52 protein-coding genes (2 of these 52 running past the window's edge) are annotated in these 57,671 nt (G+C 40.0%); 21 read left to right on the top strand and 31 right to left on the bottom strand.

From position 1 onward, the window contains the following. From NU887_RS15555 to NU887_RS15535, 5 genes are all read left to right on the top strand, one after another. A protein-coding gene (locus NU887_RS15555; protein ID WP_258424296.1) for a DUF4249 domain-containing protein crosses the window boundary here: on the top strand, positions 1–570 show its 3' portion. The gene continues 507 nt to the left of window position 1, outside the view; 570 of the gene's 1,077 nt are visible here — the last part of the coding sequence; its start codon lies off the left edge, out of view; the stop codon is at positions 568–570. A gap of 53 nt (positions 571–623) precedes the next feature. Continuing rightward, positions 624–1,703, top strand: a complete 1,080-nt coding sequence (locus NU887_RS15550) for a DUF4249 domain-containing protein (RefSeq protein WP_258424295.1) — start codon at positions 624–626, stop codon at positions 1,701–1,703. 45 nt (positions 1,704–1,748) lie between these two features. Next, the gene (locus tag NU887_RS15545; protein ID WP_258424294.1) at positions 1,749–2,813 is read left to right on the top strand and encodes a DUF4249 domain-containing protein; all 1,065 of its coding nucleotides are present in this window, start codon (positions 1,749–1,751) and stop codon (positions 2,811–2,813) included. Between the two features lie 168 nt (positions 2,814–2,981). Beyond that, a complete protein-coding gene (gene dnaK, locus NU887_RS15540) occupies positions 2,982–4,910 on the top strand; it encodes a molecular chaperone DnaK (RefSeq protein WP_258424293.1) in 1,929 nt (642 codons plus the stop codon). A 124-nt stretch (positions 4,911–5,034) separates the two neighbouring features. Beyond that, on the top strand, positions 5,035–5,409 hold the full coding sequence (locus NU887_RS15535; RefSeq protein WP_258424292.1) for a co-chaperone GroES: 375 nt from the start codon (positions 5,035–5,037) through the stop codon (positions 5,407–5,409). A gap of 97 nt (positions 5,410–5,506) precedes the next feature. Here the strand turns inward: NU887_RS15535 and NU887_RS15530 are convergent, their stop codons facing one another. The 6 genes from NU887_RS15530 to rocD all read right to left on the bottom strand — a co-directional run bounded on the left by NU887_RS15530 (position 5,507) and on the right by rocD (position 12,510). Beyond that, positions 5,507–5,806: a hypothetical protein gene (locus NU887_RS15530; protein WP_258424291.1), complete on the bottom strand. Its 300-nt coding sequence runs from the start codon at positions 5,804–5,806 to the stop codon at positions 5,507–5,509. A gap of 300 nt (positions 5,807–6,106) precedes the next feature. Then, positions 6,107–7,279, bottom strand: a complete 1,173-nt coding sequence (locus NU887_RS15525; protein ID WP_258424290.1) for a porin — start codon at positions 7,277–7,279, stop codon at positions 6,107–6,109. Positions 7,280–7,406: 127 nt separating this feature from the next. Further along, on the bottom strand, positions 7,407–8,711 hold the full coding sequence (locus tag NU887_RS15520) for an ammonium transporter (protein ID WP_258424289.1): 1,305 nt from the start codon (positions 8,709–8,711) through the stop codon (positions 7,407–7,409). 728 nt (positions 8,712–9,439) lie between these two features. Continuing rightward, positions 9,440–10,408 carry a porphobilinogen synthase gene (gene hemB, locus NU887_RS15515; RefSeq protein WP_258424288.1) on the bottom strand — a complete coding sequence of 323 codons (969 nt, stop codon included), beginning with the start codon at positions 10,406–10,408 and terminating at the stop codon, positions 9,440–9,442. A 56-nt stretch (positions 10,409–10,464) separates the two neighbouring features. Beyond that, entirely contained in the window at positions 10,465–11,118 is a 654-nt protein-coding gene (locus NU887_RS15510; RefSeq protein ID WP_258424287.1) for an HAD family hydrolase, read from the bottom strand. Between the two features lie 117 nt (positions 11,119–11,235). Beyond that, positions 11,236–12,510 (bottom strand): ornithine--oxo-acid transaminase, encoded by a 1,275-nt coding sequence (gene rocD, locus NU887_RS15505; protein WP_258424286.1) that lies wholly within the window; start codon positions 12,508–12,510, stop codon positions 11,236–11,238. Positions 12,511–12,598: 88 nt separating this feature from the next. Between rocD and NU887_RS15500 the strand changes: the two genes are divergently transcribed. From NU887_RS15500 to NU887_RS15475, 6 genes are all read left to right on the top strand, one after another. Further along, positions 12,599–12,757, top strand: a complete 159-nt coding sequence (locus tag NU887_RS15500) for a C1orf53 family protein (protein WP_258424285.1) — start codon at positions 12,599–12,601, stop codon at positions 12,755–12,757. Positions 12,758–13,018: 261 nt separating this feature from the next. Continuing rightward, positions 13,019–13,261, top strand: coding sequence for a 50S ribosomal protein L28 (gene rpmB, locus NU887_RS15495; RefSeq protein WP_113925164.1), 243 nt, complete (start codon positions 13,019–13,021; stop codon positions 13,259–13,261). A 34-nt stretch (positions 13,262–13,295) separates the two neighbouring features. Further along, positions 13,296–13,478 carry a 50S ribosomal protein L33 gene (gene rpmG / locus NU887_RS15490; protein WP_113925165.1) on the top strand — a complete coding sequence of 61 codons (183 nt, stop codon included), beginning with the start codon at positions 13,296–13,298 and terminating at the stop codon, positions 13,476–13,478. A 45-nt stretch (positions 13,479–13,523) separates the two neighbouring features. Then, complete coding sequence (locus NU887_RS15485; protein WP_258424284.1) at positions 13,524–13,676, top strand: DUF4295 domain-containing protein; 153 nt, start codon at positions 13,524–13,526, stop codon at positions 13,674–13,676. A 90-nt stretch (positions 13,677–13,766) separates the two neighbouring features. Then, positions 13,767–14,723: a signal recognition particle-docking protein FtsY gene (ftsY, locus tag NU887_RS15480; protein WP_258424283.1), complete on the top strand. Its 957-nt coding sequence runs from the start codon at positions 13,767–13,769 to the stop codon at positions 14,721–14,723. A gap of 104 nt (positions 14,724–14,827) precedes the next feature. Continuing rightward, positions 14,828–15,283: a hypothetical protein gene (locus NU887_RS15475; RefSeq protein ID WP_258424282.1), complete on the top strand. Its 456-nt coding sequence runs from the start codon at positions 14,828–14,830 to the stop codon at positions 15,281–15,283. A 151-nt stretch (positions 15,284–15,434) separates the two neighbouring features. On the opposite strand, the gene NU887_RS15470 is transcribed toward NU887_RS15475, so the two are convergent. From NU887_RS15470 to NU887_RS15455, 4 genes are all read right to left on the bottom strand, one after another. Further along, complete coding sequence (locus NU887_RS15470) at positions 15,435–16,541, bottom strand: DUF4221 family protein (protein ID WP_258424281.1); 1,107 nt, start codon at positions 16,539–16,541, stop codon at positions 15,435–15,437. A 217-nt stretch (positions 16,542–16,758) separates the two neighbouring features. After that, the gene (gene pruA, locus NU887_RS15465; protein ID WP_258424280.1) at positions 16,759–18,393 is read right to left on the bottom strand and encodes an L-glutamate gamma-semialdehyde dehydrogenase; all 1,635 of its coding nucleotides are present in this window, start codon (positions 18,391–18,393) and stop codon (positions 16,759–16,761) included. A 216-nt stretch (positions 18,394–18,609) separates the two neighbouring features. After that, positions 18,610–19,305: a YjjG family noncanonical pyrimidine nucleotidase gene (locus tag NU887_RS15460; protein WP_258424279.1), complete on the bottom strand. Its 696-nt coding sequence runs from the start codon at positions 19,303–19,305 to the stop codon at positions 18,610–18,612. 10 nt (positions 19,306–19,315) lie between these two features. Then, positions 19,316–19,699 carry an ArsR/SmtB family transcription factor gene (locus NU887_RS15455; protein WP_258424278.1) on the bottom strand — a complete coding sequence of 128 codons (384 nt, stop codon included), beginning with the start codon at positions 19,697–19,699 and terminating at the stop codon, positions 19,316–19,318. Positions 19,700–19,894: 195 nt separating this feature from the next. On the opposite strand from NU887_RS15455, the gene NU887_RS15450 reads away from it, so the two are divergent. Continuing rightward, positions 19,895–20,485, top strand: coding sequence for a carboxypeptidase-like regulatory domain-containing protein (locus NU887_RS15450; protein ID WP_258424325.1), 591 nt, complete (start codon positions 19,895–19,897; stop codon positions 20,483–20,485). Positions 20,486–20,674: 189 nt separating this feature from the next. On the opposite strand, the gene NU887_RS15445 is transcribed toward NU887_RS15450, so the two are convergent. Then, the gene (locus tag NU887_RS15445; protein ID WP_258424277.1) at positions 20,675–21,580 is read right to left on the bottom strand and encodes a mechanosensitive ion channel family protein; all 906 of its coding nucleotides are present in this window, start codon (positions 21,578–21,580) and stop codon (positions 20,675–20,677) included. A 405-nt stretch (positions 21,581–21,985) separates the two neighbouring features. Between NU887_RS15445 and NU887_RS15440 the strand changes: the two genes are divergently transcribed. The 3 genes from NU887_RS15440 to NU887_RS15430 all read left to right on the top strand — a co-directional run bounded on the left by NU887_RS15440 (position 21,986) and on the right by NU887_RS15430 (position 26,627). After that, on the top strand, positions 21,986–24,934 hold the full coding sequence (locus tag NU887_RS15440) for a DNA polymerase III subunit alpha (RefSeq protein ID WP_258424276.1): 2,949 nt from the start codon (positions 21,986–21,988) through the stop codon (positions 24,932–24,934). Between the two features lie 167 nt (positions 24,935–25,101). Then, positions 25,102–25,479, top strand: coding sequence for a hypothetical protein (locus NU887_RS15435; RefSeq protein WP_258424275.1), 378 nt, complete (start codon positions 25,102–25,104; stop codon positions 25,477–25,479). 365 nt (positions 25,480–25,844) lie between these two features. Continuing rightward, the gene (locus NU887_RS15430; RefSeq protein ID WP_258424274.1) at positions 25,845–26,627 is read left to right on the top strand and encodes an RES family NAD+ phosphorylase; all 783 of its coding nucleotides are present in this window, start codon (positions 25,845–25,847) and stop codon (positions 26,625–26,627) included. Positions 26,628–26,701: 74 nt separating this feature from the next. Here the strand turns inward: NU887_RS15430 and NU887_RS15425 are convergent, their stop codons facing one another. From NU887_RS15425 to NU887_RS15415, 3 genes are all read right to left on the bottom strand, one after another. Continuing rightward, positions 26,702–26,998, bottom strand: a complete 297-nt coding sequence (locus NU887_RS15425; protein ID WP_258424273.1) for a hypothetical protein — start codon at positions 26,996–26,998, stop codon at positions 26,702–26,704. Further along, on the bottom strand, positions 26,995–27,309 hold the full coding sequence (locus NU887_RS15420) for a hypothetical protein (protein ID WP_258424272.1): 315 nt from the start codon (positions 27,307–27,309) through the stop codon (positions 26,995–26,997). Before NU887_RS15420 ends, NU887_RS15425 begins: the two co-directional genes overlap by 4 nt. Before the next feature lie 486 nt (positions 27,310–27,795). Then, positions 27,796–28,650 (bottom strand): alpha/beta hydrolase, encoded by an 855-nt coding sequence (locus tag NU887_RS15415; protein ID WP_258424271.1) that lies wholly within the window; start codon positions 28,648–28,650, stop codon positions 27,796–27,798. A gap of 354 nt (positions 28,651–29,004) precedes the next feature. Between NU887_RS15415 and NU887_RS15410 the strand changes: the two genes are divergently transcribed. The 3 genes from NU887_RS15410 (at position 29,005) to NU887_RS15400 (ending at position 31,892) form a co-directional block, all read left to right on the top strand. Continuing rightward, complete coding sequence (locus tag NU887_RS15410) at positions 29,005–29,619, top strand: NADPH-dependent F420 reductase (RefSeq protein WP_258424270.1); 615 nt, start codon at positions 29,005–29,007, stop codon at positions 29,617–29,619. 293 nt (positions 29,620–29,912) lie between these two features. Then, positions 29,913–30,527 carry an NADPH-dependent F420 reductase gene (locus NU887_RS15405; RefSeq protein ID WP_258424269.1) on the top strand — a complete coding sequence of 205 codons (615 nt, stop codon included), beginning with the start codon at positions 29,913–29,915 and terminating at the stop codon, positions 30,525–30,527. A gap of 129 nt (positions 30,528–30,656) precedes the next feature. Next, the gene (locus NU887_RS15400; protein WP_258424268.1) at positions 30,657–31,892 is read left to right on the top strand and encodes a hypothetical protein; all 1,236 of its coding nucleotides are present in this window, start codon (positions 30,657–30,659) and stop codon (positions 31,890–31,892) included. On the opposite strand, the gene NU887_RS15395 is transcribed toward NU887_RS15400, so the two are convergent. The 4 genes from NU887_RS15395 to NU887_RS15380 all read right to left on the bottom strand — a co-directional run bounded on the left by NU887_RS15395 (position 31,882) and on the right by NU887_RS15380 (position 35,676). Further along, the gene (locus NU887_RS15395) at positions 31,882–32,283 is read right to left on the bottom strand and encodes a group III truncated hemoglobin (RefSeq protein WP_258424267.1); all 402 of its coding nucleotides are present in this window, start codon (positions 32,281–32,283) and stop codon (positions 31,882–31,884) included. The genes NU887_RS15400 and NU887_RS15395 overlap by 11 nt on opposite strands. Beyond that, positions 32,283–33,536, bottom strand: a complete 1,254-nt coding sequence (locus tag NU887_RS15390) for an alkaline phosphatase family protein (protein WP_258424266.1) — start codon at positions 33,534–33,536, stop codon at positions 32,283–32,285. The genes NU887_RS15395 and NU887_RS15390 overlap by 1 nt, the downstream gene beginning before the upstream one ends. A gap of 210 nt (positions 33,537–33,746) precedes the next feature. Then, the gene (locus tag NU887_RS15385) at positions 33,747–34,838 is read right to left on the bottom strand and encodes an agmatine deiminase family protein (protein ID WP_258424265.1); all 1,092 of its coding nucleotides are present in this window, start codon (positions 34,836–34,838) and stop codon (positions 33,747–33,749) included. Further along, complete coding sequence (locus NU887_RS15380; protein WP_258424324.1) at positions 34,828–35,676, bottom strand: carbon-nitrogen hydrolase; 849 nt, start codon at positions 35,674–35,676, stop codon at positions 34,828–34,830. Before NU887_RS15380 ends, NU887_RS15385 begins: the two co-directional genes overlap by 11 nt. A gap of 220 nt (positions 35,677–35,896) precedes the next feature. On the opposite strand from NU887_RS15380, the gene NU887_RS15375 reads away from it, so the two are divergent. After that, positions 35,897–38,032: a M3 family metallopeptidase gene (locus NU887_RS15375; RefSeq protein ID WP_258424264.1), complete on the top strand. Its 2,136-nt coding sequence runs from the start codon at positions 35,897–35,899 to the stop codon at positions 38,030–38,032. A gap of 114 nt (positions 38,033–38,146) precedes the next feature. On the opposite strand, the gene NU887_RS15370 is transcribed toward NU887_RS15375, so the two are convergent. The 7 genes from NU887_RS15370 to NU887_RS15340 all read right to left on the bottom strand — a co-directional run bounded on the left by NU887_RS15370 (position 38,147) and on the right by NU887_RS15340 (position 47,719). Continuing rightward, positions 38,147–40,828, bottom strand: a complete 2,682-nt coding sequence (locus NU887_RS15370) for a fimbria/pilus outer membrane usher protein (protein ID WP_258424263.1) — start codon at positions 40,826–40,828, stop codon at positions 38,147–38,149. A gap of 73 nt (positions 40,829–40,901) precedes the next feature. Further along, positions 40,902–41,732, bottom strand: a complete 831-nt coding sequence (locus tag NU887_RS15365; protein ID WP_258424262.1) for a fimbrial biogenesis chaperone — start codon at positions 41,730–41,732, stop codon at positions 40,902–40,904. Between the two features lie 56 nt (positions 41,733–41,788). Beyond that, positions 41,789–42,319 (bottom strand): DUF4402 domain-containing protein, encoded by a 531-nt coding sequence (locus tag NU887_RS15360; protein ID WP_258424261.1) that lies wholly within the window; start codon positions 42,317–42,319, stop codon positions 41,789–41,791. A 171-nt stretch (positions 42,320–42,490) separates the two neighbouring features. Then, positions 42,491–42,928 (bottom strand): hypothetical protein, encoded by a 438-nt coding sequence (locus tag NU887_RS15355; RefSeq protein ID WP_258424260.1) that lies wholly within the window; start codon positions 42,926–42,928, stop codon positions 42,491–42,493. After that, the gene (locus tag NU887_RS15350; protein WP_258424259.1) at positions 42,921–43,547 is read right to left on the bottom strand and encodes a hypothetical protein; all 627 of its coding nucleotides are present in this window, start codon (positions 43,545–43,547) and stop codon (positions 42,921–42,923) included. The genes NU887_RS15355 and NU887_RS15350 overlap by 8 nt, the downstream gene beginning before the upstream one ends. 1 nt (position 43,548) lies before the next feature. Then, the gene (locus NU887_RS15345; RefSeq protein WP_258424258.1) at positions 43,549–44,058 is read right to left on the bottom strand and encodes a hypothetical protein; all 510 of its coding nucleotides are present in this window, start codon (positions 44,056–44,058) and stop codon (positions 43,549–43,551) included. Between the two features lies 1 nt (position 44,059). After that, positions 44,060–47,719, bottom strand: a complete 3,660-nt coding sequence (locus tag NU887_RS15340) for a T9SS type A sorting domain-containing protein (protein ID WP_258424257.1) — start codon at positions 47,717–47,719, stop codon at positions 44,060–44,062. A gap of 1,141 nt (positions 47,720–48,860) precedes the next feature. Here NU887_RS15340 and NU887_RS15335 point away from each other — a divergent pair. Then, positions 48,861–49,259 carry a response regulator gene (locus NU887_RS15335; protein ID WP_258424256.1) on the top strand — a complete coding sequence of 133 codons (399 nt, stop codon included), beginning with the start codon at positions 48,861–48,863 and terminating at the stop codon, positions 49,257–49,259. Here NU887_RS15335 and NU887_RS15330 read toward each other — a convergent pair. Then, entirely contained in the window at positions 49,237–52,545 is a 3,309-nt protein-coding gene (locus NU887_RS15330) for a PAS domain S-box protein (protein ID WP_258424255.1), read from the bottom strand. The genes NU887_RS15335 and NU887_RS15330 overlap by 23 nt on opposite strands. A 129-nt stretch (positions 52,546–52,674) precedes the next feature. Here NU887_RS15330 and NU887_RS15325 point away from each other — a divergent pair, with 129 nt between their 5' ends. Then, entirely contained in the window at positions 52,675–53,382 is a 708-nt protein-coding gene (locus tag NU887_RS15325) for a LytR/AlgR family response regulator transcription factor (RefSeq protein WP_258424254.1), read from the top strand. A 99-nt stretch (positions 53,383–53,481) separates the two neighbouring features. Here NU887_RS15325 and NU887_RS15320 read toward each other — a convergent pair whose 3' ends face one another. The 5 genes from NU887_RS15320 to NU887_RS15300 all read right to left on the bottom strand — a co-directional run. After that, on the bottom strand, positions 53,482–54,129 hold the full coding sequence (locus NU887_RS15320) for a peroxiredoxin (protein ID WP_258424253.1): 648 nt from the start codon (positions 54,127–54,129) through the stop codon (positions 53,482–53,484). A 133-nt stretch (positions 54,130–54,262) separates the two neighbouring features. Further along, positions 54,263–54,598 (bottom strand): thioredoxin family protein, encoded by a 336-nt coding sequence (locus NU887_RS15315; RefSeq protein WP_258424252.1) that lies wholly within the window; start codon positions 54,596–54,598, stop codon positions 54,263–54,265. Next, positions 54,589–55,965 (bottom strand): hypothetical protein, encoded by a 1,377-nt coding sequence (locus NU887_RS15310; protein WP_258424251.1) that lies wholly within the window; start codon positions 55,963–55,965, stop codon positions 54,589–54,591. The genes NU887_RS15315 and NU887_RS15310 overlap by 10 nt, the downstream gene beginning before the upstream one ends. Beyond that, the gene (locus tag NU887_RS15305) at positions 55,962–57,032 is read right to left on the bottom strand and encodes a c-type cytochrome (protein ID WP_258424250.1); all 1,071 of its coding nucleotides are present in this window, start codon (positions 57,030–57,032) and stop codon (positions 55,962–55,964) included. The genes NU887_RS15310 and NU887_RS15305 overlap by 4 nt, the downstream gene beginning before the upstream one ends. Before the next feature lie 89 nt (positions 57,033–57,121). Then, a protein-coding gene (locus NU887_RS15300; protein WP_258424249.1) for an acyl-[acyl-carrier-protein] thioesterase crosses the window boundary here: on the bottom strand, positions 57,122–57,671 show its 3' portion. The gene runs 167 nt beyond the window's last position; only the last 550 of its 717 coding nucleotides appear in the window; its start codon lies off the right edge, out of view; it ends in the stop codon at positions 57,122–57,124.

Genomic DNA, 57,671 nt, shown 5'->3' with positions numbered 1-57,671 from the left:
TTGAGATGGATGCTCGAGGAGACGTACATTTGGCCTTTGACCTATTTGCCAGGAACAGGATTTCCACCTCCACCTCCACCCCCATGTTTTATTTCAGATGTCATAGAACCCAATAGGCTCAACCTTTTTGATGGTTCTAGTACCAATACAAGAAAAGGGAATTTTGTATTGGGCAAAAGAAAGGTGGACAATTCCTTTCTGTATCCTTTTTTTGTGAGCGTCAAACAATTAAGCATCAACCGGGAAGCATATGAATATTGGGGAAAAATCAGAATTGTAGTCAATAACCGAGGTTCCCTTTTTGATACGCCCCCTGCCCCTGTTTTTGGAAACATATCCAATGTGGAAGACCGGGAAGAAACAGTTTTGGGGTATTTTGAGGTGGCAAAAACAAAGGTAACCAGAATCTACACCACAAGGGCCGATGTCCCGTTTTACCTAGTCGATCCTTGTCAGTATTTTCCCAATAAACCTGATGACTCCTACGCATCTGAATGTAAAAGCTGTGAGGCTAGAGCTCAGGGAAGAAGGTGGACAAATGATGCACCGGTTTGGTGGAAATTTGACTAGGAAATATTGAAATCCGATAGTTGGATTAGGAAGTTCAATGAGTGGAGTACCAAATGAAAAGTTTAAAAAAATATAAGATTACTAGCATTTTGATATGTGCGATTCTTCATTCGTTCATTTACACTTCCTGCATTGATAGGTTGGATTTCATTGGAACAACTGAAGAAGGCCAATTGGTAATTTATGGTTTGCTGACTGACAGTGGAGAAAAACAGATTGTTACCATAAGTCGGACTTCTCTGCTAGGTTTAGCTCCAAAAGGAGTTCCGGGTGCTGAGGTTTTCCTTCTAACGGACTCTGGTGAAAAAATCCGTTATTTTGATATTGGAAATGGAGTATATGAGCTAATCAACTATAAGGTAAATGATGGAAAGCGCTATTCCTTAGAAGTTATTTTTGAAAATAACACTTACCGATCTTCTTTCGAATCTTTGCCCAAAGCCACCGGAGAGGACAACCTTAGCTTTACATTTAAAAATGAACCTTTCAATAATGAAAGTCCTGAACCGGTATTTACTGTAAGTACAGAATGCACATTCCCCGAAACTCCAGAACCGATTTTTATAAGATGGTTAGTCGAAGAGACATATCTTTGGGAAAGGATCTGGCTACCATGTGTCGGTTGGTGTCCGCCTCCTCCTCCAAATTGTTTTATTTCAGATTTGATTGAGCCCAACAGACTTAATTTATTCGATGGGTCAAATACCGGTACACGAAATACATCCCTTGTCCTAGGCAAAAGGCAGGTAGACAATTCATTTATTTCAATTTTCTTTGTTTCGGTCCGGCAGCTAAGTATCAACAGGGAGGCCTTTATTTATTGGGAAAAAATCAAAATCGCGGTCTCAAACCAAGGCTCGCTTTTTGACATTCCGCCTGCCCCGGTGTTTGGAAATATATATAATGCAGCTAATCCAAATGAAAGGGTATTGGGCTATTTTGAGGTTGCTAAGGAAAAAATAACCCGAATTTCCACAAATAGAGGTGATGTTCCGTTTTTCTTAAATAGACCTTGTGAATTTATCGTCGGAAAGCCGGCTTCAGAGTACACTGCTGAGTGTATCGAATGTGATGAAAGGGCCAGAGGAAAAAAGTGGACTACAATCGAGCCTCCATGGTGGAATGAAAACTAAAGCTAAATTGGAAAAATTCTGAATTTTTTGACTTTGAAAATTAAGATGAGAAAAATTATCTATGGTTTTAAGTTATTGCTGACGTTGAGTTCTATTTTGATCCCAACAGTGTCTTGCATTGACAGACTTGATTTTTGGCAAGAAACAGTAGAAGGACAGTTAATTATTTATGGATTATTTACAGATAGTGAGGATATCCATACTGTCAAAATCAGTACTTCGGCACCATTTGGCTTCCGACCCAAAGGCGTCTCCAACGCTGAAGTATATTTGATCATATCTGGAGAAGAAAAAAAAGCATACACCAATACCGGTAATGGTGTATATGAGTTACATGGATTAAAAGCTGAAGAAGGCCAAAGCTATGCATTGGAAGTTGAGTTGGAAGGCTCGGTTTACAAGTCAAAATTTCAGGAAATCCCAAAACATGTCGGTATAGATAGCTTAAGTTATAAAGTGGCATATGAGCCATTTAAGACTTCCTTGGATGAGCATGTTTTTAAAGTTTACACCAATTCAAAGTTACCGGAAACTTCGGAACAACTATTTATTAGGTGGATTGTAGAGGAAGCCCATTATTGGCAGTTGTTGTGGATTCCTCCCGGGGTTCCGCTACCTCCACCTTGTTTTATTTTTGATGTGATGGACCCTACCAAAGTAAATTTATTTGATGGAACTGCCACAAATAGCCGAAGTACAGAAAAACTTCTAGCTACCAGGAAGATAAACAATGCCTTTTTGTTTCCATTTTTCGTGACAGTCAAGCAGCTTAGTGTCAACAGGGAATCATTTGAATATTGGCAAAAAATAGAAATCGTTATCAATAATCAAGGTTCTCTATTTGATATTCCACCTGCACGTGTTTTGGGAAACATTGTGAATACAGATAATCCAAATGAGAATGTGCTCGGCTATTTTGAGGTTGCGAAATCCTCTGTTTCGAGGTTTTATGTCACTTCGGAGATTTCACCCATCTACCTCCAGCCTATTTGCGAATACATTCAAGGAAAACCTTCAAATCTGTATTCTTCAGAGTGCCTTAGTTGTGAAGGCCGGGCGGCAGGACGGGATTGGACAAGCATAAGGCCCAGTTGGTGGGTTTACGATTGACCTGACAATTCAACATTGAAACCTATTGGCATTTTTCATTCAAATTGGATTTCCTGTCATATTATCTGTCAATCTGACACAGAAAACTTTGTTTTTATGCTTGGCACATGAGTTGTCTAATAGCTTTCAAATCAAAGTTGTAATCAATAAATATTAAAATATAAAATCATGGGAAAAATCATAGGTATAGACTTAGGTACCACCAACTCCTGCGTAGCGGTAATGGAAGGTAACGAACCAGTGGTCATCCAAAACAGCGAAGGAAGAAGAACCACGCCATCCATCGTGGCTTTCCTCGACAATGGAAACGGAGAAAGGAAAGTAGGTGACCCTGCAAAACGTCAGGCCATTACTAACCCCTCAAACACCATTTCCTCAGTAAAGAGGTTTATGGGTAAAAAATTCTCTGAAATTTCTGAAGAGAAAAAGCATGCTTCTTATAAAGTAGAAAAAGGGACAAATGATACTGTCGTAGTCAAAATCGGAGACAGATCTTATACTCCGCAAGAATTATCTGCCATGATCCTTCAGAAAATGAAGAGTACTGCTGAGGATTTCTTGGGACAAACTGTCACAGAAGCTGTCATTACAGTGCCGGCCTATTTCAACGATGCTGAGCGTCAAGCTACCAAAGAAGCAGGGCAGATTGCAGGCCTTGAGGTAAAAAGGATCATCAATGAGCCCACCGCTGCTGCTTTGGCATACGGTATGGACAAGAAAAATCAGGATATGAAAATCGCAGTGTATGACCTTGGTGGCGGTACATTCGATATTTCGGTTCTTGAATTGGGTGATGGTGTATTTGAAGTAAAATCAACCAACGGTGACGTTCACCTAGGTGGTGATGACTTCGACCAAAAGATCATCAACTGGCTTGCTGAAGAATTTCAGTCAGAAGAGCAAATCGATTTGAGAAAAGATCCAATGGCACTTCAGAGATTGAAAGAAGCTGCTGAAAAAGCCAAGATCGAACTTTCAAGTTCGGCTTCTACTGAAATCAATCTTCCTTATATCACTGCAACCCAAACAGGTCCAAAGCACTTGGTAAGAACCTTGAGTAGGGCAAAGTTTGAGCAGCTTACTGCTGATTTGGTAAAAAGGTCAATGGATCCCTGCAAAAAAGCTTTAGCCGATGCAGGACTTAATCCATCAGATATTGATGAGGTGATCTTGGTAGGTGGTTCTACAAGAATTCCAAAAATCCAGGAAGAAGTAGAGAAGTTCTTTGGCAAGAAACCTTCTAAAGGAGTGAATCCTGATGAAGTAGTAGCCATAGGTGCTGCCATCCAAGGCGGTGTATTGACAGGTGAAGTGAAAGATGTATTGTTGCTTGATGTGACACCACTTTCATTGGGAATCGAGACTATGGGCGGTGTATTTACCAAACTGATCGAATCCAATACCACAATTCCTACTAAAAAATCTGAAGTTTTCTCAACCGCTGCAGACAACCAACCTGCTGTTGATATCCACGTGCTTCAAGGTGAAAGAGCTTTAGCCAAAGATAACAGGTCTATCGGAAGGTTCCAACTGAGCGATATTCCACCTGCACCAAGAGGTATTCCCCAGATCGAAGTTACATTCGATATAGATGCCAACGGTATACTCAACGTCTCTGCAAAAGACAAAGGAACTGGTAAAGAGCAAAAAATAAAAATCGAGGCTTCTTCCGGTTTATCTCAGGATGATATCGAAAGAATGAAGCGCGAAGCTGAAGCCAACGCCGCAACTGATAAAGCTGAAAAAGAAAAAATCGAAAAATTGAACCAAGCTGACAGTCAGATTTTCCAAACAGAAAAGCAACTGAAAGAATATGGTGACAAGCTTTCTGATGGAAATAAAGCAAATATCAGTGCAGCTTTGGAAGGATTGAAATCTGCTCATGCTTCAAAAGACCTTGCAAGTATCGAGTCTGCGTCTGAAGCATTGAATAAAGCTTGGGAAGCAGCTTCACAGGAAATATATAATGCCACTAATGCCACCCAAGGTGCAGGTGCACAGCCTGGGCCTGATGCCAATGCAGGAGAAGGTGCATCAAATGCCGGCGATAGTGTTTCAGATGTAGATTACGAAGAAGTCTCTGAGGACAAAAAGTAATCCTTAAATAACTCAGAAATGGGACGGCATCTGTATGAAAGTATGGATGCCGTTGTTTTTTGATTATACATTCTTGTTTGCTTGATTGTCTTTTATAATACAATGTTTATTTCATTCCTACTACATGCAACTCACCCCAGATAATAAACTCAAGAAACTTATCATTGTAGGCGATAGGGTTTTGATCAAACTCAAAAAAGCTGACGAAAGGACATCCTCCGGACTATATCTTCCCCCGGGAGTTCAGGAAAAAGAAAAGGTACAGCAAGGCTATATCATCAAGACCGGACCGGGATATCCGATCCCAATGCCTACTGAAGACAGGGAACCTTGGATGGATATCGAAGAAAAAATCCGATATATCCCACTTCAGGCAAAAGAAGGGGACTTGGCCATTTTTTTATTGAATGGCGCCTATGAAGTCATTTATGAAGGCGATAAATATTTCATTGTACCTCAGCATTCAATACTTATGCTTGAAAGAGAAGAAGAACTTTAAGTATTTCAAATATTTAGATTTCAAATAACTTCAAAAATGGGAAAATAAAAAAGGACGTCGAAATACGTCCTTTTTTATTTTCAAACTGTATTATGAATCAATCATTCTTCCAAGGTTGTCTGTTTTTAGCTTTTGGTCCAAATTCTCTTTCTTCAGTGACGGGTCTTGAAACCAACTCAACCTTTTGAGAATCTTGCTCCCAAGCCTTAGCATTCTTGAATGCAGGTCCTTGTTTTTCGTTTGGTGTCACATTGACCATGGCGGTAGTTTTTTTGGAATTATCCTTCCAAGGTTTATAATTTTTGGCAGCCGGTCCTTGAAGATCCTTAAATGCCTGAGCGTTTGATACAAATATTGTGAAGAAAAACGCAAGGATAAATAATGGTAACTTTTTCATATTAAAGCGATTTGGGTTTTCTAATTTTCAGTAATATATACGAGAAATTAAAAAATTGTTTGTCCAAAACAGACTTTTATATGTTTTATAGGTTAAAAATAAAAATTTTATACTGTTTATAAATATATCAAAATAGTAAAAATGGATGTTTTTTAACCCTACATAAACCCGAAAAAACATTTTTTTTCAAAAATTACTATCAAAACTACCGATGAGATTGGAATAAATACCAAAAAAAATAAAACCTGCTTTCATTTTGAATGAATGCAGGTTTGGAAAAAAATTTTAAAATTATCCCGATTAAAAAGAAAATACTGCTGCCAAAAGGAATGATGAAAGATTTTTTGAAGGGTCTAGAGAATTGTTAAGGAATGTGTCCTCGGAGGTAGTATCCACCCTCAATTCAGGTATAAGAGTAAAATTTTTGGAAACCTTGACATTACCGGTCAAAGTAAGGGCAAAAACATTTCCATCGCCATCGCTGTTCAAGCCAACAGCGCCATCAATACCCGTATTGAATACTGAGAAATATTCACCTCTTGCCCCAAGTCTGAATTTATCTGAAACCTGTGACTGAAGGTACAAAGCTACCCCATAGAATCCTGAAGCATCGCCATCTACATCTTCAACATCATCTGGGCCTGAAACAATCTCTCCGGATGCTATTGTATTGTAAGTAGCGTTCACTCCTAGATAAAATTTCTCTGTCAAATTCAGACCTGAAGTCAAATCTACCTGAAATGTCTTTCCTGCAGATACCTGACCAATATTTAGAGGAAAGTCCAAATCAAAAGTACCATCTTGGTCTCCATATAGGAAATTCAGGTAGGTATTTCCCATTTCTCCTGCATAGCCTAATTGTGCTCCAAATGTATAACTCTCCAAATCATTGAATTCGGTCATGTCAGTGGGATTCATGATGGATGCCATGAAGGATATTTTCTCTGATAAGTCAATATTCGCCTTGATACCTGTATGAGAAAAAGGTCCATAAGAAAACATGTAAGAAGTCGAATAATTGAAGTTGGCTGTAGGGGATATCACTTCATAACCCAGGTAGGTATTAAAATTACCGAAAGTCAGGGTAACCGCATCAGTGACTGTCCAATACACGTACAATTGATTTACTATCTGAGAGCTACCTCCAAATCCTCCTGTATTCATCGGAGATCTGAAAACTGCATCCTCACCTCTTGGTCCAAAAACCAGGTCAGCTACAACACCGACTTTTTTGCCTTCATATTTCGTGATCAAATTGAGCATGCCAAGCGAGAAACCCGGAAGGTTACCAAAAGATGTATTAGGTGATTGGGCAAATTCACCTTTTGTTGGTCCATTAAAATTTTTGCGAAAATATACGTCTGCAGATCCTGAGAAAGACAATTTACCTTCTTCTTCCTCTTCTTCTTGGGCAATTATTGGTGCAGAAATTAACAATAATAGAAATATTATTAGTGCATGAATATTTTTCATTTTAGTTTTGATTATCGGTTAAACATGATTTAGCTGAAGAGAACCCTGACCCAATCAGAAAGAGAGTCGCGTTTTTTTCCTTGGGCAGGGTTCTTGCTTTATATAATTGATTGTTTGGTTTTCTGACCTATTCGTCAAAAATGATAGTATATCCTCTGATTCCGTGTTCATGTGAATCCAAACCGGATTTTTCATGTTCCTCAGAAACTCTGATTCCCACAGTAACTTTTAGGATGTAAAATATTGCAAATGCCGAGATAAATGCCATTGCCCCGCAGGCTGCAACACCGATCAATTGGGTTACAAATGAATGGTCAGGATTGGTGGAAAAAATTCCAACTGCCAAAGTACCCCAAATTCCGCAAGTAAGGTGGACTGATACCGCACCTACGACATCATCCAATTTCATTTTATCAAGAAAGACAGCTGAAAGAACTACCAAAATCCCGGCAATGAATCCGATAAGTAAGGCAGATGCAGGAGTAAACACATCAGCACCTGCGGTGATTCCTACAAGTCCTGCAAGGATACCATTAAGGAGCATTCCCAAATCAAGTCTTTTGAATGCGAAATAAGCAGCGAAAAAACCACCAAGTCCTCCGGCGGTAGCACCTAAGCAAGTGATAACAAGAACAGAAGAAACCAATGCAGGATCGGCAGAAAGTACTGAACCACCGTTGAATCCAAACCATCCAAACCAAAGTAAGAATGTTCCGATAACCGCTAATGGAATACTAGCGCCTGGCTTTGAAATGGCTTTGCCATCTATATATTTACCGATCCTTGGACCGACCAAAATAACTCCTGCTAAAGCTCCCCATCCTCCAACTGAGTGGACCAAAGTAGAACCTGCAAAATCATAGAATCCCATTTCATTCAAGGCCCCGCCGCCCCATTTCCAACTACCGATAAGAGGATATACTAAACCAACAAAAATCAACGTGAATACCAAATAAGCTGAAATTTTAACCCTTTCAGCAATAGCTCCAGAAACAATTGTAGCTGCAGTTGCTGCAAACATCGCCTGAAACAAAAAATCTGTCCAATACGTGTAGCCCCCATTGGCATAACCTACAGTACTGTCTGCATCAGCTGAGCTGAACCAAAACATACTCCATCCATCAGCATCAAATGCAAACCATCCCGGAGTCTCAAATCCAGGATACATCAGGAAAAATCCCACCAAAGCGTAGGTGAGTAATCCCAAAAGAGGAGTGATGGTGTTTTTGAACAGGATATTGACCGTGTTTTTGGCTTGGCCAAAACCGGTTTCAACTCCCGCAAATCCCAAATGCATAATAAATACCAAAGCTGTACAGAGCATCATCCATACATTATTGGTGGTTAGGAGATTTTGTGCTAGTTCTGCCGAGACATCTGTCACGGCCGGCACCTCGCTTACTTGAGCGATCATTGAGTTCATCAACTTCATAGGTTTTAATTTTACAAGAACTGAATTGATAAAATTTTAAATAGGTTTGATTACTTTGAATGGGTTAAATCTAATTACATTTTTTACAAAAAATAAAAGTTCCTGTTATCAAAACGTTAATTATTCGATGATATAGTTGATTATTTTATATTATTTTATTTATAATACATTAAATTATTCAATTATTATCTTATTTTTTTGTTACCATAAAATGCAGAATATTATTCTGTTAATAAAAAAATGTTTTCCGCAATCGATACCGAAAATCATTAAATAAAAATAATATTCTTTATTAATTATTTTTATAGAATAATAATCTGAAAATAAGTAAAATTATAAGATTTGAACTTTAACAGACTTGGTGGTATGGATTTATTACAAAAAAAAATTTAAAAAAATTTTATTTTTTTTATCTTTTGGTTGTTTTTTTTACCATAAAATCAATTTTTTATATTTTTTTAGATCTAGCAGGTATATTTTTAAACCTGTTTTTATGAATAATATACACTTTAAAAGAAATTTGGATTTTATTTAAATCAATTGATTAATAATATTATCAAAATTCAATGTTTAGCTGAAATTGAAACCATTTCAATCTGAAAATTTAAAATTTTGGAATAAAAAGCGGCAAAAAAGAAAAAAACCTTAGAATTTCATCTAAGGGGTTCTGATTTTAACCTTCCTGTCTGAAAAAAGTGTATTTATAACTCTTTTTGGAAGGTGTTATTTTATTTGACTAAAGTCGCATACTCCTTGGCGAAATAACTCAATATCAAATTGGCCCCGGCTCTTTTTATACTTAAGAGTGACTCCAACATTGCCCTTTCCCCATCAAGCCAACCTTTTTGAGATGCTGCTTTTACCATCGCATATTCCCCGCTGACATTGTAGGCAGCAATTGGAAGGTTGGAATTGTCTTTCAATAGCCTTATGATATCCAGATAAGCCAATGCAGGTTTAACCATTAAAAAATCCGCACCTTCATTTGTGTCTAATTCAGCTTCGATCAATGCTTCTCTGTAATTGGCAGGGTCCATCTGGTAGGTTTTTTTGTCTCCCATTTTGGGTGCAGAATCCAAAGCATCCCGGAAAGGGCCGTAAAAAGCAGAGGCATATTTAGCAGTGTAAGACATAATCGACACTTCTGTAAATCCATTTTGATCCAATACAGACCTGATATATCCTACTCTCCCATCCATCATGTCAGACGGCCCCAGAATATCCGCTCCAGCCTGCGCCTGTGCCAAAGACATTTTACCCAATATTTCCAGAGTTTCATCATTTAATATCTTGCCATTTTCGACAAGTCCATCATGACCATCCGAACTATATGGATCCATTGCCACGTCCGTCATGACCACAGCTTCCGGAAATGTACTCTTGATTTTATGAATTGCTTTTAAGTAAAACGTCTCGGGATTAAAACTCTCAGTAGCATACTTATCCTTTTTATCATCGGGATAAGCAGGAAAAATATCAAATGCCATGATCCCAAGTTTCATACACGCTTCGATTTCTCCTAGCATCAAGTCCAAAGAATACCTGTATATCCCTGGCATTGAAGCCACTTCAATCTTTTGGTTGATTCCATCTATTAGAAACATCGGGAAGATAAAGTCTTTGACAGAAAGCCTTGTTTCTTCCACCATATTGCGGACACTTTGGGATTTTCTGTTTCTTCTTGGTCTTATTAGCATAGTATTCTAATTTTGGCAATTCTAATATAAATGTATAGAAATAAAAACCAACCTGATTATCCGGTCAAAGCCAGAACTTTATTGGCATCCATCTCCCTAAAATCTTCGATATAAAGGTCACACACCGGTAACTCCGACTTGGAATGGGAGGACAAAACACCAACCACTTTCATCCCTGCATTTTTGGCAGCGGTGACGCCAGAAAATGAATCTTCAAAAACAACACATAAATCAGGTTCGACCTGCAGGTTAAATGCTGACTTGAGGTAAACCTCCGGATCGGGTTTGTGTTTGGTTACGTCTTCGCTTGCCAAAATGGACTCCATCCTGTCCATCAGAGACAAAGTGCCGGCAATCAATTGAAGGTTGGCAAATGGAGCGGAAGTGGCTACCCCCGTCAAAAAATCATTGACTTTGAGTTGGTGGAAAAAATCCTGAAAACCTGCAATAGGATCAATTTTGTCCCTGTATATTTCCCTAAAGAGGCCTTCTTTCTCATTCTCCAATTCCAACAGTTCCTCGCCGACAATTTTTCTTCCGAAAAAGTGACTCATTATATAGGAGTTACTTTTGCCGTACATATGCAGTTCAAATTCTTCCTCTGTGGGGTACATGTCTCTTTTGGCAAAAAACTTCTTGAAAGCCATCGAATGGAATGGATTGGTATGGCAGATAACGCCATCCATATCAAAAATAACTGCTTTTTTCATGGATTAATAGGTTTTTATTGTATTGGCAAAGCTAACAAAAGGACATTAAAAACCCTCCGGGACCGCTATTTCTCCCGGAGGGTTTCTATTTCAATTAATCTAAATCTGCTAAAATGTCTATTTTTCAAACTCTTTGACCACTTTCTCGATGATATCGCAGCAGTCGTGCAGCTGCTCTTCAGTCATGACCAAAGGCGGCGCAAAGCGGATGATGTTGCCGTGGGTGGGTTTGGCGAGGAGACCGTTGTCTTTCAAAGAGACGCACATATCCCAAGCGGTGCTGCTGTCAGGTGAGTCGTTTACCACCACAGCATTGAGTAAGCCTTTGCCTCTTACGAGTTTGAGTATTTTGTATTTTTCTACCAAAATCTGCATTCTTTCTCGAAAGATTTTTCCGAGTTTTCGTGCATTTTGGGCTAATTTCTCATCTCTAACCACTTCAAGCGCTGCTATGGCGACTTTCGCTCCCAAAGGATTTCCCCCAAAAGTAGATCCATGTTGACCTGGCTTGATGACATCCATGATATGATTGTCAGCCAGTACAGCTGATACAGGATAAAATCCACCGGAGATGGCTTTTCCCAAGATCAACATGTCAGGTTTTGTATAGGTGTCTTGCTTTTCGCAATGCCCTTCGCAGGTACAGTTGCCACAAACCGCCAAAAGCGAACCTGTCCTTGCGATTCCTGTCTGAATTTCATCTGCAATTAAAAGGACATTTTTAGCTTTGCAGGCCTCAGATGCATTTCTGATAAAGTCTTCTGCCGGAGTATAAACTCCCGCTTCACCCTGAATCGGTTCAACCAAAAAAGCAACAACATTTTTATCTTGTAAGACTACTTCAAGTGCAGCAATATCATTGTAAGGGATTTTTACAAAACCCGGAGTATATGGTCCAAAGTTTTTTCTGGCATTGCCATCTGAAGAAAATGAGATGATGGTAGAAGTTCTCCCATGGAAATTATTTTCGGCAACGACAATAACTGCCTGGTTTTCGTCCACGCCTTTTCTTTCATATCCCCATTTTCTGGCAATTTTCAAGGCTGTTTCCACGCCTTCCGCACCGGTATTCATCGGAAGAACTTTGTCAAAGCCAAAGTATTCAGTAATGTATTTTTCAAATGGCCCCAAGACATCATTATAAAATGCCCTTGAAGTCAAAGTCAAAGTACCTGCCTGCTCGATCAATGCGTCTTTGATCCTTGGATGACAATGCCCCTGATTCACTGCAGAATATGCTGACAGGAAGTCATAGTACTTTTTACCTTCTACATCCCAAAGGTAAACACCCTCTCCTCTAGACAAGACCACCGGCAAGGGATGGTAATTGTGGGCTCCATATTTATCTTCCAAGGCAATAGCTTGGCTGCTTGAGTTTATTGTTTCAATCATAATATTTGTAGATTTGCTACCCATCAAGGATAAATTTCACCGCTCACAGCGATCTGGCAAATATAGTAAATGCCTTTAGGATTAAAGAATGAATTCAAAAAAGAAGCCTGCAGAACCCATGAAGCTGATTCCGGGGGATTATTATTTGAATGAAAAAGGTCTTATGGTATTTACAGCTCAATACCACCTGAGAAGGGGCTATTGTTGCGGCAGCGGCTGCAAGCATTGTCCGTATGGGGAAAAGTGATTGGGTTATTTGGTTATTTGGTTAATAGTTAGTTAGGCTGTAGTGGTTGTAATTGTTGTCAGCTTCGCGTTATAATTGTTGTCAGGTTTCAAATGGAATCTCAAGTCGGAAATCTTGGCTCTCGCTTCTAGCCTCTATATTCTTTCAATAAAAGGAAAACTTTACGGAATATTTTTGATTGTCACTATTGGTATTTCAGCTAAAAGTCCGATATTTGCAAACTCAATTGAAAAAACGTCTATACAATTACGATCATATATCATGGCAAAAGTTTGTGACATTACCGGCAAGAGACCTCAAGTAGGTAATAATGTATCGCATGCGAACAACAAGACCAAGCGTAAATTTTATCCAAATTTACACAAGAAAAGCTTCTACATCCCTGAGGAAGATGCTTGGATCACTTTGAAGGTTTGTACCAAAGCTTTGAGAACCATCAACAAAAAAGGAATTACTCCTGTGTTGAGAGAAGCCCAAGCAAAAGGATACGTTATCATTAAATAATCAGATCAGGTTTACCATTTAAATATATACAGCGATGGCTAAGAAAGGTAACAGAGTACAAGTGATCATGGAGTGCACCGAGCACAAGGCTACAGGCCTTCCAGGTACTTCAAGATACATCACTACCAAAAACCGTAAAAACACCACTACAAGACTTGAATTGAAGAAATTCAATCCTATCTTGAAGAAAATGACGGTTCACAAAGAAATTAAATAATTTAGGACCTAGGTTGCTTCCGGCAACGATATAAACCTTGAAAATATGGCTAAGAAAGTAGTAGCAACCCTGAAAAAAGAAGGTGGAGTAACATACGCCAAAGTGATCAGAGCAATCAAATCTGAAAAAACCGGCGCTTACACCTTCAAAGAGGAAATGGTTCCGACCACGATGGTTCAGGATACCTTGAAAAAATAATTTCATTGCACTTTTTGCAATCGAAAGTCCCTTCAAGCTAAGTCTTTGAAGGGACTTTTTTGTTATATTCGGACTTTAAAAATCACAGACATGGGAATTTTCGGTTTCTTTTCGAAGGAAAAAAAAGAAAGCCTTGACCAAGGTTTACAAAAATCCAGCGAAAACATTTTTTCTCGGCTAAGCAAAGCAGTCGTAGGCAAATCCAAAGTAGATGAGGAAGTATTGGATGAGTTAGAAGAAATCCTTATCACTTCTGATGTAGGGGTAGATACTACCATCAAAGTCATCAGAAGAATCGAAGAAAGGGTATCAAAGGACAAATACCTCAATACAGCCGAACTAGACGTAATCCTTAGAGAAGAGATTATGGGTCTTTTGGAAGAAAACCAAAGCACCGACCTATCAGACTTTGACCTACCTGCAGACAAAAAACCATATGTCATCATGGTAGTGGGTGTCAACGGAGTGGGCAAAACAACTACTATCGGCAAATTAGCGCACCAATTCAAACAAGCAGGAAAGTCAGTGGTTCTTGGTGCTGCGGATACATTCAGGGCGGCTGCTGTGGACCAATTGATCCTTTGGGCAAAACGTGTCGATGTACCTATCGTATCGCACGGTATGAATACTGATCCCGCTTCAGTGGCTTTTGATGCGGTAAAACAAGGGGTTGATACCAATGCAGACGTAGTGATAATAGATACTGCAGGCAGGTTGCACACCAAAGTCAACTTGATGAACGAGCTGACCAAAATCAAAAGGGTGATGCAAAAATTCATTGACGATGCGCCGCATGAAGTTTTGCTCGTATTAGATGGATCCACAGGTCAGAATGCCTTTATCCAAGCGCAGGAATTTACCAAAGCGACTGACATCACAGCCCTTGCCATCACCAAACTCGACGGAACTGCCAAAGGTGGCGTCGTGATCGGAATTTCAGACCAATTCAAAATCCCTGTCAAATACATTGGTGTAGGTGAAAAAATGACTGACCTTCAGGTTTTCAACAGAAAGGAATTTGTGGATTCACTTTTTAAAAAGAAGTAGCGAGAAAATCTAAGGCCTCTTTGAGTTTCTAAAAATTGGTTCCTTAATACAAGAAAATAGGATATGAAGCAGAACCTCAAAATGTTCTATTTTAACTTGAAACAATGAATTACAAGACGTTTTTTCATTATGTAAGCTATGCACAATACCCATTAATGCTTCTGGGAATGTATTTTGCTTTTAAGCCATACCTTTATGGACTAGATTACCTTAAAGATAATCCTGAGGTGATGTTTGATAACCTTAATTCGGTTTTGATTTTCATGGGTTTAGGAATAAGTTTCTCTTCATTACAAGATACCTCCAAAACTCAAAATGAGTTATCCAAAAAAATATGGCAAAATCCTCGAAAGGGAAAAATTGCAATTATCATAATTAGCCTGTTTATCCTAATTCTGCTGACCTCTGGATTGACAGGGTTTTATTTCTCTGAAACCGGAATTTTAAAAGATTTATCTATTGGAATTATAGTGTTAAGCCTGGGAATGTTTGGTCTTTTGAAGGCTGCAATCGAAATGTTTGAAAATCACAGAGCGGATAAGAAAATCAACAATATATGATTTGTCAACCCTTATCCTTAAAATAAGTCTCCTCAAATATCGGTTATTGCCTCCTCTTTCATTATACTAAATTGCTTTCTTGATATTCAGTCATAAATAATAATGACTTAAAGAAAAAAATTGAATACCACAACCTCTTTTTTGCTCCTACTCAAAAATCAAAAACAATCCTTACATACCCTTCCCTATCATCGCTTTGCTGTTCTGCCAATTTTAGATAAAATCCATTGGGTGTGAAAAATCCTGAAGGTATGATCTTTTGATTGTTAAAAAATAGCTCCGCAACTTTTCCGAACTCACTGTCCAAAAGAATAAAGCTGCTTTCATTCGTGTAAGTTTCTAAATCTGATTCTTTTGTTTCAATATTTACATACCTCAACAACCTCTTCCGATAAGGATCGTATTGGGTGAATTTGTATCTACTTGTCTTCATACTAGGATTAAAAACTGTCCACTCTCCCCTAGGTTCGGTTTTACCTTTTTCAAAAGTCAAAGGTTTGGAACTTCGTCCATCCACCCAAAAACCATTATCCGAATCTAAAATCAATAAGGAATCATTTGCAGGAAAATTGACCACAAAAAGATCGCGGTCAATAATAAAGGAATGGGCAAAAACCCCAAGTTCAGGATCATCATAGAGTTCCCTGTATTTTTCGGGATAGTTGAAGCCTACAGAATCAAAATTTTCCGAACGGGTATCCAATTTCCATAACCAATCCCGGTAATTCATATTAGGTTCTTTGAGTACAAATGGAACATCAGCCAAAAGCAAGGTCTTGGTTGCAGGATCATAGGTCATGTCATTGCCATTCATCGCAGAAAAATTAGCGGCCAACCTTTCCTCCGGCACCGCAGGCAAAGGAAATCTGCTGATAACTTTCCCTTCAAAATCTGTATGAACAATTTCTTTCTGATCTGAGATAAAAAACAATCCATCTTCAGTAATTAAACTCCCCGAAATAAAAGAGCCGATCCCATCAGGACCTTCTACAAAAAAATTGGTACTCGAAATCAATTTGCCCGAGGGGTAACCGTATTTCAAAAGCCTTTTGTCATACCATGCATAAAGGAAACTGCTATCATTCTCTTCAAGGTAAGCGAATTTGGCAGGGAGGTTTTTTGTGAATTCATCCTTTTCGAAGTAAATGGTATCTGAAATGTATTCGGTCAACTCGCCGGATATGAATTCGGGAGATTTGGATTCCTTGGAATTACAAGAAAAAACAACTGCCAAAAGAAAAAAGAAATACTTACCCATAACTTATTTTTCAACTTTGAAGTTAATTTATTGTCCAATTATTTCAAGCCTAGGTATCATTTATTTGAAAAATTCCATAAGTATCCTTCTTTCAATTAACCTTACAATTTAAAATTCTAAAAGAAAAAAGACCACCAAAGCCTAAATGCTCCAATGGTCTTTTCTCTGTATTGCCTCTTTTCTCTCGCTCCTCGGCTCTCGCCTCTCGTTTCTTATCTCAATCTTTCCCCAAAAACGGATACCTATAGTCCACCGGGGATACAAACGTTTCCTTAATGGTTCTTGGAGAAACCCAACGCAGCAAATTGATCATGGAACCGGCTTTGTCATTGGTACCGGATGCCCTTGCACCTCCAAAAGGCTGTTGACCCACGACCGCACCTGTCGGCTTGTCATTAATGTAGAAGTTTCCTGCTGCATTTCTCAGTTTTTTGGTTGCCAACTCGATCGCATACCTATCCTGAGAGAATACGGCTCCTGTCAAAGCATAAGGCGAAGTCTGATCGACCAACTCCAATGCTTCCTCAAAGTGCTCCTCATGATATACATAAATAGTCAAAACAGGACCGAAGATTTCTTCACACATAGTGGTGTACATCGGATCTTTGGTAAGAATAACAGTCGGTTGGATAAAATATCCCTTAGACTTATCATGGTGCCCTCCAGCAATGATTTCAACACCTTCTGCATTCTTGGCATTATCAATATACTTGGAGATTTTGTCAAAAGACTTCTCGTCGATGACCGCATTGATGAAGTTTGTAAAGTCTTCAGTCGGCCCCATGCTCATTGAAGCCAAATCTTCCAAAAGGTATTTTTTAACATCAGGCCAGATATTGGAGGGGATATAGGCGCGTGAAGCAGCGGAACATTTCTGTCCTTGGTATTCGAATGCTCCTCTTGAAAGCCCAACGGCTACTGCTTTGGCATGTGCGGATTTGTGAGCAAGGACAAAGTCTTTGCCACCGGTTTCACCCACGATTCTTGGATAAGATTTGTACTTGAAGATATTTTCTCCGATAGTTTTCCAGATGTTTTGGAATACTCCGGTAGAACCGGTAAAGTGGATTCCTGCAAAATCAGGATGGTTGAAAATGATCTTACCGGCTGTTGGGCCGTCCACAAAAACCAAATTGATGACGCCATCCGGCACGCCTGCTTCCTTGAAAACCTGCATCAATACGTTGGCTGAATAGATTTGGGTGTAAGCAGGTTTCCACACTACGGTATTACCCATCATCGCAGGTGCTGTTGGTAGGTTTCCTGCGATAGCGGTAAAGTTGAAAGGTGTCAAAGCAAAAACAAAACCCTCAAGCGGTCTTTGCTCAAGTCTGTTCCAAACTCCTGCACCGGAAACAGGAGGCTGCTGTGCGTAGATTTCGGACATGTACTGTACATTGAACCTAAGGAAATCAATGAACTCACAGGCGGCATCTATTTCTGCCTGAAAAGCATTTTTGGATTGTCCCAACATGGTGGCCGCATTGATTTTGGCACGATAGGGTCCAGCCAATAGATCAGCTGCTTTGAGGAAAATAGCAGCTCTTTGTTCCCACTCCATGGATTCCCAAGCTTCTTTTGCTCCCAAAGCAGCATTGATCGCTTGCTCCACATGAGAGGCATCTCCCTCATGGAAGAATCCCAATAAATGCTTGTGGTCATGGGGAGGAGACATAGATTTTTTGATTCCTGTCCTCACCTCATCGCTTCCTATATACATAGGAACATCGACAAGCTGTGATCTGAATTCTTTTAGTGTCTGCTGAAGTTCGATCCTTTCGGGGGAACCCGGCGCATAACTTTTTACCGGTTCGTTGACTGGCTTGGGAACATTAAAAAAACCTTTGAGCATATCTATTTGAGTTTATAATTTCTGATTGGGCAAAGATAAGTACTCCCTTTCTGAAAACCTGCCAAAATTGAGGATTGGAAGTTGAAAAGTTGTAAATGTTGTAGTTCTTGTAATAGTTGTCTGCTTCGCGTTGTCGAGTTCTCAGGTTGTTGAAAAAAACATCCTATTACGTGGTTCTGGCCTCTTATCTCCCTTATCTTGGTACTTGATACAATCTCACAATAGCCCTTCTAATTCCTTCAGATGCCGAATAGTATGCGTCGGCTGATGCTCGATACCTTTTTCATGTGGATCAAAAAAGACCTGATCTATATTGGATCGTATGGCTCCTAATATATCCGAATTGGGATTGTCTCCTATCATGATACAATCAGCCGCAGTAACTGACAATTTATCCATGGCATATTGGAAAATCTGAGGGTCAGGCTTTTTGTGACCGGTGGTTTCAGAAGTCACTACCAAGTCAAAGTAGGGAGTAAGACCAGAAGAATGCATTTTCTTGGCCTGACTTTCATTGAAGCCATTGGTGATGATATGCATTTTGTAATGCGGTTTCAAATAATCCAAAATTTCTTTGGAATAGGGAAGTAAATGCGGCTTGGAGGAAGTCCTGTGCATAAAATCCTCTTCCATATCTTTAGGAACATGTTCCCCCAACACTCCGGCTTTCTCAAATATGAGTTTAAATCGGGTTTCCCTTAAGTTTTTTTTGTCGATTTTGCCAAGGTCATACAATGCCCACAGCTTGAAATTGACCTGATAAAATGCGTCAATGAAAGCCTGGTAGTTTGGAATCCCTACTGAGATCAGCTGGTAAATTTCAAACAACTCTGATAATGATTCTTGCACATTGGTATCATAATCCCAAAGGGTATGGTCCAAGTCAAAGAAAATGTGTCGGTACTTTTTCAAATGGGAGATACTATTTACGGTATGGGTTATTCTCTATTTTATTGATGGCCAATTCCCGATTGGAAAGCAGGATATTGTAGACATCCTGATCTCGTTTGAAATTGGGGTCTTTTTGGATAAACTTAAAAATCTGCTGGATGATTTCATGGGCTTCGTCCAAGATATAGTAAAAAATCCATTGGTCCACCCTCCTGCTCCCCAACAAACCCGAGTTCTTGAGGTATATCAAGTGCCTACTGGTTTTTGTCTGGGTAAAGTCCAGGATATGCTCTAGATCAGATATAGACAGTTCCTTGTTTTGGAGCAAAAGATGAAGGATACGGACTCTCGGCTCTTCGGAAAGTGCTTTAAAAATCCTCATTCCATAACTTAAGCTGATATTTTTAAGTCGCATTTAGTAAATTTAACGAATAAAACCCGGTCGAAATTAAGCAAATGAAACTAAAATAGGCTAATATTATACCCAAATTAGAAAACCTAATTAGTCTGAATTCGGTTCAGCGAATCCAATAAGATAAACTGTATTACCTTGAAATTTAAAGTAAACCCGATAGCTGTTTTCCTATTTTTCACCCTTTTCATTTTGGGGATTGAAGACGGTTTTGCCCAGGATAGAGAAAAGAAAGTTATCCAACTCTCCGGAATCATCCTCAATTCAGACAGTACGGATGCAGTACCGGGAGTCAACGTATATGTTCCAAAAAAGGGACGTGGCACGAGTTCAGGCAGATATGGCTATTTTTCGATGCCGGTTTTGGAAGGTGACAGCGTGATTTTCAGCTTTATAGGTTTAAGGAAACAGTCCTTTAAAGTCCCAGAAAGGGTCGAAGACGACAAAATTTCCCTGATCCTTACCATGCAGGTGGATGAGATTGCTTTATCAGAGATAGAAGTCATGCCCTATCCCACCGAAGAAGATTTCAAGAGACAGGTCCTCGCAATGAATTATGAAGCTCCTATGACGATAGACAGGACAGGTAACCTGAGTCCGGAGACACTTCTTAGGTACGCGGAAGCAATGCCTGCTTCAGGCAATGAAAACATGAGGTATTTCCAGCAGGGACAGATAATGCAGATCCAGGACCGCTATGGACCAAGACCCTTTACTTTGATGGATCCATTTGCCTGGTCAAAGTTCATCCAATCCATCAAAAGGGGTGACCTGAAGAAAAAAGATTGACACGCAAGATCATAATAAAATCAAAAGGCTCAAAATTTATCACTTTGAGCCTTTTTTAATTTTGATAGTTTGATTTTTTGAACAATAACTCACCAAACGATAATTTCTAATCCAATATCTACAAATATCCAGTATCAATCAATATCTCCTTACTAATCAAAATAGCCTCAAACAGAGCGGCTTGTTTATTCAATTTTCAAGACTATTATTACCTTTCTCCAAATAAATTGAAGTAATAGGATATACAATCCTGATGTCTTTTTCTGCCCTGAATCTGTCTATGATCGCCTCTGTAATCTGATGTTCAAAAACCCTTCTTTTCCTTGGTTTGCACAAATACCGGAGCGAAAGCTGAATACCCCTCTCTTGGATTTTGGTATAAACAGTCGGCGTATATTGGCTAAAAGAAATAAAGTGCTCCTTTTGCGCTCTCCTCAAATCAGCCTCAATTGTCTTATAATCAGGTGAAAGAAGCTCATTCATGATTTCCTTTAGCAGGCTACAGGCTTTTTTGTAATCAGATTCCAATCCGATATATATGTTTTGCTCATTCCAGATATAATCAAAACCCTGACTGTAATTGGCTTGGGGATCTATGAATACTTTACCATTGGGAACATGGACTATCCTGCCTGTGCTTTGTTCACCGTCGACCCAATTGCCGACTTCCAGCAAGCTAAATTGGAACAACCTCAAATCCACCACATCGCCTTTGTATTCCCCTATCTGAATCCTGTCACCTACATCAAAAGGCTTGCGCCAATAGATAAAAATCCATCCTGCGATGTTGACAAAAATATCCTTGAGTGCAATCGCTATACCCGCAGACAACAAACCCAAAAAGGTGGTAATGGATTGAAAATTGATGATCCAAATATTTCCTATCAGCAAAAAACCTATAAATACAAGTGCATATTCCACTGTCTTACGGGAATGGAATTTCTTTTTGATTTCGACATCATTTCCCCTTTCTATGATTTTATAAGCCCCTTTCTTGATCAGCCACAAAACCAAAATCACAAGGATGGTTTTATAAATATTCCATCTGATGTCGTAGGCAATAATGTCGTTCAAATATTCAACGTAGTTCTCCATGGCAATTACAGATTGTCTAAACTAACCTTACTTTGGTATATTTCAAACTCCAAACTTTTCTTTATTGTACATACTTCATTTTTTGACAATTTCCCCCATTCCGTTTTTTAATGTAGTTACTTTTTGTTTACATTATAAACACATAAATGTTTATTTAATAAACATTTTAAAAAATACAATGATGTAAATAATTGGATGCCATCTCCGTCATGTGTCGTAATTACATCAAAAGTTAAAAACCAGGATTGATACTGAAACCTATATCGCCGAAGGCATATTTCCACCTATATCGCTTTAGCTTATATCACTTAGTATCGCTGAAGGCATGCCTGCCTTACCTTCGGTAGGTATCAACTTATATCGCTTTAGCATATATCAACCAATATCAATAAGTACCCTTTAAATATGCTTATCAACTGCCATTCCTTTTACAGCTTTAAATACGGGACGATGTCCGTGGAAGCACTGATCGCTGAAGCGAAAGGCAAAAAACTCGACTCCCTCGCTCTCACCGACATCAACTCCACTGCCGGCGTGTTTCCCTTTATCCGCGAAGCACAGAAAAAAGGCATCCATCCCGTCATCGGCATTGACTTCCGTAACGGCGTTCGACAGCAATACATCGGCCTTGCCAAAAACCAAGAGGGCTTCTTCGAACTCAACAAACACCTCTCCCACCACCGCATCAAAGGAATTCCCTTTGATGCCAAGGCTCCCGCTTTTCAGAATAGCTTTATAGTATATCCCTTGCCTACGAAGTTTTTTGCCCTGCGGGAAAATGAATTTGTAGGCGTACACCCTTATCAGCTCAACAAAATCGTGAAGTCGCCTTGGTTCAGGTACAAGGACAAACTCGTCTTGCTGCAGCCTGCGACATTCAGCTCCAAGTTGGAATTCAACGCCCACCGCCTCCTCCGGGCGATCGATGGCAATACCTTGCTCAGCAAGCTGGAAACCGAAGAACAGGGCGAAATCTGCGACATGCTCTACAGCTATGCCGATATGGTCGCACGCTGCGAAGGCCACAGCTACCTGCTGTACAATGCACAGAAACTGCTCGAAGCCTGTCAGTTTTCCTTTTACTTCCAAGCCGTCAAAAACAGGCGGGACATCCTCGGTTCGGACTGGGAAGATTACGACTACCTCAGGCAGGAAACATTCAAAGGTGCCCTCATGCGCTATGCAGACCTGACGGCCGAGATCAGCAAGCGGATCGAAAAAGAACTTGAACTCATCCAGCAAAAAGGTTTTGTCTCCTACTTTCTGATCAATTACGACATCGTCAACTTTGCCCACAGCAAAGGCTTCTACCATGTAGGGCGTGGCAGCGGGGCCAATAGCATCGTCGCTTACTGTCTCTACATCACCGATGTCGACCCGATAGAGTTGGACCTGTACTTCGAGAGATTCATCAACCTGTACCGTGAAAACCCTCCCGATTTTGACATCGACTTCAGTTGGACAGACCGGGACGAGGTGACGGCGTATATTTTTGAGAAGTACAACAAAGGAAATCAGGAGCATGTCGCCTTACTCGGTTCGTACAGTACATTCCAATCCAACTCCATGCTGCGCGAACTTGGGAAAGTCTTTGGCCTGCCCAAAACAGAAATCGAATCCCTGATCTACTATGCCGGTAAGCCGGACTATGTCCCGGATCAGTACGGGAAGCTGATCATCAAATACAGTCAGGTCCTCCACGGCATGCCCTCCCACCTGACGATCCATGCCTGCGGCATTCTGATTTCCCACAAACCGATACATTATTACACCGCAACAGATATGCCGCCAAAGGGATTTCCCCTAGCCCATATTGACATGCATGTGGCGGAAGACATAGGACTGTATAAGTTTGACATCCTCAGTCAGCGTGGTCTCGGACATATCAAGAGTGCCATCCAAATCATCGAACAAAATCAGGGCGTCAAGGTCGATATCCGTGAGGTGGAAAAATTCAAAAAAGATCCAAAAATCAAGGAACACCTGCGGGATGGACATACCATCGGGGCATTTTATGTCGAGTCACCGGCCATGCGCATGCTGCTCGCCAAGATGAAGGCCGACGAATACCTAGAGCTCGTAGCGGCCAGTTCCATCATCCGTCCGGGGGTGGCGCGGTCAGGCATGATGCGTGAATATATCCTGCGGCATGTGGATCCCGAGCGCCGCAAAACCGCCCATCCGGTAATGATGGACATCATGCCCGAAACTTATGGCATCATGGTCTATCAGGAAGATGTGATCAAGGTGGCGCACTATTTTGCAGGGCTTTCGCTCTCGGAAGCAGATGTACTGCGTCGAGGTATGAGCGGCAAGTCACGCTCCAAGGAAGAATTCAAGCATGTCCATGACCAGTTTTTTATCAACTGCGAAAAGCTTGGCCGTGACCCCAAAATCACAGCAGAGGTCTGGTATCAGATCGAAAGTTTTGCGGGATACTCTTTTGCCAAAGGACACTCGGCTTCTTTTGCCGTGGAAAGTTATCAGAGCCTGTACCTCAAAGCCTACTTTCCGCTGGAGTTTATGGTCGGGGTAATCAACAACTTCGGGGGATTTTACCATACGGAGTTTTATGTCCACGAGCTCCGCATGAACGGCGCCGACATACAGGCACCCCACATCAACGAAAGCGACTACCTGACCAATATCAAAGGCAAGACTGTCTACCTGGGGTTTATCCACCTGAAGTTTCTCGAAAAGACTTCTGTCGAAAAAATCCTCCGGGAAAGAGCTGTCAATGGTCCTTACCTGGGATTATCAGACTTTATAGCAAGGGTAGAAATCAGCCTGGAGCAGGCGCTGATCCTGATCCGTATTGCCTGCTTTCGGTTTACAGGGAAGAGTAAGCAGGAACTGCTTTGGGAGGCGCATTTTATCCTGAACAAAAGAAAAACCGTAGCCGTCGGCAACGAACTGTTCAAAAAATCAGGTTTCCGTGAACTGCAGGTTCCCGAACTCGAAGCTGCCGACATCCGGCAAGAGATCGTCGATCAGATAGAAATCCTGGAGTTCCCGCTTGATTCTCCCTTTCTGCTGGTCAAAGACCAGTCTGTGGCGAGCATCAAGGCAAAGGATATGAAACTGCATCTGGGCAAAACGGTGCAGGTCATCGGCTACCTTGTCACCATCAAATACACAAGGACAGTCAAGGGTGAGGTGATGAACTTTGGCACCTTTGTCGATCGGGACGGAGACTGGATCGACACGGTTCATTTTCCTCCTGTCGTCAAAAAATATCCCTTCAAAGGCCGCGGCATCTACCTGATCAAAGGCAAAGTCGCGCAGGAATTTGACTTCTACAGCATCGAAGTCAGCTGCTGCGAAAGGATGGAATACTGGAATGCGGGGGATTGAGGGAATGGTTCAAGTCTCCAGACTTGGACCACACGAAAAGTGTATTTAAACCATTTAAGACTGAAATTGAATCCCGGTGAATTGAATCAAAAGAAATAGGGAAATTAAAAACCTTTTTTATTGATTTAATCAATATTTTTTATACTATTGGTCTAATAATATTTTAAATGGACAATACACATGAATATAATAAATTAGCAAAGGAAATCTACAACTCATTGGAAAACAAAAATGGACTTATTTGGGAATTTACTTTAGCAATAAGGGCACATTATTATAACCTATTTTCAAAATTTAAACCTAGCTATTTCAATGAATATAGTTTCCAAACTCACGAAATCAAATTGGAGGACATTCATCTACAAAATTGCAAAAATGACACAGTTGAATTTATCATAAATGGATCCATTTATGATTCTGTTTCAGATGAGATTATCCATTCAAATAAACATTTCCTTTTTAAGGCGAGGAGAGGCGATGATATTCCGGGAAATGAAAAATTTGATTTTTTAAGTAATATTGAATTAACACCCCAAACCAGTTAATTAATTGACCTTCAACCATCTTAACATACTCTAATTATTTGGGAAATCAGTTTGAGACATTTGAAAACATAAACCAACAAAAAATGGCAACACCCACCGAAGTCTATATCATAGATTTGGAAAAATTCAAAATAAAATTTCCCTTTCCTTTTAATTCAGGGAATGAAAAAGATGATTTTTTACTTACTTATATGAAAACCATCAAGGAAATTCATTGCTTTTGCGATTCCGAGTTTGACTATTTCAGATTAGATATATTGAACATAAAATCCACGTTTGAAGGCATTTATCGATTAATCTTGATAGTCATTGAAAGTAAGCTAAGGGATGATGATGAAACTGCGATCCATCATTTCAATGAACTCATGGAGAGTTACAAAAAGGAAAATGGAACTTCATCGTCATCTGAAAATAAAAGTTCCAAAAATGGCAAGATGTCTTTTGATGCATTTCAAAGTTTAGATGTAAAAGATTTTTTTCGAATAAGACCTTTAACATTGGACAAAGGAAAAATCAACTCTTTGATAAAGGAAGATATGTTCCACATCAAATATCAGGAGAGGCGAAAATGCAGAAACTACAGATTCAGTATTTCTGGTGTTCCCGCTTTGTACCTTGGAGATACAATTGAACTTTGCGAAAAAGAGATTTTTTATGGTATGGATGTTTCTCAATATTATGTTTCCTATTTCAGAAATCAAGATAGTTTTAAAGTCATCACTATCGATTTTCCTGAGTCGGTACTTTGGGGACTAAGAGCCGACAATTTTATTCCTTCGGCATTAAGGTTTTTTGCATATTTACCATTTTCAGTAGCCTGTTTGTTTAGAACAGCTCCGCCACATAATCATTCTTTCAACCCTGAGTACATTATTCCACAATTGTTAATGAGTTTCTTGAAGAAAAACACAGAGGTAGATGGAGTCAGATTTCCATCTACAAAATTCCCTTACAATGAAAAAATTAAACCTTCATTTAACTATGCTTTTCCGGTGAAAGAACCAGATGAGGATGGTTTCTGTAAAAATTTAAAGAGAATATTTGATTGGACTGACCCAATACTTTCAGAGATTGATAATGCCGAAATGAAAAGTGCTTTGAGTGCTTCTGCAGGTAAAATTGGTATGCCTGATAGCCTAAAAAAATAAGAGAAGCATTTAGGTGTTCACTGGGATAATTATCGGCCATTTTGGGGAGAAGATTTATTGCAAATCCCCCAAAGCTACTGTTCCTTTATCTTTCTTAGTTCCTTTTCCAGTGCCAACGTGGATATCTTCTTTTTGAGAATCAGGTTTTCTTCTTTAATCCGTTTCGCTTCCGTTTCTAATTTAGAAAAATCTCCCCTCAAAAATTCTCTGATTATGTAGGAATAGAATGCAAGCAAACAAAGAATCGTAAAAGAAGTGACGTTCGATGCCCGATACATGTCTTGAAATTCAAATTCATTGATTAAGAAAATAACAATCAAGATGATGCCTGAATACAACGTTATAACAATTATTTGTGGGATGTTTTTCATTTGTTTTCGATTTCATTTAGCGCCTTTTTCAAACTCTCATTCTCAATTTCAAGCTTTAAAATGCCTTCACGTTTTTCAAGAAATGCATATTCATCCATTTTTTGGTCTTTCTTGAAGAAAAATATAAAGAACATTATGCTATGGATTAAGCCTAAAAATCGAATAAGGATTACAATGGTTTCATAAAAATAAAAGTTAAAACTTAATAGGTGTTTTAAAAAGTAACGCATATTCTCCAAAGAAACTATCAAGAGGCATAGAATTATTATGTTAAAGGAAAAAGCTAAAATTCTAATTGTTTTGGTTTTCATGTTTGAATCTAATTAAAACTCCTCTGTACGTACATGCGAATTATTAAGGTTGATCGGGCCAAACCAATTTTCTCCAGGATATTTCAGTTTTGCCATTTCAATATATAAATTTTTCTGAATTGGTTCATTGTCATTACAGGAAGCTGATGGATTTAACATCTTAAAAAACTCCCCAAATCCATCTGCTGAATCCCTTTAGAATTATTCCTCTTATGCTATTTATAGATATTTCTGATTTTTTACTTAAAAAGCAGTCCAAAGACTGTATTGACATGGTCCAAGTCTGAAGACTTGAATCAAATATCCCTTCAAAGGCCGCGGCATCTACCTGATCCAAGGCAAAGTCACGCAGGAATTTGACTTCTACAGCATCGAAGTCAGCAGCTGCGAAAGGATGGAATACTGGAATGCGGGGGATTGAAATCGTATTTACACCTTTCCCTAAAATGGGTAATTGTTGTAATCATACTTACAACTTTTACACCATCAATTTTCCTCTATAAAATCCCCGATCCATTTGTAAACCTTGCTTGGGCTGTAGATAAACTGTACGATCATGGGCTTGTGCTTTTTGCCTTTCTGTAAGTGAAAATTGGGTTCAGGGTTTATCTTTTTGTATTCTTCCAAAAATCTTTCTGTTGTCTTTTCGATTCCAGGCAGAGTCTTCCCTCCCATCATGATCAGCATCGGGGGATCTTTTTCATCCAAATAGTAAATCGGAGAAGTGTCTTTCCACACTTGGGAGTTATCTGTGAATGCCCGAAGATATTCTGTTCCCGGAGCATAATTCATTTCTTTCAAAAACCAATACATATCCAATCCCGCCGCATCTATCAAAACTGTTCCCTTTATGGGATTTTCCACACCCAAGGTGTCAAAATATTCATCACGGACCGAAATCAGACTCGCCAAATGCCCTCCTGCGGAATGGCCAGTTACGAAGATTTCATCCGGATCGCCTCCATAGGTTTTGATATTCTCCTTTGTCCATCGGACTGCCTGTGCCGAAGCTTTGGCCATGTCATGCACCTGATAATCCGGGCTAAGCGGATAATCAATGATCACCGATACGATTCCTTTCCTTGCCAATCTCGATCCAAGAAAATTGTAAATGTCTTTATTGCCTGAATTCCAGCTTCCTCCGTGGATGAAAAGCAGGACCGGACTACTCTCATTCGTCTTTTTGGGAGCAAATACATTCAATTGTTTTTCAGGAAGTTTTCCCAAAGATTCATTTTCCATGTAAGTGATTCCTTTGCTTCGCTGAACAGATTTGAAAGAACAGGAAAAAGAAAAGATGGCTAGGATGGTGAAAAGGAGATATCGGTTACAGAATTTCATAAAAGGCATATGGGTTGATTCAAGAAAGATAACAAACAACGGGGTACAGGGTTTAAAATTTTGGAAGAAGATGTTCCACGATCTTAATTTCAAATAGATACCGTAATTAATTTGGATAAATGTAACCTCAACATTAATTCTGAACCCCTTTGTTTGAATAAAATATTATATTTCAATATTTTATTTTGTTATTTCTTTTTCAAATGTTAATTTTCACATGATTCGGAAAACAATACCAAGTTTTAATCACCTTTTTCCGATAATCTAAGTCAATTATACTGACCATATCGATCAAGCCCTAGAAAGGATATGGTGTATTCATCTTCACTTCTCAAAGTTTGATAATACAGCAAAATGAAAATAGGCATATTAGGCGCCACCAAATTGGCCGCCGCATTGGGCAATAAATTTCTTTCTTCGGACACAAGTGTCATATTCGGCGTTAGGGAAAATTTTGTAGCCAAGGATATCGAATGGAAAATCCTCAGCATGCATGCTGACAAAGTTTTTGGATTCAGAGAAGCCGTACTTCGCTCTGATTTTATTCTGATTTGCTGCGACAATGAACACCTGACCCAACTTTGTGAATGTCTTTCAGAGTCCGATTTGGAAAACAAAACTGTCATAGATTGTACCAATGCATCCTTTGGCAATGAATATGACTGCAACTACTTTCTGATACAGCATTTTTTGAGTGGCAAAAACATCTACAAGGCATTTAATAACCTTGGTATAGATTATCCCAATTCGGATGTACTGGGTCTGATCAAAGAAACCTACTTTTGTGGCCAAGATGGACCAGAAAAACTGAAAGTCAAAAAACTGATCGAAAAATCGGGCTTTCGAGCGATCGATGCAGGTACTTCCGAAAGTGCATTTTTGCTTGAAGCATTTTTTCATCTGAGCAAAAAAATCGCCGCCAACAAAAAGGAAAAAACAGAATACCATTTTAAGCTGATCACGGTCTAAACTTTAGTAATTGACTCCAATTTTCTTGGATTTGTTCAGTTTTTCTCAAAAAATGAAAATTTTTTTTCACCTCAAAAAGCTCTTCTCATTTTGTTATTTGGCAGTCATGATTACTAATTTGTATTTCATTTTTTCTTCCAAATTTTGTCAAAAAATAATTTTGAGTTAGAAACCTAATTATCTATATTTCAATCCCTTCCGAATACAAATAGACTCTACTCGCAACTCAGAAGGTATAAATTATCATCCACCAATTGGCTTTTTCACCCAAAAGTCAAGCATTTTAAAAGGATATGAAAATAGGAATCTTAGGCGGAACAAAACTTGCTTCCACCCTTGGCAACAAAATGTTGGCCATGAACCAAACAGTGGTTTTTGGAGTCCGAGAAGACTTCGTAACCAAAGAAATTGAGTGGAAAATACTCAACATGTACCTCGACAAAATCTTCAGCTATGATACTGCTATAGAGATGTCAGATATTTTATTGATCTGCTGCGAAAACGAGCACCTTCCAAAGGTCTGCGAAAGCCTTTCTGCATCCGATCTGAAAAACAAAATCATTATCGATTGCACAAATGGTGCCTATACTGCGGAATTTTCCTGCAATACCACTTTGATCAAAAAAAGCATCGGTCAAAACAAACTCTTCAAGGCGTTCAATAACCTTGGAATCGACTACCCAAAATCAGATCCTATGGGTTTGGTAAAAGAAACCTACTTTTGCGGACCTGATTCTGCTGAAAAGCTGAGTGTCAAAAAAATCATTGAGTGGGTAGGATTCAGACCTGTAGATGCCGGGGAAATAGAAAATGCCATGCTATTGGAAGCTTTCTATCATCTGAGAAAAACCATCTCCTTCCAAAGACCTGAAAAAATGGACTACCACTTTAAATTGATAGCGGTATAGCCTGATTCTACTTTAAATCAACTCCCTATAATAAGACAGACTAACACCTTTTGGTGTAACTGTCAGATATTACCTTTTTTTATCTATTTTTAGGTTTGACATATTTTTCAAAACCAATCAGATTGCTCTGTGGAAATCAATGAAACACCAAATCCTGAGGATTCTTCGGAAGAATTGGCATGGATTAAAAACCTCCAAAGAAACAGCTGGGAACCTGAAGTCATCATTTCAGGTATTTCCTTGGCATTTATTTTTGCATTTCCAGCACAGATTTATGATTTCGCTGTGAAATTGACACAGGATTATGGATTGGAATTTATAGGTGCATATCTCGTACTACTTTATCTCTCTATCATTGTCAGCGTATTCAAGATATTTTTTTCTGTCCACCTTGTTCTCAGATTTACTTGGGCGGGATTATTGGGATTGAGCTATGCATTTCCAAATGGAGTGATCAATGAAAAATTATTCAAAAACTCAAGAGATTTTCAATACAAAAAGCCTCAGGAAATGGTCTTGAAATTAGAGAAGATCTGTAGTATGGCTTTCGCTTTTCCAATGATGATGGGGATGATTTTTATCGTATTTACCCTCTACCTTGGACTTTTACTTTTTTTATATAGGTATTTTGATCTTAACTTTTTTATGATTTACCTCTTTTTTTTAGCCTCATTGGTTGGATTTGGGCTGTTATCGGCCTTTTCGAAAAAAAACAAATTTAAATCCAGTCTAAATGCTTCCATTTTCAGTACCGTCCAGGCAGTCTATCAAAGCAATCTTGGTAAATGGTCCATTTCTGCTTATTCTATTTTCATCATGGGATTGACAGCACCTCTTATAAAATCTGACTCTAAGGGTTTTTTTAATTTTGCCAATTATGCCAACCTAGATCAAGACCTACTTGAGTGGCCTGACAATTCGATGTATTTTGAGGATCAAAAAGATCCTCAAAAAAGATTTCCCCGCGCGATGATGCCTTCTGCAAATATCTCTGGTGATTTCACGAGTATTTCAATTGCCTATTATGACGAAGACAATAAAAATTTTGAAAAAATAAAAGAAGGTATCCATACTTTGCCCGATTCTTTGGCTTGGCCATCTTTGGAAAATCAACAAGACCTATACAAAATATACCTGAATGATAGTCTAGTCAGCAATAAAATTACCGAATGGAAAAAAGTGTCCTATGGCGCAACCGGCCAACGCGCATACCTTGTGGTTCTCGATATCAATGGTCTAAAACCCGGAGCTCATGAAATCCGGATAGAAAAGCTTACCTTATTTGGAGCATTGGGATTTTCAGAACCCGAAATCAAGCACCGAAAAAATTGGGCGAAATTTTCTTTTATCAAAGTCACATCTTGATTCCCCTTGCTTCCATAATGCGAAAAAAAAGGATATGCGCCATATTCCTTGCATGTTCTTTGGCATAGTCTGCATTCTTTCCTTCAAAGTATGTATCCAAAGTTGTGAACCAAATTTCAAGCCAATTGCCAAAATGTACCTGGGAGATGGTATTTTCGGTTTTCGCATCCACTTCTTTGTGAACCGGAACAGGACTGAACTTACCTGCACCGGGCCCGGACTGCAGCAAAATCATCTCCCAAAAATCCGTCAGCTTTTCTAAATGTGATTCCCAATCCTTGACCACATCATTGAAAATCGGGCCAAGGGAATCATGTTTTCTGATCCGGGCATAAAAACTCCTGACCAAAAGCGACACGTCTTCCCTGTTCTCGATTTCTTTCCTTTCCATTACATTCTCTTCAAGACAGGTTCCAAAACCTCTAATTTTCCATCAATTCCCTGTGGAATCGGCAATCCCAAAATTGTCGCCAACAAAGGATAAATATGGATATTTTCAAAAGCCGGGATAAGATTTCCACTTTTTATCATTGGTCCATTTGCATAGAAAATCCCCTGCATGTCTTCATACTCCGGACTAAATCCATGCTCTCCAAATACCTCGGTTTTGAACATTGCAGACCTGTTTTGGTAAGAAACCATTCCTTTGGAAGTCGTCAAGTAATTCCCCAAATCAGGCAGGATAATCAAGTCACCAAAGCGGTTTCTATACTTTTCGATATTTTTATAATACTCCCTGTCCTCCACCCGGACTACTTTGTAATGTTCTGCTTTATCATTGAGTTCTTTATGTATTTTTTCAAGCTCCTCTTTATTTTCCAAATGCAAATGTGCCAAAGCCCCGTTGTTAACAACTCTTGCATCTATCCCTTCGGTGATTTGATCCAGATTCAAAAGATTTCCTTTAGGAATATTGGTCATGCCATGGTCAGAGACGATAAAAATATTAATATCGAGGTCAAAACTCTTCAATCCTTCAAATAGTGCTCCAAGTTCCCGGTCTAATTTTTCCAATCTTCCGCTGATTTGTTCATCATTATCGGGACCATACCGATGACCGATGTCGTCCATGTCAGAAAAATAAAGCGTTATCATCCTCGGTCTTTCATCCTCAGGAAGCTGCAACCATTCAAATACTTTGGAAATCCTAGTCAAATTGGAAACAGCCCCATCATAGCTGAAATAATAACTCGGACGGATTCCCTGCACAGGGGCTTCCGAACCTACAAAAAAGTAGCTTGCGGCCTTCATGCCGTTTTGCTCTGCCAATACCCAAATAGGTGTTCCGCCATACCAATATTCATCTTCGACAATGTCCCTATTTCCCATACTATAAACCAAGTCCTTTTCGGGTTCATAAAAAGAGTTGTCAACCAATCCATGATTTTCAGGCTTCAGTCCGGTGGCAATGGTATAATGGTTTGGGAAAGTTTTACTTGGAAAAGAAGGTATCAGTGCTTCTGCGGCAGTTCCGTTTTGGATAAATCGGGAAAGATTTTCAGGTTTGAACCTTTGGACATAATCGTGTCTGAAACCGTCAAGGGAAATCATAATCACATATTGGTCCTTTTCCTGCGAAAAAACGGGACTGCTAAGAAGGATTAGAAAAACAAATAGTACCAGAATGGATTTCCTCGGTTTCATTTATTCAAGGTTTGATTTGACAGTAAAAGTAGCAGAAGAAAATTTGGTAGCCAATAGGTATTTTACCTTCGGAAAATTATTATCAAAAAATTCAGGTTGGCGATCCGTGTCCAAAGAAACTTCATAGGACGACCTCGATTATGATATTTCACCAACAAAAAAATCCCAAGCTTTTGACTTGGGATTTCATTGTAAATCTGAATACAAAATCTAAACGAATGGCTCTTGCTGACTGAGGCAATGGAACGAGCCCAAACCCCAAATCAGATCCAAGGAATTTACCCCTATAACCTTTCTTTCCGGAAAACAGGAAGTTAGAATCTCCAAAGCCTTATCGTCATTGTTGTCCTGAAAAGTCGGTACAATCACTGCATGGTTTGCAATATAGAAATTGGCATAAGAAGCCGGTAGCCTCTGATCTTCGTAGTATTTGGCAGAAGGCATGGGAAGCTCAATGATATTCATCGGCTTGCCGTCTTCCAATCTTAATTCGTGGAGCAATTCCAGATTTTCCTTCAATGGAGCGTAATTCTCATCTGATTTATTATGCTCAACTACAGTCACGACAGTATCTTCATTGACAAAACGCGTAAGGTCATCTATATGGCCATCGGTATCATCTCCGATAATGCCATCTTTCAGCCACAAAATATTCTCAACACCATAATAGCCTCTTAGATATTCCTCAATCTGATTTTTGGAAAGGTGAGGATTTCTGTTTGGATTGAGAAGGCAAGCTTCAGAAGTCAGCAAGGTGCCTTTTCCATTGAACTCAACAGAACCTCCTTCCATTACAATGCCCGGTTGGAAGCAGGGGATATTTCTAAAATCAGCGATTTTGATCGGAATCTGATTGTCCAAGTCATAGGGAGGATACTTGTCTCCCCAAGCATTGTAATTCCATTTGACCAAAATCTTCTTTTGTTCAGCTTCAGGATTGATCAAAAATGCAGGACCGTGGTCTCTGCACCAAGCATCGTTGGTAGGGAAAAAGTGGAAGAAAACCTTGCCAAGGTCAACACCTGCAGCCTGCAAATGTCCCAAGGCAAATGCCTTCATCGCCTCATCCTTTACATTGATATGCACCTCTTCGCCCAAGGCCACATACTTGATAAACTCCGCATAGGCAGGGAAAATAGTATGGATTTTTCCGGGCCAGGATTCTTCTTTGTGCGGCCAACTCAGCCAAGTCGCTTGGTGTTGCGCAAATTCAGCGGGAAAAAAATACCCCAATTCAGCAGGTGTCATTTTCCCTGATTGGGCCATTTCAAATATATCTGCAGCACTATGGTTAGTCTTCATCAATAAATCTCTTAAGGATCGGGGAATAGGAATCAATGCGTCTGTCCCTCAAAAAAGGCCAATGGGTACGGTAGCGGTCGGAGTTTTCCATGTCCAATTCCTGAACATGGACTTCTTCAGCTACGTGGTCAGCTTGGTACAAAACCCGTCCAAAAGCATTGGTCGCAAAAGATCCACCCCAAAACTGCTGATTTCCTTCTGTTCCTACCCTGTTGACAGAAACTACAGGAACCCCGTTTGCCACGGCATGGGAGCGCTGTATGGTCTGCCAAGCCTGGTATTGTTCGTCGTTGGTTTCTTTTGTTGCTTCTTTGTGCCATCCGATAGCTGTAGGATAAAACAGGATTTCTGCCCCCATCAGTGAAGTGATCCTTGCAGCCTCCGGATACCATTGGTCCCAACAGATCAACACTCCGATTGTCCCGACTTTGGTTTTAAAAACTTTATACCCCATATCTCCCGGAGTAAAATAGAATTTCTCATAATACCCCGGATCATCAGGAATATGCATTTTGCGGTATTTACCAAGGTATTTTCCATCAGCATCAATTACTGCGGTAGTGTTGTGGTAAAGGCCTTCAGCTCTTTTTTCAAACAAAGATGCCACAATGACTACTCCCAATTCTTTTGCCAATGAGGAAAAAGTTTCAGTTGAAGGTCCGGGGATGGCTTCAGCAAGTTTGAAATTATCATGATCCTCCACATCGCAGAAATACAAGGAACCGAAAAGCTCCTGCAAACATACGATCTGAGCACCTTTGGCTGCTGCCTCACGGATTCCCGCAATGGCTTTGGCCATATTGTCTGAGAGGTCATTGGAACAAGATGTTTGCACCATGCCTACTTTGATGGTTCTTTTTGACACTTTGGTTGATTTAAATGGTTACTATTTCCTTTGAGTTTCAAAATTAGACTATTATTCAAAAATATTAAACCCATATAAAATACATAATGGTTCCCCGGCACCTGGTAATTCCACTTTTTCAAAAGGCAAACCGGAGAAATAGCCCTCCCCGATTTTTCCATATATTTGCAGCAGAACCCAAATGTATGTTCTCATGAAAAAAACAATTATTGCAATGGCAGCTTCAGGAGCATTGCTCTATGCCTGTGGTGCCAAAGAAGAAAAAACTGAAAATATGAATCCATTCTTTGAAGCGTACGATACGCCTTTTGAAGTTCCCCCCTTTGACAAAATCGAAAACGAGCACTTTTCTCCTGCCATCATGGAAGGAATCAAGCAGCATCAGGCAGAAATCGACGCCATCGTCAATAATCCAGAAGACCCGACTTTTGCCAATACCATCGAAGCAATGGAAAAGTCCGGGGAATTGCTTGCCAAGGTCTCTTCGGTATTTTACAATTTCAATTCCGCAAACACCAACGATACCATTCAGGCAATTGCCAAAGAATTGGCTCCTGAGATCTCCAAACACTCAGACAACATCAGCCTCAATGAAAAACTCTTTGCAAGGGTAAACAGCATTTGGGAAATGAAAGACAACCTTGGCTTGAATGCAGAACAGCAAAAACTGTTGGAAAAAACATACAAGTCTTTTGTACGAAACGGTGCCAACCTCAATGAAGCAGACAAGGAAAAACTAAGAAAAATAAATTCCAGACTTTCAGTCTGGAGTCTCACTTTCGGTCAAAATCTATTGGAAGAAACCAATGCTTTCAAGCTGTTTGTAGACAATGAAGCTGACCTGGCAGGACTTCCCCAAGAACTGCGGGATGCCGCCAAGGCAGATGCCAAAGCTGCAGGTGAAGAAGAAAAATGGTTATTTACCCTACAGAATCCGAGCATCATGCCTTTCCTCCAATATGCTGAAAATAGGGAGTTGAGGAAGCAGATTTGGGAAGCTTACCAAAGCCGAGCTAATAAAGATAATGACAAAGACAACAAAGCCATCCTGGTCGAAACAGCAAACCTGAGGAGGGAAAAAGCACAGCTCCTCGGTTATAAAAACCATGCGGACTATGTTCTTGAGGAATCCATGGCTAAAACTTCCGAGCAGGTCTACGACCTTCTCAACCAACTCTGGACCCCGGCTTTAGCCAAAGCCCAGCAGGAAAAAAATGAAATGCAAGCAATTGTCACAGCCGAAGGTAAAGATTTCAACATTGAGCCTTGGGACTGGAGGTTTTATGAAGAAAAACTTCGCCAGCAAAAATTCAACCTGGACGAACAAGAAGTGAAACCATATTTCGCTTTGGACAAAGTACAGGATGGGGTATTTATGGTGGTAAAAAACCTGTTTGGACTTACGTTTGAGGAAATCAAAGACATACCGACTTACCATCCCGATGCCAAAGCTTATGAAGTCAAAGAAGCAGATGGAACCCATGTTGGAGTTTTATATATGGATTTCCATCCAAGACCTTCCAAAAGAGGCGGCGCTTGGATGACTTCTTACCGTCCACAGCAGACAATAGACGGCGAACGGAAAGCACCAGTCATCTCCATCGTCTGCAATTTTTCCAAGCCTACCGGTGATGCACCGGCATTGCTGACTTTTGATGAAGTGACGACTTTCTTCCATGAGTTTGGACACGCACTTCATGGATTACTTTCCAATGTGCAGTACAGAAGTCTCGCGGGCACTTCAGTTCCAAGGGATTTTGTCGAGCTTCCTTCCCAGATTATGGAAAATTGGGCCACCGAGCCGGAAGTACTCAAACAATATGCGATTCATTACAAAACAGGAGAACCCATTCCGGATGAGTTGATCGAAAAACTCAAAAACTCAGGTACTTTCGGACAGGGATTTGCCACAACTGAGTATTTGGCTGCCTCGCTTTTGGATCTGGATTACCATACTCAAGAAAAGGAAATCGTAGGAAGTGCCAATGATTTTGAAAAAGCATCTTTGGAAAAAATCGGACTTATGGGCGAAATTATCCCAAGGTACCGCAGCACTTATTTCCAGCACATTTTTGCAGGGGGTTATTCCTCGGGTTATTATAGCTATATCTGGTCGGGGGTTTTGGACACGGATGCATTTCAGGCATTTAAGGAAACCGACTTATTTAATCCTGAAGTAGCATTGGCTTTCAGAAAAGAAATCCTTGAAAGAGGAGGAACAGACGAGCCGATGAAAATGTATGTCAACTTCCGTGGTGCTGAACCAAAGATCGATGCGCTTTTGAAAAAAAGAGGATTGGATCAGGTAAGTGTGGACAGGACAAAATAAAAATCAAATCAAACCTTAATCAGAAGACCCATTGAATTCGAAAGAATTGATGGGTCTTTTTTTAGCTTGGCAAAAAAATAAATCACGGCTTAGATTTATCTTCAATGGTCATGGTTACTCCTTTTTGTACCTCAGTTTGAAATTCAGGTTCTCTAAATAATCCCCATCTGCCAAGGCCTTTATTTCAAATTCCAGGATTCCCGGTTCGGAGGCCACATTCATAAACTCCAACTGCTTAGGATCTGCATAAAGTCTATATTTACCCGGCATCAGACCAAAAACATAGAAACCACCGTCTGTAAATGTCCTCAGTAGCTGAAGCGGCTCACTGTCATTCAGCTTTTCCAGGATCAATCTTAATCCACCCAAGCCTTCTTCTTTGTTATTATGGTCTACGACTACATATCCCTCAATGATTCCGGTTTGGTACAATGGAATATCAATGCTCCTATACCTGTTTGGCTCGGCCACAAATGTAAATCGCTTCACCTTTGGGGCAAGGTTAGGATTTGGCAATGCATGGATATCGACTTCCATCTGGTATTTCCAATATGCTTGCAATTGGGTGATCCTCAGGATACCGTCAGAACCTAAAAGCATGTTTGCAGATCTGTCCAACCGCACCGCTTTTGCAGGAACTACCACCTCTCCCGGATCGAAGACCCCGTTTTCATTGGCGTCAATAAACAGACGTACTGCAACTCCTGAACGGGTAACTTGGTCTCTGTTGTCGGGCAAAATGTATCCTGAAGGATCGATACCCAGAGATCCTGTGATAGCCTGTTGTGCTGAGTAATTATTCCTGCTTGCTGAAAACTGGGTAGAAGTCCTTAAGCCTCTGAAGTCATAAAGGAATCCCAACTGAAACTGACCTTTCTCCCTGATGGCATCCATTTCATAACCCATGGTAAGCCTACCCATTTTGAAGAGGGTCTGAGAAATCATGAGATTGTAAGAAATCGGGGTTTTATTATAAGTATCATACCTGTATTGTCCCCTGAAAAACATCCCCCTAACAAAAACAGGGACACTTGGATCCCTCTTGAGGGTATAAGTCACCGAAGCTGTAAATTGGCCAATGGCATTGTACAGGTTTGGTGGTTCGATCCCTGTACCGATATCTTTTAGTCCGCTGATCCGAGCGCGATAGTTGACCCGGGCTACTACCCTACCGATCTGGGTATTGAAATCCGTTTGGTAGTTGGTCCTAAAACCGCTTTCGTACCATTGCCTTTCTCCGGTGATCCTGAATCCGGAAAATCTCCCAAAGGTTTTGAAAGGAAAAAATGCATTGAGGTTTGCCTCTCGGACCTGACCTACGAGGTTGAATTCTGATTCCGGAACAAATTCTGTAAACTGGGCATTGATACTGGTATTGTTGGCATAAAAAACCGATGCAGAAGCTTGGTAATACCTGTCAGGCAAAACATCCACATTCAGAAGATACTGCTGCCGTATTCTGGCAGAAAGACCAAAAACGCCATAAGTCATATTCTTTCCAAATACAGCACCATTGTCCACACCTGCCCTGACTGTCAGTGCATTGGTCACTCCATAAGCAATGTCCGCATGACCGATGAGGTCCTTATCCAAACTATCAAGGCTTGTTTCAGCCAATCCGGCCTGTAAATTATAGGTTACAAACCCTTTTGGTAAAAAAGTGAAAGGAATCTGCAGTTGTCTTTCCTCTATTTTGACTTCACCTTGTGGGGTATAGATCCTAATAGCAAGACGTACAACTCCAAAACTAATAGGCGCATTGAACCGGTAATATCCTACATCATCTGCTCTGAGAAAATCAACCAACTGTCCGCCAATCAGAAGTTCTACCTCAGAATCCGGCTCTGTGTAGCCATCGATGACAAAAACGTCAAGTTTCATCCTTGGGATGACCGGGTTGTTGGTAATGCCAACACCTAAAATATCGACCGAATTGTTAAGCCCTGTGGTATTGATCTGTCCAACCGAAATACCCGTCATACCGGCATTCTTATCCGGCAGAAGGCCTCCCGGTAAAACATAACGCCATCTTGCCCCTGAAAAAGAGGAGAAAAGACTTCCTTCCTGAACAGTGCCCGAATACAATCCCTGGAGATCCCCTCCCAAAAATTCCATTCCAGCATTTAACAGAATCCCGAGATTTTGGCTTCCGTCACCATAATTGTAATTGAGGTTATAATCCAACATTCCGGGAGCAAACAATTTTCTGTCTCTCCCATGAAGCAGCGGGGCATCTGATAAGTCCTTATTGGCTGCTGATTGCTGAAGTTTCTTTCTCAAAGCTTCCCTTTTCTGCCTTTCGTCGATTGGAAGTGGAAATTCTGCGGTGAGGCTTAGTGAAAGTGCATTGAAATTGACCAAGAAATTCAGCCCAAAAATCCTAGAATAATAGTCTGGGTGAAGGTAAATATCCATTCCCCCCATGTAAAATTTATCGGCCGGAAGGGTTTCTCTGTTGCCTTTGATCGTTACCATGCCTAGTAGAGGATCAATAAGCCAATTGTCATTTTTGCTTGGAAAAACCCCTTGAAGGCCTTTTCCATTGCTTGTCCTTTCGTTGCCGATATACAACATGCTGAGCACCTCGCCCAAAGGCAGAAACGGCACATTATCAAAAAATACTACATTCAAATAGGCCTGTCCCAATGAGGGATAGGAAAAAGTAAGCATGGCTTCGCCATCAGGTTCTTGCTGTGCCTGTAGGTTTTTGGTCGAAAAAACCAAAATTACCATCAAAAGCACCGAAAGAACCCCCTTCAATTTTTTTGATTCAATAAAAGGAAACTGGTAAGCCAAAATTTTATATTAAAAAGAAGCGAGATAAATATTTCATTAAACTGAAATCGAATTGCCTTAGGGCAAATCGAAATCATGGGATTCTGACAAATATTCTTTTACTTATAGGGGCACTCTGCACCAGATCCGAGGAAGGGATGTCTGATCTTTTGGTTTCAAATTGAAGTTCAAGCTGGTATTCTCCTGAGGCCAAACCTTCGGGAATATTGACATCGATCCCTTTCTTTCCCGAAAAATACATCGCAACTGTTTCTTCTTTTTGGGAAACTACTTTGTCTGATGCATCCCTCAACGTAGCGGATATACTTCCTAGAAAGGGTGAATTGCCGGTGGTAACAAAATCTGCGATTGCTCTTAAGTTACCTTCTGCCATGGAAGTAGACACATCTCCGATTTCAAGTCCGGTTGAGGTCTGTCCGTTTTTGTAAAAAGCAGCAATCACTTGGTCAAATTTGAAATTGATCTGAGTGGAAACCTCTGATTCTACAACCTGATCCACATCCTGCGCCTGATTGTTGGAAGTCACTTTGACTCTGGTAAAATAAGTACCGGCAGGCAAGGAACGGTCAGGTCTCAACTGTAACCTTACTGTTTGCTGCTGCTGTGGTGCCAAGACGAAAGTCCTGGGAAATGCCCTTAATCTGTCACCAAGGCCATATTGCTTGTCTTTGATACTGTCGCCGTAGACCATCACCAAATTGCCAAGATCATCACTGCCGGGATATCCGAAAATAAAGCTCACGTTGATTTCTTGGGTAATCTCTGAAGGATTGGTAATGTAAAGGGAAGCAATGCCATTCTCATCCAAAAAAACCGAAGTCGGTGCAATGGATATCTGCGCCATAGCAGGCACAGCCAAAAACAGGAATAAGCTTACTGATAAAGCTTTGATTGTCTTTTTCATAAAATTGAAGAGTTATAAAAGTCGGCGGGGTAACCGCCGACTTATATTGTTGAATCCTAGTTATATTCTGCACTGATATTGAAAGTACCAGAGTAGGTACCTACGCCCTGAGCTGTAAGAGCCGGAATTGATCCACCTACCCAGATGAAGAAAGCATTGTCTGCCAAAGTTACAGTAGAACCACTTGCTACAGGAATCGCAGTTGCTCTGTTCGTTTCCACCGCATCACCGATTACTTCCGGAGTCATAACAATAGTCAAACCACCACCTGAAGTCAGGGTTACAGTTGGGTCATAAAATACGGTAACACCACCATTTGCACCACCAAGGTCAAACTGAGCCACATTGGTAACAGTACCTGTGTTGACATTACTTGCGGCCGAATTGGCATCCAAAACAATGGTACCGGGAGTAGTGGAGGAAACCCTACCGAAATTGATAGCATTCAAAGTTCCATCCAAAACAATGGTCAAATCCTGAAGGATTTCAGCAGAAGCTGGAGCTGTAGCAGCTTTTTGTGCATAAGATGTAGATACTAGACCTACGAAGAAAATTGCAATTACGAGTGATTTAAGAATTGTTTTCATTTTGTTGTTGTTTTTAAAAATTAAAAATTTGTTAGAGTTTGTTTTACTTTTTGTTTTTGTTTTTACTATTTGTTTTTGCTTTTCAAGTGTATCCATGAGTTATGGATTGGGGGATTAAGAAGGATGTTACATAAGCGATTCAGTTAAATGGTTTATGGTATATTTTAAGTTTTAATGATATTCTATTGCAGTTATAATTCCCGGTAATACAGGTATTCCCAGCCAAGCCCTCATTTGTTGGACTTTGGGTTTGGCATTTCGGATCAGCATGCCCCTGTTATCGAATTGGAAGCTGGCTTCTCCGGCTTCATGTTTTGTTGCAGTTCTAAAGTCTGCCGTTCCGTTGTTGAGCACATAAAGCGTTTCTGTTATGTCTTTGCCTGTGTCATCTGATTTCAGGCTTACTATCAGATGGATATTCTCCTGTACAACCATCTCCACCCATCTGAGTCCTGTTTCACCTTCTTTGGGTTTGGCTTCAACGATTCTAGGGTTAAAGTTGACCCCGGCAGGTAGCACCAGGCGTACATTGACCATCTGAGCCTCCACAGTACTGATTTTTCCAAAAAACAGTACCAAAATGATTATGATCAAACAATACCTAATCATAGCTCGTGAAGGATACGTTGATGTTTATTTCGCCTTCATAATTCCCCGCTGGGACCATCCCGACCGGACCCAAAGTACCATACAAATACAGGTAAGCTTTTGCTTTTGGTCTGGTAAGTGCCCCATCTTCAGGGGAAGGGGGTGCAATGGGCGCTCCTGAAGTTCTTCTACTTACAGGAAAAGTAATGCTGTAAAAGCCTGCGGGAAGTTCCACAGCACTCAGTTTACCGCTCAATTCGTCTGTAGGAGCCATATTGTTATAAGCTACTTTGAGAAGAAATGGAATTGACTCGGTGGGATTTCCAGAGAGAACAAAGGCCGAAGGGGCGCTGACATCTACAGTCAAATCAAATCCTTCAGGTGCTTCTATCTCATAGATCACTGCCTGATTGTCCACAAGCCCAATGTTTACAGCTTCGGTACCTGGGACCAAGGCACGCATCTTTTGGTTAAAATCCAATGCCGGCATCGCTCCCTGAGGAGAAAGTATCGTGATATCATCACTCCCGGTCCAGGTATTGAAACTGATCCTCTGGGCAAAACCTGTCCCTGACAAAAGGAAGAGACATATGCCCAAGAGCATCCTGAATTCTACAATATGTGAAAGAACTTTTACCACTTTATATATATTCCAATTCAATGATAAATTCTGACAAATAAACCCCTGGCGTTGCTTTGGTCAAATCCAGATTGGCACCAAGCCAAACATACAGTTCACCATCAGGCCCAATAGGAAAAACTCCCTCTCCGACATCCAACAGTGCACTTTGAAATTGTAAATCATTGAAAGCAGCACTCAGGATATACTCGGCAGAAACTTCACCGATACCTTCTTCATATTCTCGGATCACTTCATTTTGAAGGTAAGTGATCCTTACCCTTGCCCCGGGACTTCCCATAATTTTGAACATACCTGCAAATTCACTGGTAATAGGAGATACTTCCAATGTACCCTGCATTACCGGAGGATTGACGAGGTCGATATTCCGGATGGTAAGCATGTTCAGGTTGTCGGTCACTGTGGCCGTTGCCCTTACATTCAGTGAAGTCACTCTTCCATTGGCTTGTCCAAAGGATATTTTTACCAAAAAACAACTGAAAACAAGAAGTAATGTAAAGAATCTAATCATTTCAGTTTTTAATCAGTTTTTGGGTAAATCGATAATTTTCAGTGGCCAATTGGACTACATACATTCCGGTGGATAGCTTGGTTGAATTCGGAATCCATTCCAATTCATGGATTCCTGTTCCATATTCAGCAGCAGGAAATCCACCTACTTTTTGACCCATCAGGTCGTAAATGAGGATCTCAGCTTTGGTCGATTCGGGTAAGAAAAACCTGATCTTGGCAGAATCCATGAATGGATTTGGGCTTACCGGAAATAACTTCGGAAAATCCGGTAGGTATTCAATTTTGTCCTCTTGGAATGCACCGCCGATATAGATCGTAAAAGGTCTTTCAGGGGATGTTGAGTTGATTTTAGCATTGCTTTCTCCTGTTTTATAGGGTGATTTAAACACTATTGCATTTGGCAATTCAAAATCATTGGAAGACAACCTTGCCCTTTTCTTTGGGACTTCAGGTGCCTGAAAACTGAAGGTATATGCAGATTCTTCCTGCATATTGATGGCTTTTTTATTCAAATGATCCATCAGAATGATACTTTTGTCGGCAGGCCATTCATTTGGAAGTGTCCAATTCATCAGGAAAGATCCCTGAAATGCTTTTCCATTTTTGGATGCTGCCAAATGTACAGGTATGATCATTTCTCTCTCATCCAACATCGGAAGGCTATTGATGACCAAAGGATTGCTTGTCCGCAAAGAGCCGTAAGTGTAAAGGAAAAGCCAATCGTCTGCCAAAGACTCTAATTGATAGGCATCTTTAGGATCGTTTGACTCTTTTCCTTCTCTGCCAAAGCTGATAAAGGATTCTGCCTGCATTTCTTCTCCCGTCACTGCAAGCTGAATGGCAAATGGTTCTTCCTCAGTTTTTCTACCAAAGAATTCTTTGGACACTATCGTTTTCACATCATTTCCTGTAAGCTGGAGCTGGGGATTTGCACCATTAGTCCTGATCCAAAATGCCTGATAGGGTGCTATTCGGCCATTTCCGAGTGTTCCGAGTGTCCCGTTATGGGTAAGAAATGAACCGGAAGTTGGATCCCAAACATATATAGTGTTGTCAATATTGGTTTTGTTCCAGCCTGTCGGAGCATAGAAATCAATCATGCTTGCTGTTGGATTGGCGATCAGGTTAAAGCCTGCATCAGCAACGTTTACTTCTGTCAATTGCCCACCATCGACAATAAGACTTGTATCTCGGGAAGTAAAAGTGACACCAAAATCAAATGTACCTGTAGCGAGATTTGGTTCTGTTCCTGTACCTGAAAGTGTCAGGGGAAGTCCATCTGAATAATTTCCTCCTCCTGCAGGTTTTTCTGCGCCGTTGAAAACGTACAAATAATGTCCTCTTCCCGAAACAACAGCATCAGTGATTTGGGCAGGCTTCCTCCAAGTCTGAAGACTTGTGCCATGGTCTGTTTCATCCACCCATAAAATGTTAGGCTGAAGATCAGGATTGTTTGCCCCCGGGAAACCTTGGGTTTCGGCATTGGCAAGAATATCAGCATAGGTGGTCCCAACAGGTGAACCCATCATTCTCCATCCTTTATCCCCTGTCAGTTCTTGCTGCACTTCCAGTCTTGGATTTTGTGCGCTAAGATTCAGATAAACTGCTGCAGGGTTCAAAACAATTTTTGCCGTACCAGTAGTGGTCAAATTTGAGGAGCTTTCTATTACCATCTGTGCAGACGGCCTAACGGTCACAGTAGAAGGCGATGAAATATCCACCAAGCCTTCTACCAAAAAATAACCGTTAACCTCAATGTTTCCATTTATTGTCTTGAGTCCGGGACCTGAAAGGGTCAGGTTATTGAAAACCCCTCCGGAAATATTCACAGTTGCATTTTCATCAAAAACCACCTGTCCATTTTCAGGAACAAACACGCCTTCCACGTTCCAGTTGCCTGCCACTTGGTGGGTAAATCCTCCTCCCAAAAAAGTCGCTCCTAACCCAATCTGTACATTTCCATTAAAAGTGATTCCCTCAGCAGCCGTCGCTGTTGGCGTTCCTAAAATTTCGAAATCATTGCAAATCTCGTTTATTCCTGATTCAAATAATTTGATACCTGTTCCGCTAAGAACCAAAAAACCATAAGTTGATGGGCTGATGATATTTGCAACCGTTTGGTCAGTTCCGTAATATTCTATTGTACTGTTGCAGCCTATCACATGGGAAGCATAATTAGCCGGAAGTGAATTTGAACCTCCGATGCCTAAATAGGCTCCATCTGCAACGGTCAAAACTCCGCCAACAGCACCTCTTGAAGCTGAAAAAATTCCTAAATCCAATCCGCCCTGAAAAACAGAAAGGTTAGAGGTGATTGAGGTGTTCTGAAAAATTGTAACATTTTGGTTTCCCAAAGTACCTTCATTGTCAATGGTCAAGTTGTTGACTGTAGCAGGAAGTCCATTGCCGGTTGACTGATTGCTGTTTCCGTTATAAATGTAATCAGCACCAGTATTGTAGGACCTCGCTCCGGTTACCCTTACCAATCCTGTAGCTCCGGTCGTCGTAATTCCCTGAGGGGATTTGATACCCAAAGCTGCACCTGTCTGAAGGGTAAAAGTACCGCCACCAAGAAATGCTGTATTGGAATCGGCCGATTGGACAAATGCCCCGGTCGATACAATATAGTTGATCACATTGGTGACGATCCCACCTGAGGTGTAAGTCTGGGGATTACTTGAATCTCCGTTAAAAATAATTCTACCTGAACCTGAACTCGTTTCGGTAATTGTACCTCCAGAGTGTGTGAAATCTCCTGCAATATTCAAAGTACCTACAGCATTGGAGCTTATACTCATACTCAAAATACCTGCTTCTACAGTCGCATTTCCAAGAACAGTTATACTTCTATTTGAGCTGGTACCATTGCCAATTGCGTATCTTCCATTGATAAAAAGAAAGTTTCCATTTACCGTAAAGGCATTTCTTGTCTGTCTGATCTGACCGGTAGAGGTTCCGTTGTCGATAATCAAATCACCGGCAATACTCAGAGGAAGAAAAGACATGTTAACAGTTTGTGCCGGGGACTGAAAAATGAAATTTCCAAAGTTTTGGTTTGCATTGCCGACGGTAGTATTCAAAACTCCAGTCAACCTTACCGTTGAAGTCGGGTTCCATGTTGCCAAAGGAAGAGAAGATCCATTTCTTGCATGGTTGTATTCAGAATTAGGTCCAAAAACGATTTTTGCTGTAGCCGAACTGGAAAAACTTCCACCTGTATTGGTGATTTTTCCGTTGACTGTGACTAAAGTTCCACCATTGGCGGTATTTATATTCCCGTTTGTGCCCAAAACCAATTCTCCGTCAATCACCGCAGAAGCGCTTGCAGCCAAAGTGATCCTGAGTCTACTTGTTCCGCTAATGGTAAGTGTAGCTCCGGAGTCAACGATCCAATCAACACCTGTTCCGTTGTTTATATTAAAATTCTGATTGCTTACTGTAGAAGCTAAAGTGATGTTTGAATTGTTGGTAACGATCAATCCCCTGATGGTCTGTGACGGTACAGCTGTAATGGTAAGTGTCTCCCCTGAATTAAATTGAAGAATATCGGTGGCTGCAGGTGTTGTCCGTGTAGGAGACCAATTAAATCTATTTGTCCAAGGGGCATTGTCAGCACCAATCCAGGTATATGTAGTCTGACCCCAAGATATCAAAGGCATAAATGCAAGCAGTACCAGACAGCAAATTTTTGCTGCCGGTACGCTGTTAAAAAACGATATGTTACTATCAGGTTGCATTTATCAAAACAATGTCTAGAGTCTATTTTTAATATTAAGTTTCATTTTTTCCAAAACATACCTCTTCCGTCTATTGGCAAAATACCAAAGGAGCACAAGAACTATTTTCTTGAATAAGGCTCCTGATTTGACGTCAGTGCCTCAGAATAACAGGGTTTTGTTGTCAGGGTGACATTTCACATTCCTTCGCAAATAAAAATGAGGTGATTTTGTATTCAGAGAAGCAATAACAGAAACTAGGGCGTTGGGTAATTATTCTTCGCTTTTTGAAATTTCTAAGGAGGAACTTCTTGGTTTCCTATTCCTCCAAAGACTGATAATCTAATTTTCACTATGCTTTAATCGAAGAGTCTTTAATACCAAAAAGTTGTTCTTGCGAGATTGTTTTTGGTTATAAATGTGATGCAATATAAATACAAATATTAAAAACAAAACATTTTATAATAAAATAAATAGATTACCTATGATTTTATAGGTTATTTCATAGAAAACATACTTTTTTAAATGTATTGATTTTTGCATCTTCAAATTACATATCTGCATTTTAAAGCGGATTTTTGACAGGAATGCCTTTTGAAAAAAAATTACCAAAAACATGTATATTTTTTTTTTAAAAAAGTTTTTCGACCCGAAAATGACGTAAAATTCACCACTTTGATTCAAAAAAAAACTGCTGTTTTCGACTTATTTTGATAATGAAATGTATAAAAAAAATAATGATATGATTTTTAAAAAAAATGAAACGATAATTTCTGAAAACAGCTTAAAATACGCAATTTGAATGGTTTTTATTCATTAAATTATTAGAATAATTTAATTTTAACCCTTAAATATCTAGAAATAAATAACCGAATTAAAGGCCGCCTAATTTTTATAAAATTTAGATTGCACTTATAATCCAAGATTTTAAATGTTGAGAAAAAGAATATTCTTTGGTTTTAGAAGAATTTACGCTGGTTTGTTCATTTAAAATTTAATCCTTCCAAGACTTTTAATTTACAAAAAACATCACAGAGGTACCAAATAGGCTGTTTTCATGGTAAATTCTTTAAAATTTACTTGTATGAATATTCTTCTTGTTGATAAGGACTGTTTGGGGAGGTCTGAATTGTCCAGGTTTTTTTCAGAATGCGGCCATGATGTAGTGGAAGCCGAAAACGGTAGGGAGGGTCTGGTAAAGTTTTATACCATAGGCTCGACCTATTTCGATATCATAGTTACTGAAACCGTACTCCCTACTCTATCAGGTATAGACATGGCTGACAGAATAAAAAACAGCTATTTAGGAAGCCGAATACCTATAGTGGCCATGACCTCAGATTTTGAAAATGATTATAGGGTCGACAATGAATCCCCTTTCAATCTGATCCTACCCAAAGACTTGAGCAATTCAAAACTTCTTGACTTTTGTCTTTTGATGGCCAAGAGGAAAAGATCACCTATGATTTATAGGGAAGTTTGACAATAAATTCGGAACCTTTGCCGAGTTCGCTTTTGAATTTGATTTTCCCTCCAAGTTTTTTGACAAATTCGTTGACAATATTTAAACCAAGTCCTGTTCCCTTGATGTTGGAGACGTTTCGGGACCTGAAAAAGGAATTGAAAATGTATTTTTGGTCCTCCTTGGGAATCCCCATGCCATAATCTTTGACTGTAATCTCAAATGATTTTGCCAAGTATTCAAGGGTCAGCTCAGGAGCTTTACTTTCAGGCAATGAATACTTCAAGGCATTTTCGATTATGTTTCTGAAAACATGTGTGAGCCAAACTGGATCTGAATAAATCAGTTTTTCTTTTTCCGGAAAATATAGCTTAATCGCTTTTGAGGGATCCTTTTGGTCATTGAAATCGGCAATCAAGGAAGAAATAAAACCGATGATATACATAGGCTGCAAGACATAGGTAATTTTTTCATGCTCATTTTTTTCTAAGATCAAAACATCGTTGATCACATTATTGAGTCTCTTGATTTGGTTGATAATCCTATTTAGGTGCTCGTCAAGCTGCACTTTGGAGATGATGCCGTTATCCTTTTGAGACATCATCAAAAGCAAATCCGTGCTGCTCAATATTGTAGATAATGGTGTGCGGAACTCATGAGACGTCATTGAAATAAATCGTGATTTCAACTGATTTAATTCCCTTTCCCTCAAAATCGCCTTTTTCAATTCCTTTACTCCCAATTCCCTTTCGGTCACATCCCTTGAGGTGGCAAGAATCGAAAAAGTCTTGCCATCCTCATCCTTCAAAGGCTTGAGCAACACCTCAAGAAATACTAAGGATCCATTGGTTTTATGTTTGTGAGGCAATACCACTTTGGTCTGACTGTCAATTTGGTTTTTGACATCAATGACATTAAATGCTTCCGCAGGCGTTTTTCCGATCAATTCAGGAGGCGTATATCCTAAAACTTTTTCTATCGAAGGAGACACGTACTGAAACACCATCTCCGGATCATGAAGAGCGATAATATCCCCCGTGTTTTCTGAGAGTAGGCGGTACATTTCGTCTGCCTGTTTTCTCATTTTGTCGGATTCCTTCTTTTTCCGATTGATCCTGATGGCCTGAATCAGGTTTGCATAACTTGAGACCAGCGGCTCCAGAAATTCAACATCCGACATTAAATAATCTTGGGATTTGTTTGCAAGTCCCATCAATCCTACAAATTCCTCCCCTTTATATACCGGAATGCCAAGATATCTGTCAAGTCTTGGATGCCCATTGGGGGTTCCCCCTGCCCTTGGATCTGCGTAAGCTTTGTTAGCTATTACAATTTGTCCGGTTCGAAGCGATTCTCCAAAAAGCGTATTCAAGTTCCTAAACTCTAATCCCGTACTGTAATTTTGCTTGTAGAATTGCTGTGTCTCCTCCGACCAAGCAATATTTGTAAGGGTATGGGATTTCAGATAAGGCTGATTATGCCTATCATAAAGAACCTCCCCAATAAATCCAAACTTACTATCTGTAAGGTGAAGCATCTTGTCGAGCAAAGTTTCTAGAGGAGATATAAAGTCTTCCTGAAGGAAAAAGCTGATTTGGGTTTCATTGACGGCCTTTAGCAATTCATTGAGGCTAAAAGCACTTTCTTCAGCCTTCTTTCTGTCATTGATATCAAACAAGACCACCACCATAGCCTCCTCCCCCATAAATGGAATCCTTTGTGAAGAAAGGCTATACCATAATTCCGTTTTATTTCCCTTAAACTCTAGTTTCACTTCGAGGTTCTTTACATCTCCGTAATGTAAAAAATATTCTGAAAGAGGGACCTTTTGGTGCTGCAAGACAAAAATCTCATCAAGATTAAGGTCAATTATTGAATCACTTCTGGTAAAACCCAATATGTCACGAAAATCTTTGTTGAGGTAAAAAATATTCCCGTTTTCTACCGAACAGATAATCAGCGGAAAAGGAATGTTTTCTGTAATAGTCCTGAATCTCTCTTCACTTTTCTGTAGTTTGAGTTCTTTCGTTTTGAGCTCAGTCACATCAGTAAACCTCCCGTGAATCCTAAGGTTGTTGCCATGGGCATCTTTTTCCATCCAGGATTTTTCCTGTACCCATTTAAGTTCTCCTTGATTGTTGATGATGCGGTATATCAGATCCAGCGATCCGGTCTTCAAAAGTTTGGAATCGGCTTTTTCCAACATGGCCCTGTCATGGGGATGAATGGCCTTTTTACGAAAATCCTTATCGTTAATGTATTGAGATTTTTCAAATCCAAGTAGAACTATGTTGTCAGAAAGAAATATGCATTTTCCTGTAAAGGCATCAAAGGTATAAAGCGCATCTTTAACGGTATTGATAATGGCCTGATTTCTCTTGTCGCTTTCGATCAGCGCTTCCAAACCCTTTTTTTCCTTGTCAATGTCAATCAGTGTACCGAAAACCCCAGCGGCACTTCCTTTCCTATCCAACATTAAAATTCCCTCCATTTTGACCCAGATTGGGCCCTTTTTGGAAGTTTTTAATTGAAGTTCTTTTTCAAATTTTGTGATTTTTTTGGATACGATGTGATCCATCTTTTTTTCCAAAGCTTCCGAACATGGTGCTTCTACAAAATCAAAAAATGATTTTCCAATTGATTCTTCAATATTAAATCCAGTGGTCCTTTCCCAAGTGCTGTTCAGAAAATGAAGATTTCCTTTTAAATCATACTTGAAAACGACATCATTGATGTTGTTTACCAAAAAACGATAATGCTTTTGGCTTTTGAGTATTTTTTTTTGCTGCTTCCTGACAAGAAAAGTATTCCCCAAAGTCGATGCGAAAGCATGTAATGCAGAGGCCTGTTCAGTACTGAAAAGCTCTTCGGATTTACAGTTATCAAAACCGATAAATCCCCAAAAATAATCTCCCGAAAATATCGGAACAAACAGATAAGATAATATCCCCTGCTCGGTCATCGCCTCATAAAAATCCGGATCTGCCGTATCTTTTACCAGTTCATTGATCACCTGATTCTTGCTCAACTTGTTTACAGTTTCCGGATACATGGACCAAGGGGCATTTTGGAGAAACTCAGCATCTATCTGAGGTTCCACCCCTTCAGCGCACCATTCAAACTTATAAGAGAACAATGCCTCTCCATTTTCGCCAAAATGGTTTTTAAATATGTATATCCTATCCACCTCGGAGGAACTTCCCAAAAAATAAAGAATATAAGGAATTGCTTCCTTCAAATTTGTATTGGACTGCAACAAATAATATGATTCTCCGATCGCACCAAGGATATTTGCACTTCTATTCATAAACCCAATAATTGTGAGAATGTAAATAAAATTCAATATATTTTAATTTCAATCCACTTAATTAACATAAAAGAACCTTTTGTTTAGATTTATTAAAACAAAAGATTTTGGTATAATATATTGGACCCCATGGAAAAAATACTGATAGTAGAAGACGAACAAGAACTTGCGTTGAATATCAAAGATATCCTTGAATTTATAGGCTATGATGTTGTGGGTATTTTAGACAATGGCCCAGAGGTTATTGAATTTTTGAAACACCATCATGTTGATCTGATATTTATGGACATTCAGATCAAAGGGGCCATAGATGGTGTTGAATTATGCAGAAAGATAAAAGCAATAAAAAACATCCCTGTAGTCTATCTGACAGCTTTTTCTGACAAATCTATTCTTGATAAGATTGCAACCACAGAATATGAGGGATACATCCTGAAACCATTTTCCTTGCAGGAACTCCAATCCGCAGCTTACCTTGGACTAAAAATCCAACCTGAAAAAATAAATACCGGAAACAAAAAGAATGTGTTTATAGTAAGGGACAAGGGTAATACCATTCCACTTCAATTTGATGAAATTTTATTTTTCAAAGCTGATGGACTTTACACCAAAATCCAGACAAAAACCAAGTCTTATATAGCAAGAAATATACTTAAAGACATGATCCAAGATCTTCCAGAGGATACTTTTGTGCGCGTTCACAAATCTTACACAATCAATTACAAGGAAGTAACGTCTTTTAACGCCAAAGAAATCCATATAGGAGACTACACCATTCCTTTGAGAAGAGGCTCTTTGAAAGAAATCAAAAACCTGATTCAATTTGAAACCAACTGATTTTGAGTTATTACCATAAACAAAAAATTTCTTTCAGCCCCTTAATAAGAAATAAAAAAAGCTACCCTTATCAGGTAGCTTTTTTTGTAATCAAGATATTTAAATACTTTTTTTGGCCAGATAGAAGTCTACCATTTCGTAATCGCTTGCCTCCCGCTCCTGCATTTCAGCGACTGTTTTTGGTGGTGGGACGATTACTTTTTGTCCAGGTCTCCAATCCAAAGGCATAGCAACTTTGTGCTTGTCGGCAGTTTGGAGTGCAATCAATACTCTTTTGATTTCGTCCATATTTCGTCCGACATTCAATGGGTAATACATAATCAGACGGATTTTACCATTTGGATCAATGAAAAACACAGCCCTGACGGCAGCAGTTTCGCTTTCTCCAGGTTGAAGCATACCATATAATTTGGACACTTTCATGTCAATATCAGCAATGATCGGAAACTCGAAAAGCACTCCGGTATTTTTTCTTACGTTATTGACCCAGGCAATATGTGAGTGAATAGAGTCAATGCTCAGACCAACAAGCTTGGTGTCATTTTCTTCAAAGAAGTTTTTTTCCAACGCAAAACCTGACATCTCTGTGGTGCACACCGGGGTGAAGTCAGCAGGATGTGAAAATAGAATCGTCCATTTTCCTTTGATATAGTCAGAAAATCTCATCGGACCTGTGGTGGTCATTGCCGAAAAATCAGGGGCCATGTCCCCTATCCTTGGCATAGAATATATTTCTTGATTGCTCATAATTTTATTGTTTTGTTTTTATTGAATATTCAAATTTCCAAAGAATCACGGCCAAATCATGTGACCAATGTTACTAGGGGTTTTGGAATTCAATTGAAAAAATCTATGAGATGTTTTATCTTCCCTTTTCAAATCAATCAAACATCAGGTTGTAGTACCTCGAAATTTTTGTGTTTAATTCTATCATGGCAACCAAACCATTGGTTCTAAAAAACTCCTTTCCTTCAAAATACACTAAAATCCCGGGAACAGACATCATTCTTAGCTGTGCTGCCAATTCCCTGTTTTGATGGGCCTCCAATACTAGAAGTTCCATTTCAGGGAATTCCGACCTTACCATGTCCCGGACTTTGGGGAAAAGACCTGTGCATACCCCACACTTCTCCTGGTAGAAATATACCAACAAGGCAAGTTCGGATTTTAACAAGGCTTCGAATTGGGTCAAATCTATTTTTTCAGTTACTTCCATTGGATCGTATAGTTTACTATAAAATTGACATGGACCATGTTGACCTTGTTATAAATCCATTGAGGCTTTAATTCCCCTGAGAGCAAATTGATTTTACTCATCAGAATCATGTGAAAATCCAGTCCTTTTCCCCATTGGGAAGGAATATATTTTCCTCCAAAATTAAGTTGGGCATAGGAAGGAAAGCCATATTTATTGAATTCCACTCTTGAGGGTTCGGGGAGAAAATGGAGCCCTGCATAGCCATAAACCTGAAATCCGGACTTTGGGAAATTCCTTTGGTAGTAAGTAGTCAGTGCATCTACCTGATTATACCCTTCATTTCTTTCCCTTGGGATAAAAGTGAAAAAAGGATCTCTTCCCCATTCCCTCGGACTGAGAAACCGGCCTTGTCCGTCGATCCGTGTATAATTTGCCCACCAGATCATCTTGGGATTTTTTAAGCCAATCCTTCCACTGAATACAAAATTGAGGTCATCGGGATCTTTGTATTGCTTCAAGGGATCCGGATTTCCACCCTCTCCCAGCCCATGCTGCAAGATAAACTGCAGACCCGTTACCAGTTTGTTGGGGGTCCCTTCCAAATCCCAATCGTTGTTGGCCTGAGACAGCAAAGTGGAGGAAATATTATCCACATAAGTATGGTTGATTTGAATCAGCATGTCTTTGGTCACCTTGTGCTTCCAGTCCAATATGGTCACAAAGTCACTGCTCGTATTTCCTGTGTAGCCTGAGGGTTTTCCCAATACGCTTTGTCCTTCAGGATAAACACCGATAGATTCTCCCACAGCATACCAGCCGGAGGTCGACCTCGGACTTATTTTTCCTATAAAATCTCCTGAAAATTGATTTTTGGAATCCGGTTTAAAGTTAAGGCTGAGGCCCTCTACGAAGGTTGGGGAAAGTCTTCCATCCTGCGGATTCACAAATGGAGTGTTGATGACCATTCTCCCTGCTATGGCAGAAAACTTTTTTGAGGTGTAGCGAAGTTGTAACTCTTCTAATTTCCCGAAAAACTTGTCCTTAGGGTCATTTACATCAAACAAGCCGACCTCGTATCTATTGAAATTTCCTGTAACCGGATCTCTTTCCGTCAGTTCCGAACTTATCAAATTGCCAAATACAGTATACCTTCCCATCAAAGAGAAACCTTTATAATCTTTGGTTCTAAGTTGGATAAAGGCACTTTGACCCAAAGCATAATCATCCTTAAAGTCCTCCCAATAGCTAGTCGACATCCAAAATGAACGCAAACCAACAGATCCCTGAATGAAGGAAGGTTTATTGGACTCGGTGGAATCCTTTTCTTGTGCTAAGCTGTACTGACTCAATGGGAATAAAAAAATAAGTAAAGTGAAAGCTTTCATTTGGATGCGCTAGCTCTAGCTTCTTTTATTGGTTTGAATGGACCGAATTTGTGTTGCTCTTCCGTAAAATCATCTGAGAATGGACCAAATGGGTGGTCAATTGGTTTTTTGGAAATATCTGGCCAATCTTTTCTGATGTCTTTCTTAGGTCTTGGAAGTGAATTGACATAGGCTGCCACATCCCAAGCTTCCTCATCTGTAAGAATGGGTCTTTCAAAAGTCGCACCTAGAGGCATATTGGTTTTTACATATCCGGCAAAGCGGGACATTCTGAATAATCCTGCCCCATCATTATAGCTGTTATCTCCCCATAGCGGCGGGTAGATATGTCCTGATTTGTCTGGTTTTGGCATGCCCTGTCCATCAGCCATGTGACAGCTTTGGCACTGTCGGTCGTAAACTGCTTTTCCCTTTACCGGATCAGCTGCCCTGTCCAAAAACGGTACTTCATAGATCCCAACACCTTTTGGTGATTCGCCTTTTGGGACGTCTTTACCAAGCCATTTCATATAGGCTACCATGGCTACCATTTCTTTGCTGTTGTTTTCCAGGGCTTTGCCGTTGAGACTCCTTTCAAAGCAATCATTGATCCTTTTCTCCACATCCTCCATCTGCCCGGATCTTGCACGGACTTTAGGATAGGTAGAGGCCACTGCACTGTAATTATTGCCCAAAGGGGCGGTGCCTGCATTGAGGTGGCAATTCTGACAATTCATACCATTGGAAATTTTCTTCACTTTTCCGTTAGGTCCAAGATAAGCGGCTGTATTGGCGACAAGTTCTTTGCCATATTTGATATCCTCTGCATTGGGTTCCTGATCGACAGAACTCCATTCAGGAGCCATCCAAAGGCCTTCTTTTGGAACAACACCTCTGTATGTTTCTGACACAGCGACGGTCAGGTTCTGCACCTCACTTGTATTGATTTGGTTTAACGGTGTAAGGCTTCCTCCACTAAAAACCATTACTATAGCACCAATCAGTACGGCAGTAAGCAGGGTCACACTCAATAACAATCCGACCATTAGCGTCAGCATTTTGAGTATAGGCTGGAATGAATCTTTCATAGTAGGGTAAATATAACAGTTACAAATTTGCCTACATTTTGCCCGTAAAAATTGTGATATAGATCACAATCTAAAAATTTAGAATGTGACTACCTGACCGAAACCAGAAAAACCGGTTTATGATTACTCTTTCCTGAAAGCAAAAATCCTCCATCAGATTTGATTGATGAAATTACTATTTGTTCATGAAGTATTGCCTCTGAAATGTAATTGATGATTAATTCCGAAAATGCTATTGAATCAGAAATGCAAAAATCCTCCACCCAACGGATATAGCTGACGTTATTGACATGGTTGTTCATATCAAGGTCAAAAGGCCTGACTTTCAGTTCCGAACAATTTTCAACTGCTTCAAAATCCGCTAACTTACTTGGCAAATTCTCTTGGTCAACATTTTCGGAAAACAATTCTGAAGGAAGGACTTGATTTGGTCTTTGGGGTCTTTTTGACTTGACATCCAACAAAAGCCATGCAGACATGGATTCTGCTATTGTATTCCCATTGGCATCTTCCACCAAAAATTCCCTCAATGCAAAAAGTTTATGGATTCCCCTACCGGCAGTTTTGACTACAATATGATCCCCCCAAGAAGGCATTTTATGAACTTTGATCTGCATTCTTGACAGCACCCACATATAT

The sequence above is a fragment of the Aquiflexum gelatinilyticum genome (assembly GCF_024741135.1).
Lineage (GTDB): Bacteria > Bacteroidota > Bacteroidia > Cytophagales > Cyclobacteriaceae > Cognataquiflexum > Cognataquiflexum gelatinilyticum.
Note: the sequence above shows the minus strand (reverse complement) of the source record. Positions and strands in the feature narration are given on the sequence as shown.

Bases quoted from the DNA above. Each gene is read 5' to 3' on its own strand.
- NU887_RS15440 (WP_258424276.1), top strand. From the start codon at position 21,986: ATGCTTATCAACTGCCATTCCTTTTACAGCTTTAAATACGGGACGATG.
- NU887_RS15545 (WP_258424294.1), top strand. From the start codon at position 1,749: ATGAGAAAAATTATCTATGGTTTTAAGTTATTGCTGACGTTGAGTTCT.
- NU887_RS15330 (WP_258424255.1), bottom strand. From the start codon at position 52,545: ATGAATAGAAGTGCAAATATCCTTGGTGCGATCGGAGAATCATATTAT.
- NU887_RS15455 (WP_258424278.1), bottom strand. From the start codon at position 19,699: ATGCGACTTAAAAATATCAGCTTAAGTTATGGAATGAGGATTTTTAAA.
- rpmB (WP_113925164.1), top strand. From the start codon at position 13,019: ATGGCAAAAGTTTGTGACATTACCGGCAAGAGACCTCAAGTAGGTAAT.
- NU887_RS15535 (WP_258424292.1), top strand. From the start codon at position 5,035: ATGCAACTCACCCCAGATAATAAACTCAAGAAACTTATCATTGTAGGC.
- NU887_RS15435 (WP_258424275.1), top strand. From the start codon at position 25,102: ATGGACAATACACATGAATATAATAAATTAGCAAAGGAAATCTACAAC.
- NU887_RS15445 (WP_258424277.1), bottom strand. From the start codon at position 21,580: ATGGAGAACTACGTTGAATATTTGAACGACATTATTGCCTACGACATC.
- NU887_RS15525 (WP_258424290.1), bottom strand. From the start codon at position 7,279: ATGAAAAATATTCATGCACTAATAATATTTCTATTATTGTTAATTTCT.
- NU887_RS15335 (WP_258424256.1), top strand. From the start codon at position 48,861: ATGAATATTCTTCTTGTTGATAAGGACTGTTTGGGGAGGTCTGAATTG.
- ftsY (WP_258424283.1), top strand. From the start codon at position 13,767: ATGGGAATTTTCGGTTTCTTTTCGAAGGAAAAAAAAGAAAGCCTTGAC.
- NU887_RS15425 (WP_258424273.1), bottom strand. From the start codon at position 26,998: ATGAAAAACATCCCACAAATAATTGTTATAACGTTGTATTCAGGCATC.
- NU887_RS15510 (WP_258424287.1), bottom strand. From the start codon at position 11,118: ATGAAAAAAGCAGTTATTTTTGATATGGATGGCGTTATCTGCCATACC.
- NU887_RS15530 (WP_258424291.1), bottom strand. From the start codon at position 5,806: ATGAAAAAGTTACCATTATTTATCCTTGCGTTTTTCTTCACAATATTT.
- NU887_RS15395 (WP_258424267.1), bottom strand. From the start codon at position 32,283: ATGGAAAGGAAAGAAATCGAGAACAGGGAAGACGTGTCGCTTTTGGTC.
- NU887_RS15365 (WP_258424262.1), bottom strand. From the start codon at position 41,732: ATGAAAAAGACAATCAAAGCTTTATCAGTAAGCTTATTCCTGTTTTTG.
- NU887_RS15420 (WP_258424272.1), bottom strand. From the start codon at position 27,309: ATGAAAACCAAAACAATTAGAATTTTAGCTTTTTCCTTTAACATAATA.
- NU887_RS15340 (WP_258424257.1), bottom strand. From the start codon at position 47,719: ATGCCTTTGATATCTTGGGGTCAGACTACATATACCTGGATTGGTGCT.
- pruA (WP_258424280.1), bottom strand. From the start codon at position 18,393: ATGCTCAAAGGTTTTTTTAATGTTCCCAAGCCAGTCAACGAACCGGTA.
- NU887_RS15410 (WP_258424270.1), top strand. From the start codon at position 29,005: ATGAAAATAGGCATATTAGGCGCCACCAAATTGGCCGCCGCATTGGGC.
- NU887_RS15305 (WP_258424250.1), bottom strand. From the start codon at position 57,032: ATGAAAGATTCATTCCAGCCTATACTCAAAATGCTGACGCTAATGGTC.
- NU887_RS15360 (WP_258424261.1), bottom strand. From the start codon at position 42,319: ATGAAAACAATTCTTAAATCACTCGTAATTGCAATTTTCTTCGTAGGT.
- NU887_RS15355 (WP_258424260.1), bottom strand. From the start codon at position 42,928: ATGATTAGGTATTGTTTGATCATAATCATTTTGGTACTGTTTTTTGGA.
- NU887_RS15345 (WP_258424258.1), bottom strand. From the start codon at position 44,058: ATGATTAGATTCTTTACATTACTTCTTGTTTTCAGTTGTTTTTTGGTA.
- hemB (WP_258424288.1), bottom strand. From the start codon at position 10,408: ATGCTAATAAGACCAAGAAGAAACAGAAAATCCCAAAGTGTCCGCAAT.
- NU887_RS15485 (WP_258424284.1), top strand. From the start codon at position 13,524: ATGGCTAAGAAAGTAGTAGCAACCCTGAAAAAAGAAGGTGGAGTAACA.
- NU887_RS15325 (WP_258424254.1), top strand. From the start codon at position 52,675: ATGGAAAAAATACTGATAGTAGAAGACGAACAAGAACTTGCGTTGAAT.
- NU887_RS15385 (WP_258424265.1), bottom strand. From the start codon at position 34,838: ATGAAGACTAACCATAGTGCTGCAGATATATTTGAAATGGCCCAATCA.
- NU887_RS15405 (WP_258424269.1), top strand. From the start codon at position 29,913: ATGAAAATAGGAATCTTAGGCGGAACAAAACTTGCTTCCACCCTTGGC.
- NU887_RS15315 (WP_258424252.1), bottom strand. From the start codon at position 54,598: ATGGAAGTAACTGAAAAAATAGATTTGACCCAATTCGAAGCCTTGTTA.
- NU887_RS15415 (WP_258424271.1), bottom strand. From the start codon at position 28,650: ATGAAATTCTGTAACCGATATCTCCTTTTCACCATCCTAGCCATCTTT.
- NU887_RS15390 (WP_258424266.1), bottom strand. From the start codon at position 33,536: ATGAAACCGAGGAAATCCATTCTGGTACTATTTGTTTTTCTAATCCTT.
- rocD (WP_258424286.1), bottom strand. From the start codon at position 12,510: ATGATTGAAACAATAAACTCAAGCAGCCAAGCTATTGCCTTGGAAGAT.
- NU887_RS15320 (WP_258424253.1), bottom strand. From the start codon at position 54,129: ATGAGCAATCAAGAAATATATTCTATGCCAAGGATAGGGGACATGGCC.
- NU887_RS15310 (WP_258424251.1), bottom strand. From the start codon at position 55,965: ATGAAAGCTTTCACTTTACTTATTTTTTTATTCCCATTGAGTCAGTAC.
- NU887_RS15430 (WP_258424274.1), top strand. From the start codon at position 25,845: ATGGAGAGTTACAAAAAGGAAAATGGAACTTCATCGTCATCTGAAAAT.
- NU887_RS15380 (WP_258424324.1), bottom strand. From the start codon at position 35,676: ATGGTGCAAACATCTTGTTCCAATGACCTCTCAGACAATATGGCCAAA.
- NU887_RS15475 (WP_258424282.1), top strand. From the start codon at position 14,828: ATGAATTACAAGACGTTTTTTCATTATGTAAGCTATGCACAATACCCA.
- dnaK (WP_258424293.1), top strand. From the start codon at position 2,982: ATGGGAAAAATCATAGGTATAGACTTAGGTACCACCAACTCCTGCGTA.
- NU887_RS15500 (WP_258424285.1), top strand. From the start codon at position 12,599: ATGAATTCAAAAAAGAAGCCTGCAGAACCCATGAAGCTGATTCCGGGG.
- rpmG (WP_113925165.1), top strand. From the start codon at position 13,296: ATGGCTAAGAAAGGTAACAGAGTACAAGTGATCATGGAGTGCACCGAG.
- NU887_RS15550 (WP_258424295.1), top strand. From the start codon at position 624: ATGAAAAGTTTAAAAAAATATAAGATTACTAGCATTTTGATATGTGCG.
- NU887_RS15375 (WP_258424264.1), top strand. From the start codon at position 35,897: ATGAAAAAAACAATTATTGCAATGGCAGCTTCAGGAGCATTGCTCTAT.
- NU887_RS15470 (WP_258424281.1), bottom strand. From the start codon at position 16,541: ATGGGTAAGTATTTCTTTTTTCTTTTGGCAGTTGTTTTTTCTTGTAAT.
- NU887_RS15520 (WP_258424289.1), bottom strand. From the start codon at position 8,711: ATGAAGTTGATGAACTCAATGATCGCTCAAGTAAGCGAGGTGCCGGCC.